Below are 55,386 nucleotides of genomic sequence, written 5' to 3'. Positions count from 1 at the left end.
CGGGTCCTCGTCGTTTTCCAGGCCCACGCCGTGTCCCATCCTCGGTCCGGTGCGCTCCCCCAGGCCCGCCGCCTCCAGTACGACACGTGCCGCCCGGTCCACGTCGCGGTACGCCGTGCCCGGTGCCAGCGCCTCCCGGCCCGCGCGCTGGGCGGCGAAGACCTGGTCGTACAGCTCGATCTGCCAGTCCGCGGGCGAGGTGCCGATGACGAAGGTGCGGCCGATCTCGCTACGGTAGCCGCGGTAGTCGGCGCCCAGGCAGACGCTGAGGAAATCGCCCTCCTCGACCCGGCGGTCGGTGGGCACGTGCCCGGCGAGCCCGGAGTTCGGCCCGGCCCCCACCGAGGTGGGGAAGGCCGGGCCGCCCGCGCCGTGGTCGACCAGACGGCGCTCCAGCTCCAGCGCCAGGTGCCGCTCGGTGCGCCCGACCAGTATCGACTCCAGCAGCTCGCCCAGGGCCTGGTCGGCGATCTCCGCGGCGATGCGCAGGCAGGAGATCTCCTCGTCGTCCTTGACCACCCGCTGCTGCTCCACGGCCGTGCCCAGGTCGCCCAGCCGCAGCCCGGGCGCCACGGAGCGCAGGGCGCGGTGGCGGCTGACGGTCAGGTGGTGCTCCTCGACGGCCAGCGAGCGGGCCCCCGCCGCACCGGCCCGCTCCGCGGCGGCCACGGCCGGGTCGCCCTCGGGGGCGGTCAGCACCTCGACCTGGACCTCCTCGCCGGGCCGGCTGCGGCCGGTGGCGTCGGCGTACGGGTCGGCCGTGCAGACCAGCAGGTCGCCGTCGGGGCCGAGGAGCAGGACGGCACCGGCCGGCGCGCCGCCCGACAGATACCGGACGTTGGCGCCGCCGGACACCAGGGCGGCCTCGCTGCCGCCCGCCGCACAGCGCTCGCGCAGCTGCGCGCGGCGTGCCGCGTAGACCTCGGACATGGTCCCGAGCGTAGGTTCGGCGGCGGTGACCGGCCGGTTCAGCGCGTCCGACCGGGCGGTCCCGGCGGTCAGCGCCCGGCGGCGCCGGACAGGGCGCGGCCCACGGCCTCGTCCAGCAGCCGGGCCGTCGTGGCGACGTCCTGCTGGGAGTTGTCGATGATCGGCAGCCCCGAGCCGTACCAGCCCGCCATGCGGCCGTGGATCCGGGCGACCTCCTCGTCGTCGAGGCGGCGGTTGCCGCTGCGCTTGGCATTGCGCTCCAGGACCACGTCCAGGCCCGGCAGCAGGACGACCGGCAGCAGGCCGGGGCCGACGTGCCGCTTCCAGCCGCCGAGGCCGACGACCGGCCAGTCGGGGAAGACGGCGTCGTCGAGGATGCAGGAGATGCCGTTGGCGAGGAAGTTGCGGGCGGCGAAGCCGCAGGTGCGGCGGGCGAGGCGGTACTGCGCCTCGGAGCTGTCGTTCCACCCGGACTGCGGGTCGGCGAAGCCCGAGCGGACCCACTCGCGCACGTCGTCCAGGCTGATGTGGGCGGTGGGCACGGCACGGTGCTCGGCCCAGTGCCGGGCGACCGTCGTCTTGCCCGCCCCGGCCGGGCCGATGAGCAGCACCGCCACGGCGGCGTGCGCCGCGTCGACGGGCGGCGGCACGGGCAGGCCGGGGGCGAGGGCGAAGTGCCCGGTCGGGCCGTCGGACGGCGGGGACGGCGGCGGCCCCGGCGGCACCGCCGGGTGCGGCACGGGCGCGGACCAGCCGGGCGCCGGGGCGGGGCCCGGCGGCATCGGGGGGTGGGGCGGCGGCAGCGGCACTCCCACTGCGTGCTGCATCCGGTGGCACTCCAGTCCTGTGAAGGGGCCGCAAACACGGCCGGACGGGAGAGTACCGGAGAGCGCCCGCCCGCCCGGCCGCAGTGGGGTCAACGGCCGGGACGGGCGCCGAGTGCCCGACGCGCCGCGCGGGTCAGGCCGGTTGCTCGGCGAGGGCCCGCAGCGCGAGCCGGTACGAGCCGATGCCGAACCCCGCGACGGTGCCGCTGGCGACCGCCGCGATGACGGAGGTGTGCCGGAACTCCTCGCGCGCGTACGGGTTGGAGATGTGCACCTCGATGAGCGGCGCGGTGCGCTGGGCGGCCGCGTCGCGCATGGCGTACGAGTAGTGCGTGAACGCACCGGGGTTGATGACGACGGGGACGGAGCCGTCCGCGGCCTCGTGCAGCCAGCGGATCAGCTCACCCTCGTCGTTGGTCTCCCGCACCTCGACGGCGAAGCCGAGTTCGGCGCCCAGTTCGGTGCACTCCTTCACGAGCCCGGCGTAGGACGTGGACCCGTAGACGTCGGGCTCCCGGGAGCCGAGACGGCCGAGGTTGGGGCCGTTGAGCACCAGGACCCGGCGCGCGCTCACGCGGCGATCTCCGCGTGAGCGGCCAGCAGCATGGCCGGATCCGGTGCCTCCAGCACGGCCGGCTTGGCCAGGCCGTCCAGGACGATGAAGCGCAGCCGGTCGCCGCGGGTCTTCTTGTCGACCTTCATGGTCTCCAGCAGCTTGGGCCACTGGTCGCCGCGGTAGGTGACGGGCAGGCCCACCGCCTGCAGCACCGCACGATGCCGGTCGGCGGTCGCGTCGTCCAGCCGGCCCGCGATGCGGCCCAGTTCGGCCGCGAAGACCATGCCGACGGCGACGGCCGCGCCGTGCCGCCAGTTGTAGCGCTCGTTCTTCTCGATCGCGTGGGCGAGGGTGTGCCCGTAGTTGAGGATCTCGCGGCGGCCGGCCTCCTTGAGGTCGCCGGAGACGACCTCCGCCTTGACCCGGATGGCGCGCTCGATCAGCTCGGCCGTGTGCGCACCCTGCGGGGTGCGGGCCGCCTCGGGGTCCGCCTCGATCAGGTCCAGGATGGCCGGGTCGGCGATGAAGCCCGCCTTGATGATCTCGGCGAGGCCGCTGACGTAGTCGTGGACCGGCAGCGACTCCAGCGCCGCCAGGTCGCACAGCACCCCGGCCGGCGGGTGGAAGGCGCCGACGAGGTTCTTGCCCTCGGCGGTGTTGATGCCGGTCTTGCCGCCCACGGCCGCGTCGACCATGCCCAGCACCGTGGTGGGCACGGCGATCCAGCGCACCCCGCGCAGCCAGGTGGCGGCGACGAAGCCGGCCAGGTCGGTGGTGGCGCCGCCGCCCACGCCGACGATCACGTCGGTGCGGGTGAAGTTCGACTGGCCCAGCGCCTTCCAGCAGTAGGCCGCGACCTCGGCGGTCTTGGCCTCCTCCGCGTTGGGCACCTGGATGGCGATGGCCTCGTAGCCCTGGGCCGCGAGATCCTCGCACAGCGCCTCGCCGGTCGCGGCGAGGGCCTCGGGGTGCAGCACCGCGACCCGCTTGGCCGGGCCGACGAGAGAGGGCAGCTCGCCCAGCAGCTGCTGCCCGACCAGGACCTCGTACGGCGCGGTGCCCGCGCTGCCGGCGACCTGGATGCGGGTGGGGGCGTCCGTCATGGGTTCCTCACTGCGTGATGTCCGGTGTGGGGCCGGCGGGGAGGCCGAGCGCGTCGAGCACGGCGTCGGCGACCTCGGCGGGGGCCCGGCCGCCGGTGGCCACGACGGCCCTGGCGACCTCGGTGTAGAGGGGTCGGCGCTGTTCCATCAGCTCGCGCCAGCGCTTGCGCGGGTTGACGGCGAGCAGCGGGCGCGGGGTGTCCAGGCCCACCCGGTGCACGGCGTCGGCGAGTTCGACGTCGAGGAAGACCACGGGCAGGCCGGTGAGCAGGGCGCGGGTGGCGGGGTCCATGACGGCGCCGCCGCCGAGGGCGAGCACCCCGGGGTGCTCGGCCACGGCGGTGCGCACGGCCTGCCGCTCCAGCTCGCGGAAGTGCGGCTCACCCTCGTCGATGAAGATCTCCGGGACGGTCTTGCCGGCCGTCCGCTCGATGTCGGCGTCGGTGTCCCGGTAGCCTGTGCCCAGCTTCTCGGCGAGCAGGGCACCGACGGTGGACTTGCCGGCGCCCGGCGGGCCCACCAGGACGACGGCGGGGGTCACTTGACGGCCAGGTTGTCGAGGTAGCCGCGGACGTTGCGACGGGTCTCGGCGACGCTGTCGCCGCCGAACTTCTCCACCACCGCGTCGGCGAGCACCAGCGCCACCATGGCCTCGGCGACGATGCCGGCCGCGGGGACCGCGCAGACGTCGGAGCGCTGGTGGTGCGCCTGGGCCGGCTCGCCGGTGGTCACGTCGACGGTGGCCAGCGCCTTCGGCACGGTCGCGATCGGCTTCATCGCGGCGCGCACGCGCAGCAGTTCGCCGGTCGACAGGCCGCCCTCGGTGCCGCCGGAGCGGCCGGTGGCGCGGCGGATGCCGTCCTCGGTGGGCACGATCTCGTCGTGCGCCCGGGAGCCGGGCACCCGCGCCAGCTCGAAGCCGTCGCCGAGCTCGACGCCCTTGATGGCCTGAATGCCCATCAGGGCGGAGGCCAGGCGGGCGTCCAGGCGGCGGTCCCAGTGCACGTGCGAGCCCAGGCCGACGGGCACGCCGTAGGCCAGGACCTCGACGACGCCGCCGAGGGTGTCGCCGTCCTTGTGGGCCTGGTCGATCTCGGCGACCATCGCCTTGCTCGCCTCGGGGTCCAGGCAGCGCACCGGGTCGGCGTCGAGGCGCTCGACGTCCGAGGGCTTCGGGTACACGCCGTACGGGGCCTTGGCGGCGGCGAGTTCGACGACGTGGGAGACGATCTCGATGCCGGCGGTCTCCTTCAGGAAGGACCGGGCGACGGCGCCGAGGGCGACACGGGCGGCCGTCTCGCGGGCGGAGGCGCGCTCGAGGACCGGCCGGGCCTCGTCGAAGCCGTACTTCTGCATGCCCGCCAGGTCCGCGTGGCCCGGACGGGGCCGGGTGAGCGGCGCGTTGCGGGCGAGGGCGGCGAGCTCCTCGGGGTCGACGGGGTCGGCCGCCATGACCTGCTCCCACTTCGGCCACTCGGTGTTGCCGACCATGACGGCGACCGGGGAGCCGAGGGAGAGGCCGTGCCGGACGCCGCCGAGGAAGGTGATCTCGTCGCGCTCGAACTTCATGCGCGCGCCGCGTCCATAGCCGAGGCGCCGCCGGGCCAGGTGGTCCGCCACCATGTCGGTGGTGATCGGCACGCCGGCGGGAAGGCCCTCCAGCGTCGCCACGAGTGCGGGGCCGTGCGACTCTCCTGCGGTCAGCCAGCGCAACCTGCTCAACGGGACTCCTCTTGCTCACGCCTCGGATCTCGACGGGCCGCGGCAACCCGGCCCGCCACCCCCGATCCTCCCATGCCGCGGGCCGTTCCCCGGCTGCCGGTCCAGGGTGTGGACCTACTGCGTCAGGTTGTGGGACGCCGTCAGCGGCCGCGGGCGGCCAGCGCGGCCTCGCCCGCGGCGCGCATCGCGGCCAGCGGGCCCGGGGCGCGGCCGGTCATCTGCTCGACCTGGAGGACCGCCTGGTGCACCAGCAGGTCCAGGCCGCCGACGACGGCGCCGCCGCGCTGGTGCCACGCGGCGGCCAACGGGGTCGGCCACGGCTCGTAGAGCACGTCGAAGAGCGTGCCGGGCCGCTCGGGCACGGAGGCCGCCAGGGCGTCGGTGGCGCCGGCGGGGGTGGTGGCCACGACCAGCGGGGCGGCGAAGGCCTCGGCGGCGTCCGCCCAGTCGGCCGTGCGCACGGGGACGCCGAGCCGCTCGCCCCACCGCCGCATCTCGGCGGCGCGCTCCGCGCTGCGGACGTAGACGGTGACCTCGCCGGTGCAGATGCGGGCGAGCGCGGCGAGGGCGGAGGAGGCGGTGGCCCCGGCGCCGAGGACGGCGGCGGAGCCGGTCTTCTCGACGCCCCGCTCGTGCAGGGCGGCCGCGATGCCGGGGATGTCGGTGTTGTCGCCGAGGCGCCGGCCGTCCTCGGTGAACACGACGGTGTTGACGGCCTCCACCGAGCGGGCGGTGGCGCTGACCTCGTCCAGCAGCGGGATGACCGCGCGCTTGAGCGGCATGGTCAGGGACAGCCCGGCCCACTCGCCGCCGAGCCCCTCCAGGAAGGCGGGCAGCGCGGCCTCGTCGACCTCGAAGCGGTCGTACGCCCAGTCCTGCAGGCCCAGTTCGGCATAGGCGGCCCGGTGCAGCACCGGGGAGAGCGAGTGGGCGATCGGCGAACCGAGCACCGCCGCGCGGCGGCGGTGCTGCGTCAGGTCACTCATCCCTGCTTCTTCTTTTTCTGGCTGTCGTTGAACTCGCGGACGAGCTTGTCGTGCTCGGCAAGGGTGTTGGCGAACTGCGTCTTGCCGTCGATGGAGACGAAGTAGTACCAGTCCCCCGGCTCCGGGTCCATGGCCGCCTGCAGGGCCACCATGCCCGGGTTGCCGATGGGGCCGGGCGGCAGCCCCTTGTGCACGTAGGTGTTGTACGGGTCCTGGTCGGAATGGATCTCCGCCGTCCCGATGTTGATCTTGCTCTGGTTCTTGAGGTAGTTGAAGGTCGAGTCGAACTGCAGCTTGCCGTTCGTCTCGGTGTTGGTGGGCTTGAGACGGTTGTAGACGACCCGCGCCATCTTGCGGAAGTCGTCGTGCGTCACGCCCTCGGCCTGCACCAGACTGGCCACCGTGACGAGCTGCATGGGCGACTTCAGGCCGAGCTCCTTGGCCTTGCCGTCCAGGTCCTGCTGCGCGTAGTTGTCCTTCGCGCGGGCCACCATCTGGCGCAGGATGTCCTCCGGCTTGGTGCCCTTGCCCGCGTTGTACTGCGACGGGAAGAGGAAGCCCTCCAGCGGGTCCTTGATCTTCGCGTCGTCGTTCGCCCAGTCCGGCAGCCCCAGGTTCTTCGCCTGGTCCTTGGCGACGTCCTTGGTCGTGCCGGGCTTGAGGTCGAGCTTCTTGTCGATCGACGCGTAGACGTCGACGGCCCGGGTGCCCTCGCCGAAGGTGAGGAAGTTGGTGTTGTCGCTCATCATCGCGATGGCCGCCTGCGCCGACATCTCCTTGCGCAGGCTGTACGTGCCCGGCTGGATGCCCTTGCCCTTGGCACTCTTGTCGGCCGCCTCGGCGAACGCGCGGGCGCTCTTGACGACGCCGTTCTTCTCCAGGATCTGGCCCATCTCGGTCAGGCTCGACCCCTTGGGGATCGTGACCTGGACCTGGCCGTCGCCCTCGCCCTCGAAGTCGGGCGCCGGGCCGAAGTGGGCCTGCCAGTAGTCGTACCCCAGGTACCCCGCGCCGCCCACACCGCCGACCAGCACCACGGCGACCAGCAGACAGGCGGTGCCGCTGCGGCGCTTCTTGGGCTTCTTCGAGCGCCGCTCCCGGCCGCGCCTGCGCTCGCCCGCCGGTTCGTCCCCGTCCTCGTCGCCGACGGGGACCGCCGGGGCCTCGGCCGGGTCGTCGAAGAGGGAGATCCGGTCGTCCGCGGGCTCCGCCTCGGCGGTGCGCTGCTCGCCGACGTACGGGACGTGGTGCTGCCCCGTCTGCTCCTGCGGCGGGTAGGGGTCGGTGTGGCCGTAGTGGTCCACGTGCTGTTCCACAGGCTGGCCGACCGGATACGTGCCGGTGTGCTGCTCGGTGTACGGGACCGCGCCGGGCTGTGCGGCGTAGGGACCCCCCGTGTCCTGCGAGGGGTCCCAGCCGTACTGCTGCTGACCGGGGTAGTGCTGCTGGCCGTAGGGCTGCTGCTGCACCTGCTGCTGCGCGGGGTACTGCTGCCCGGCGTACCCCTGGTCCCCGTACAGGGGATCCTCGGGGTGCCACGGTTGGGAGCCGGGACCCCGGCCGTACTCAGTCATCTATCCCCTAGTGCCGCACAGCGGCAGCCGATGAGCGCCCCTTGAAGCCTCGCGGAGCGCAGGTCCGATATCTCGTCCTGCCCGGCAGAGATTCGAACAGCTGCCATGTCGCGCGGAACGTTACCGTATTGCGATCAGATGACCACGTCGACGGCCTCGCCCGGGGGCCGCCCCGAGACCTTCTCGGTCTCCAGGGCGTTCTGGAGGATCACCACGGCCGCGGCCTGATCCACCACCGACCGGCCCTTCTTGGAGCTGACGCCCGAGGCCCGCAGCCCCTGCGCCGCTGTGACGGTTGTCATCCGCTCGTCGACCAGCCGGACCGGGACCGGCGCGACGCGCCGGGCCATCTCCCGGGCGAAGGCCCGCACCTTGGCGGCCGCCGGGCCCTCCCGCCCGCTGAGCGAGCGGGGCAGGCCGACGACGACCTCGATGGGCTCGTACTCCGCGACGATCGCCGCCAGCCGCTTGTGGGCCTGCGGGATGTCCCGGCCGGGAACGGTCTCCACCGGGGTGGCGAGGACCCCGTCGGGGTCGCACGAGGCGACCCCGATCCGGGCGTCCCCGACATCCACGGCGATGCGCCTGCCGCGTCGCACCGCGATCAGGCCGCTTCCGCGACGAGACGCTCGACGGCGGCCATGGCCTCGCCGACGGCCTCCGGGTTCTGGCCGCCGCCCTGGGCGACGTCCGGCTTGCCGCCGCCACCGCCGCCGAGGGTCTTGGCGGCCGTGCGCACCAGGTCACCGGCCTTCAGACCGCGCTCGCGGGCGGCGTCGTTGGTGGCGATCACCGTCAGCGGACGGCCGTTGGCCACCGTGAACAGGGCGACGACGGCCGGGCGGCCGCCGTTGATCCGGCCGCGCACGTCGAGGACCAGCTTGCGCAGGTCGTCGGCGCCCGTGCCGTCGGCCACCCGACCCGTCACCAGGGCCACGCCGCGGACGTCCTTGGCGCCCTCGGCCAGACCGGCGGCGGCCTGCAGGACCTTCTCGGCGCGGAAGCGCTCGATCTCCTTCTCGGCCTCGCGGAGCTTGGCGAGCATTCCGGAGATCTTCTCCGGCAGCTCCTCCGGGCGGCCCTTGACCAGCTCGGTCAGCTGGGCGACGACCGTGTGCTCCTTGGCCAGGAAGTTGTAGGCGTCGGCACCGACCAGGGCCTCGACGCGGCGCACACCGGAGCCGATCGAGGACTCGCCGAGCAGCTTCACCAGGCCCAGCTGGGCGGTGTTGGCGACGTGCGTACCGCCGCACAGCTCCTTGGAGAAGTCGCCGATGGTCACGACGCGCACGCGCTCGCCGTACTTCTCGCCGAACTCGGCGATGGCACCGGCCTTCTTGGCCTCGTCCAGGCTCATGACCTCGGCGTGGACCTCGAGTTCACGGGAGAGGACCTCGTTGATCTTCTGCTCGACGTCGGTGAGCACGCTGCCGGGCACGGCGGCGGGCGAGCCGAAGTCGAAGCGGAAGCGGCCGGGCGAGTTCTCCGAACCGGCCTGGGCGGCCGTCGGGCCGAGGGCGTCGCGCAGCGCCTGGTGGGTGAGGTGGGTGGCGCTGTGGGCACGGGCGATGGCCCGACGGCGCGTCACATCGATGGCGGCGTAGGCGGATGCGCCGAGCGTGACCTCGCCGACCTGGACGACGCCCTTGTGCACGCTGACGCCCGGAACCGGCTTCTGCACGTCGCGGACCTCGATGACCGCGCCGTTGTCGAGCCTGATCCGGCCCTGGTCGGCGAGCTGGCCGCCGCCCTCGGCGTAGAAGGGGGTGCGGTCGAGGACGACCTCGACCTCGTCGCCCTCGGTGGCGGCGGGCGAGGGCACGCCGTCCACCAGCAGACCGACGACCGTGGCCTCGTTCTCGGTGTGGGAGTAGCCCGTGAAGGAGGTCTCGCCGGACTCGTCGGCCAGGATGCGGTAGGCGGAGAGGTCGGCGTGGCCGCTCTTCTTCACCATGGCGTCGGCCTTGGCGCGGTCCCGCTGCTCCTTCATCAGGCGGCGGAAACCGGTCTCGTCCACCGACAGGCCCTGCTCGGCGGCCATCTCCAGGGTGAGGTCGATCGGGAAGCCCCAGGTGTCGTGGAGCAGGAAGGCCTTCTCGCCGGCCAGGACGGTGCCGCCGCCGGCCTTCGTCTCGGTGACGGCCGAGTCGAGGATGTTGGTGCCGGCCTTCAGCGTCTTGAGGAAGGCGGCCTCCTCGGCGAGCGCGACGGTCTCGATGCGCTTGCGGTCCGTCTCCAGCTCCGGGTACTGCTCGCCCATCGTCTTGATGACGGTGTCGACGAGCTCGCCGACGACGGGGCCGGTGGCGCCCAGCAGGCGCATGTTGCGGATGGCGCGGCGCATGATGCGGCGCAGGACGTAGCCGCGGCCCTCGTTGCCGGGGGTGACGCCGTCGCCGATGAGCATGGTGGACGTGCGCATGTGGTCGGCGACCACGCGCAGCGAGACGTCCGTGTCGTGGGCGGCGCCGTAGCGGACGCCGGTCAGCTCGGTGGCCTTGTCCATGACGACGCGCAGGGTGTCGGTCTCGTACATGTTCTGCACGCCCTGCAGGATCATCGCCAGGCGCTCGAGGCCGAGGCCCGTGTCGATGTTCTTGCTCGGCAGGTCCCCGAGGATCGGGAACTCCTCCTTGCCGGCGCCCTCACCGCGCTCGTACTGCATGAAGACCAGGTTCCAGATCTCCACGTACCGCTCGTCGTTGACGGCCGGGCCGCCCTCGGCGCCGAACTCGGGGCCGCGGTCGTAGTTGATCTCGGAGCAGGGGCCGCAGGGGCCGGGGACGCCCATGGACCAGAAGTTGTCCTTCTTGCCCAGGCGCTGGATCCGCTCGGCGGGGACGCCGACGACGTCCCGCCAGATCTGCTCGGCCTCGTCGTCGTCCTGGTAGACGGTGATCCAGAGCTTCTCCGGCTCCAGACCGAAGCCGCCGTCGGCGACCGGCGTCGTCAGCAGCTCCCAGGAAAGCTTGATGGCGCCTTCCTTGAAGTAGTCGCCGAAGGAGAAGTTGCCGCACATCTGGAAGAACGTGCCGTGCCGGGTCGTCTTGCCGACCTCTTCGATGTCCGGCGTGCGGACGCACTTCTGCACGCTGGTGGCGCGCGGGAAGGGCGGCTTGACCTCACCCAGGAAGTAGGGCTTGAAGGGCACCATGCCCGCGGGGACCAGCAGCAGCGTCGGGTCGTCCGCGATGAGCGACGCCGACGGCACGACGGTGTGCCCGCGCTCCTCGAAGAAGCGCAGCCAGCGGCGGCGGATTTCAGCCGACTCCATCAGTGGTCCTCTTTCCGGGTCGAGTTGGTCGAGTTGTAGGTGTGGGGCGAGTGAAGCTGGGTGCGCTGCCGGACGGGGGCGCCCTGCGGGCGCTGACCGGGCAGTGCGCGGTGGCCGGGCTCCGGCTCCGGCGCGCTCAGCCCGAGCGCGTCCTTGAGCGCCGCCTCGCGGTGCGCCATGCCGTCCGCGACGTCCAGTGCGAAGAGCTTGACCCGGCGGCCCGCGACGACCGCGCGGTCCGCGGCCTGCAGGGCCAGGCTCTCCGGCGTGAGCTTGTTCAGCGTGCGGTTGACCTTGGTCGTGGCCCACACACCGGCGGCGACACCGGTGGTGAACCAGAAGGCGCGGCGAAACATTTCTGGGGTCAACCCTTCCCACGGGTACGGCGGCTGCCGCGCCGGGCGGACGGCAGGCTCTTGCCGACGAAGACGGTGCTCTGCGGGGCGTCCTTCTCGCGGCGGCCCATCGCCCGGCGGACGCCGTAGCCGAAGGCCGCGACCTTGACCAGCGGCCCGCCGAAGGCGGAGGAGACGGTCGAGGACAGCGCCGAGGCGTTCGCCGTGACCTCCTGGACGTCCGCGGCGATCGAGTCGACGCGGGCCAGCTGGGTGTTGGCGGAGCGCACGGTCGCGGAGGCGTCGGCCAGCAGCGGCACGGCCTGCTCGGTGACCTCGGCGACCAGCCTGGTGGCCGCCTTCAGCGTCTGCGCGAGGCGGACCAGCACCAGGGCGATGAACGAGACGAGGATCGCCCAGAAGACGGCCACGAGGATCCCGGCCACCTCTCCACCGGACACGCTGCACCGCTCCCTGCTGTTGCATCTCACTAAACGTCGGGTTCCGACCTTATCGCGCCGGACCTGCGGGGCCGTACCGCATTACCGTGCGCAGCAGGGCGGGGCGGACGGGGCCGGGAACGCACAAGCCCGCCGGCTCGCCGGCCGCAGGGGCCGGGAGACGACGGGCTGAGCAGAAGGTGAGCTCTACGACCGGATCAACGGGCGTAGTACTCGACGACGAGCTGCTCGTCGCAGATCACGGGGATCTCCTTGCGGTTCGGCTCACGGTCCAGGCGGAAGGCCAGGGCGGCCAGGTTCACCTGGAGGTAGCGCGGGGTCTCACCGTCGGCGGCGAAGCCGCCGGCGCGGGCGACCTCGAAGAGGGCCTTGGAGCGGCTGCGCTCGCGGACCATCACGACGTCGTCGGGGCGGACGCGGAAGGACGGCTTGTCGACCTTGCCGCCGTTGACCTCGATGTGGCCGTGGACGACCATCTGACGGGCCTGGTAGATGGTGCGGGCGATGCCCGAACGCAGGACCAGGGCGTCGAGGCGGCGCTCGAGCTCGACCACCAGGGCCTCACCCGTCTTGCCCTCGGCCTTCTTGGCGCGGTCGTAGGCGCGGGCCATCTGGCGCTCGCTGATGTCGTACTGGGCGCGCAGACGCTGCTTCTCGAGCAGACGGACCTTGTAGTCCGAGTTCTGCTTGCGGCCACGGCCGTGCTCGCCCGGCGGGTAGGGGCGGGCCTCGAAGTACTTGACGGCCTTCGGCGTCAGGGCGATGCCGAGTGCACGGGACTTCTTGACCTTGGGACGCGACTGGTTAGGCACGTTCTCCAGACCTCCGTTGTAGGTTAGGTTAGGCTCACCTTACTCAAGGAGATCGCATGTCTCGTCCGGGGAACACCAGTCACATCACGGACAGCACGAAGAAAGCCGACGCTCTCGATGGCGTCGACATGACGGAGGTCCGATCAGATCGTGGTCAGCCGCGTCCCAGCGGACTTGAAATCGCACGGATGCCGTCAGCAGCCGAGCGCACACGAACTCTCGTACAGAGTACATGCTCCGGAGCACTGTTGATCCCCGGCCTCGACGCCATGCGATCCGACCTGCTCGTTCCCGAGGCCCGCACGGTGGGCCCCGACGGCGAGATCCTGCTGGTGTTCCCCGCCGACTCCCCGGCCGTCCGGGCCGCCACCCACGCGGTGGACGACGAGCTGACGGCCGTCCTGGAGCTGACCGACGTGGCCCCCGTCTCGGTGCCCGACCGGATCCGCGGCCGCGCCTGGCTCTCCGGCTGGCTGACCTGCCTGCCCGGGGTCGCCGAGCCGGGGCGGATGGTGCTGCGGCTGGAGCTCGGCGACATCTGCGTGGACGACCTGTGGGGTGTGGAGAACGCCGAGCCGGACGAGTTCACCCGGGCCGCCGCCGATCCGCTGGCGGAGTACGAGACGGAGCTGCTGCAGCACCTGCACGCGTCCCACGACGAGCAGATGCTCGGCCTCTATTCGCTGCTGGGCGAGCGGGCCGACGGCGCCCGCACCGCGGGCGACCGCGCCGTGCCGCTGGCCCTGGACCGCTTCGGCTTCCGCGTGCGCTTCACCCGCGCCCGGGGCGACGGCACGGCGGCGGACCGCTCCTTCGACGCCCGCTTCGAGTTCCCGGCGCCGGTCCGCGACATCGCGGGGCTCCGCAGGGCGATGCACACGCTGTTCGAGGCGGCGCTGGAGTAGGGGCTCCTCAGCCCTCCGACCCGCCGCGCAGGCGGCCCCGCACCCGCTCGACGACGTCGGCGTACCTCGCCTCGGCCCCGTACCGCGTCGGCTCGTAGTACCGCTTGCCGTGGACCGCGTCCGGCGCGTACTGCTGCGTGGCGATCCCTCCCGGCACGTCGTGCGGGTACACGTACCCCTGCGCGTGCCCCAGCTTCTCCGCACCCTTGTAGTGCCCGTCGCGCAGGTGCGGCGGCACGGGCCCGGCGAGACCCGCCCGGACGTCGGCGAGGGCGGCGTCGATGGCCAGGTACGCGGCGTTGGACTTGGGCGCCAGGGCCAGCGCCACGGCGACCTGGCTCAGGACGATGCGGGCCTCCGGGAAGCCGATGAGCGCCACGGCCTGGGCGCCGGCCACGGCCGTCTGCAGGGCCGTGGGGTCGGCCAGGCCGACGTCCTCGCTCGCCGAGATCATCAGCCGCCGGGCGATGAACCGGGGGTCCTCCCCGGCCTCGATCATCCGGGCCAGGTAGTGCAGCGTGGCGTCGACGTCCGAGCCGCGGATGGACTTGATGAGCGCGCTGGCGACGTCGTAGTGCTGGTCACCGGCACGGTCGTACTTCACCGCCGCGCGGTCGACGGAGTCCTCCAGGGTCTCCAGGGTGATCTCGGCCTCGCCCTTGGCGATGGCCGAGCCCGCGCCCGCCTCCAGGGCGGTGAGGGCACGCCGGGCGTCTCCGCCGGCGATGCGCAGCAGGTGCGCCTCCGCGTCCTCGCCGAGGGTCACCGCGCCGCCGAGCCCCCGCTCGTCGGTGAGCGCGCGGTGGACGAGGCCGCGCAGGTCGTCGTCCGTGAGGGCCTGGAGGGTCAGCAGCAGGGAGCGGGAGAGCAGCGGGGAGATGACCGAGAAGTACGGGTTCTCCGTGGTCGCCGCGATGAGGGTGACCCAGCGGTTCTCGACGGCCGGCAGCAGGGAGTCCTGCTGGGCCTTGCTGAAGCGGTGGATCTCGTCCAGGAAGAGGACCGTCTCCTTGCCGTACCCCCCGGAGGCGCGGCGGGCCCCGTCGATGACGGCCCGGACCTCCTTGACGCCGGCGGTGATCGCGGAGAGCTCCACGAAGCGCTTGTTGGTGGCCTGGCTGACGACGTAGGCGAGGGTCGTCTTGCCGATGCCGGGCGGGCCCCAGAGGATCACCGAGGACGGCCCGGCGGGGCCGCCGTTCCCCTCCCCCACCAGCCGGCGCAGGGGCGCGCCCGGCTTGAGCAGGTGGCCCTGCCCGACGACCTCGTCGAGCGTGCGGGGGCGCATACGGACGGCCAGAGGACTGCCGGCCGGGTCCTTCTCCTGGCGGTCCTCTGCAGCTGCGGTGAACAGGTCGGGCTCCACGTCCGAAACCCTAAGCCACAGCACTGACAACGCCGCCGGACCGGGAGGTCCGACGGCGTTGATCAAGACAGCTGCGGGAGGCGGGCGGTCAGGCCGTGCCGCCCGTCCAGAACCACCACCACTTGGTGAGGATCAGCATCCCGATGATGCCGACGTGCAGCACCGGCAGCACCCAGTGGAACTCCAGCAGCATCCGCTTGAGCCCGGCCGACGCGGGCAGGAAGCCGTGCCGGACGTTCTGCACGGTGACGTACCAGAACATCACGATCGTGGCGACCCAGGCCAGGCAGCACCACAGGCACAGCGACCCGATGACGTACAGCGACTGGTACTGCAGCCAGGAGACGAAGCCGACGCCGAAGAGGCAGCCGGCCTGCATACCCAGCCAGTACCAGCGGCGGTAGCGGGCACCGGCCAGCAGGCCCGTACCGACCGCGAGGATCACGCCGTAACAGACGAGCCCGAGCATCGGGTTGGGGAACCCGAAGGCCTTGGCCTGATGGCTCGACATGATGTTGCCGCAGGAGACGATGGGGTTGAGGCTGCAGCCGGGGACGAAGTTCGGGTCCTCCAGCAGCTTGAACTTGTCGAGCGTGATGACCCAGGACGCGAGCACCCCCGCGGCACTGGTGATCACCAGCATCCAGGCGAAGGCCCGGCTGCCGCCCACGGCACCCGAGGCGGGCCCGTCCCGCTCCACGCCGTCGGTGTCGGAACGATCCAGTGCCGAAGTGGTCATAGTGCCGTGGGTCCCATCAGTCGGTCGTTGCACCCATTGTGCCCCAGGGGCCTGACAATCAGCCCTGTGCAGCCAGGAGTTCACTCACGACGGTGTCGAAGGCGACGGACCGCTGTTCGCCGCTTTCCAGATCCTTGATCTGCACCACACCTTCCGCCAGGTCCCGCTCGCCCGCGACGAGCGCGTAGCGCGCGCCCGAGCGGTTGGCCGACTTCATGGCGTTCTTCAGACCCTTGCCGCCGAAGGCGAAGTCGGTGGCGACGCCCGCACGGCGCAGCTCCGTCACGAGGCCGAAGAGCTTCGTGCGGGCCTCCTCGCCGAGCGGCACCGCGAAGACCTGGGTGGGGGCGGGCAGTTCGAGCTCGATGCCCTCGGCCTTGAGCGCCAGGACCGTGCGGTCGACGCCCAGCGCCCAGCCGACGGACGGCAGCGCGGGGCCGCCGATCATCTCGGACAGGCCGTCGTAGCGCCCGCCGCCGCCGACGGCGGACTGCGAGCCGAGGCCGTCGTGGACGAACTCGAAGGTGGTCCGGGTGTAGTAGTCGAGGCCGCGGACCAGCTTGAGGTCGTCCTCGAAGGCGACGCCCGCCGCGGTCAGCAGCTCGCGCACCTGCTCGTGGTAGGCCTTGCAGGCCTCGCACAGGTGGTCGCGGAGCATGGGGGCGCCCACGAGCTGCTTCTGCACGGCCTCGCGCTTGTCGTCCAGCACCCGCAGCGGGTTGATGTCGATGCGGCGGCGGGTGTCCTCGTCCAGGTCGAGCCCGCGCAGGAAGTCCTGCAGCGCGGCGCGGTAGGCGGGGCGGCACTCCTTGTCGCCGAGCGAGTTCAGCAGCAGGCGGAAGTTCCGCAGGCCCAGCGACCTGTAGGCGTCGACGGCCAGGATGATCAGCTCGGCGTCCAGGGCCGGGTCCTCGGCGCCGATGGCCTCGGCGCCGACCTGCGAGAAGTGGCGGTACCGGCCGGCCTGCGGGCGCTCGTAGCGGTAGTACGAGCCGGAGTACCAGAGCTTGACGGGCAGGTTGCCTGCCTTGTGGAGGTTGGCCTCCAGCGCGGCGCGCAGCACGGAGGCGGTGCCCTCGGGGCGCAGGGCGAGCTGGTCGCCGCCGCGCGTGGTGAGGGTGTACATCTCCTTGGTCACGATGTCGGTGGACTCGCCGACGCCGCGGGAGAACAGCTCGACCTGCTCGAAGCCGGGGGTCTCGATGTAGCCGTAGCCGGCGCGCCGGACCGGCGCGGCGATGGCCTCGCGCACGGCCAGGTAGACCGCGGACTCGGGCGGGGTCAGGTCGTAGGTGCCCTTGGGGGCCTTGAAGGTGCTCACGGAAACTTTCGTCACATTCCTCGTCGCGGAGCCGGGGAGAAGGCTCCAGGGCCGGCGGCCACTTCCCGCAGGAAGGGGTTGGTGGCGCGCTCCTGGCCGATGGTCGTCTGGGGGCCGTGGCCGGACAGCACCACGGTCGAGTCGTCGAGCGGCAGGCACGCACGGGCCAGCGACTGGAGGATCTCGGCGTGGTCACCGCCGGGCAGGTCGGTGCGTCCGATGGAGCCGGCGAACAGCAGGTCGCCCGAGAAGAACACCGAGGGGATCTCGGAGGTCTCGGGGAGCCGGAAGGTCACCGACCCCTTGGTATGGCCCGGTGCGTGCGCGACGGTGAACTCCAGGCCCGCGAGGTCGAGACGGGCGCCATCGGACAGCTCCTTGAGGTCGTCCGGCTCCCCCACCGTCAGCTCGCCCATGAGGTGCGCCCCGATGGAGCGGCCGAGCGCCTTCTCCGGGTCGCTCATCATGTAGCGGTCGGCGGGGTGGATCCAGGCCGGGACGTCATGGGCGCCGCACACCGGGACGACCGAGGCGACGTGGTCGAGATGGCCGTGGGTGAGGACGACGGCGACGGGCTTGAGCCGATGCTTCTTCAGCGTCTCCTCGACTCCCTGGGCCGCCTGGTGGCCCGGGTCGATGATCACGCACTCCTCGCCTGCGGCCGGGGCGACCAGGTAACAGTTGGTCCCCCAGGCCCCGGCGGGGAACCCGGCAATGAGCACGTTCGTCCTTAAATGTCGGCCAGCAGAGATCCGGCGGGAGCCCCGGCGAAGGGGCCCGGCCCCCTCAGAGCCTACCGGCGCCACTCCCGCAGCCGCGAACCCGTATACGGTACGGACACACCTGCGATTCGCGGCTCAGTGGCACGACAGACGAACAGTGACACCGACAGTCACGGACGAGACGGTACGAGGAGACGACCCGGTGGTCAGTAACGAGCAGCGGCGGCGGCAGCTCGCCCGTGAGAAGTTCGAGCGGCAGCAGCAGCGCCGCGAGGCGGCCCGGCGCAAGGCCCGCCGGCGCAACGCGGTGATCGCCGCGGGCCTCGCCGCGGTGCTCGCCGCGGGCGGCGGCGCGTACGCCGCAGGCGCCTTCGACAGCAGCAAGAAGGACACGTCGGACTCCGCGGCGGACGCCTCTCCCTCCGCGAAGCCGGACCCGTGCAGCAAGCCGGCGCCGGGCTCGCCCTCCACGAAGACGTGGAAGTCCGAGCCGGAGATGAGCATCGACAAGTCGGCGTCGTACGCGATGAAGCTGAACACGACCTGCGGCGCCATCGACGTCAAACTCGACGCCGAGAACGCCCCGCACACGGTCAACTCGTTCAACTTCCTCGCCGGCGAGGGCTTCTTCGACCACTCCAAGTGCCACCGCCTGACCACCGGCGGGATCTACGTCCTGCAGTGCGGCGACCCCAAGGGCACCGGCCAGGGCGGCCCGGGCTACACGCTGCCCGACGAGAACCTCAAGGACCCGAAGCTCAAGGGCAAGGTCTACCCGGCGGGCACGATCGCGATGGCGAACCAGTACAACGCGCAGACCGGACAAGGCCGCAACACGGGCGGCAGCCAGTTCTTCCTCGTCTACCAGGACAGTCCGCTGCCTCCCGACTACACGCCCTTCGGCACGATCGGCGAGGAGGGCATGAAGACCCTCAAGAAGATCGCCGGTGCCGGTGAGCAGTCGGGCGCGGGCGACGGCGCGCCGAACGCGACCGTCGTCATCGACAAGGCGTCCGTGACCAAGTCCTGATGCGCGGAAGGCGAAATTTCGGTCGCGCGGGATACGGACAGCCGGGCCGCCGTTCGCCTATGTTGGCGTTGTGTAGGGTGCCTGCTCCGACGGCTGCCCGCACCCAGATGATCAAGCCGTCGGACCGGTCGGGGCGCGGCCCCGCCCGGAACAACTGTGGACGATGCGCGAGGGCCGCACGCCGGCCCCGGCATCATGTGGAGGAGGCGCTGTGAGCAGCGACCCATGGGGCCGCGTCGATGAGACGGGGACCGTGTACGTGCGTACCGCCGACGGCGAGAAGGTCGTCGGCTCGTGGCAGGCGGGTTCCCCGGAGGAGGCTCTCGCTTACTTCGAGCGCAAGTACGAAGGCCTGGTCGTCGAGATCGGCCTCCTCGAGCGACGGGTGAGGACCACCGACCTGTCGGCCAAGGACGCGATGACCGCCATCGACCACCTGCGCACCCAGGTCGACGAGCATCACGCCGTCGGCGACCTGGCCGCGCTGGGCGAGCGGCTGAACGCCCTCGTCTCGGTCGTCGACTCGCGCCGCGAGGAGCGCAAGGCGGCGAAGGCGAAGCAGACCGAGGAGGCCCGTACGGCCAAGGAGGCGCTGGTCGCCGAGGCCGAGGAGCTGGCGGCCAGCGAGCAGTGGCGGTCGGCCGGCGAGCGGCTGCGCGCCCTGGTCGACACCTGGAAGGGCCTGCCGCGGCTGGACCGCAAGACGGACGACGAGCTGTGGCACCGCTTCTCGCACGCCCGCTCGGCGTTCTCCAAGCGGCGCAAGGCGCACTTCGCCTCGCTGGACGCGCAGCGCGAGGACGCCCGCAAGGCCAAGGAGAAGCTGGTCGCCGAGGCCGAGTCGCTCTCGGGGTCCACGGACTGGGGCCCCACGGCCGCCCGTTACCGCGAGCTGATGCAGGACTGGAAGGCCGCGGGCCGCGCCCAGCGCGAGGCCGAGGACGAGCTGTGGACCCGTTTCCGCGGCGCGCAGGACGTCTTCTTCCAGGCCCGCAGCGAGGTCTTCGCCGAGCGCGACGCCGAGCAGTCCGGCAACCTCACGCTCAAGGAGGAGCTGGCCGCCGAGGCCGAGAAGCTGCTCCCCGTCACGGACCTGAAGGCGGCGCGGGCCGCGTTCCGTTCGATCAACGAGCGCTGGGAGGCCATCGGCCACGTGCCGCGGGACGCCCGGCCGAAGATCGAGAGCCGGATGCATGCGGTCGAACGCGCCATCCAGGACGCCGAGGAGACGGAGTGGCGGCGTACGAACCCGGAGGCGCGGGCCCGTGCGGCCGGTCTGACCGGGCAGCTCCAGGCCGCGGTCGACAAGCTCCAGGAGCAGGCCGACAAGGCGCGTGCCGCGGGCAACACCGCCAAGGCGGACAAGCTCACCAAGGAACTGGAGGGCCGCAAGGCGCTGCTGGACCAGGCCCTGAAGGGTCTTGAGGAGTTCGGCGGCTGAGCCGTCAGCACATGAGTAAGGGGCGCCGGCCATTGGCCGGCGCCCCTTACTCATGTCCGGCTACGGTCTGCGGGCCGAGGTCACGCGGTAGACGTCGTAGACGCCCTCGACGCCGCGCACCGCCTTCAGCACGTGCCCGAGGTGCTTGGGGTCGCCCATCTCGAAGGTGAAGCGCGAGGTGGCCACCCGGTCGCGGGACGTCTGCACGGCCGCGGAGAGGATGTTGACGTGCTGGTCCGACAGCACGCGCGTGACGTCCGACAGCAGCCGCGACCGGTCCAGGGCCTCCACCTGGATGGCGACCAGGAAGACCGACGACTGGGTGGGCGCCCACTCGACGTCGATGATCCGCTCGGGCTGCTGGGAGAGCGAGTCGACGTTGACGCAGTCGGCGCGGTGCACGGAGATGCCGTTGCCGCGGGTCACGAAGCCGATGATGGGGTCGCCCGGGACGGGCGTGCAGCAGCGGGCCAGCTTGACCCACACGTCGTCGACGCCCTTGACGACCACGCCCGGGTCCGCGGAGGAGCGGCGCTTGGAGCGGGTGCGGATCGGGGCGGACTCCTCGATGTCCTCCGTCGCCGCGTCCTCGCCGCCGAGCGCCTGGACGAGCTTCTGCACCACGCCCTGGGCCGCGACATGGCCCTCGCCGATGGCGGCGTAGAGGGAGGAGATGTCGGGGTAGCGCATCTCGTGCGCGAGGGTGACGAGCGAGTCGCCCGTCAGGATCCGCTGGATCGGCAGGTTCTGCTTGCGCATGGCCCGCGCGATGGCGTCCTTGCCCTGCTCGATGGCCTCGTCGCGGCGCTCCTTGGAGAACCATGCGCGGATCTTGTTGCGGGCGCGCGGGGACTTGACGAAGCCCAGCCAGTCGCGCGAGGGGCCGGCGCCGGGGGCCTTGGAGGTGAAGACCTCCACCAGGTCCCCGTTGTCCAGGGTCGACTCGAGCGGCACCAGGCGCCCGTTGACCCGCGCGCCTATCGTGCGGTGGCCGACCTCGGTGTGCACGGCGTACGCGAAGTCGACCGGGGTGGCCCCCGCGGGCAGCGCTATGACGTCGCCCTTGGGCGTGAAGACGAAGACCTCGTTGCGGGAGAGGTCGAAGCGCAGGGACTCCAGGAACTCGCCCGGGTCCTCCGTCTCCTTCTGCCAGTCGAGCAACTGCCGCAGCCAGGCCATGTCGTTGACGGTGTCCTGGTTCTTGCCGGCGTGCTTGGGCACATCGGTACGGATCTTGGAGGCTCCGGCGACGGCCTCCTGCTTGTACTTCCAGTGCGCGGCGATGCCGTACTCGGCGCGGCGGTGCATGTCGAAGGTGCGGATCTGCAGCTCGACGGGCTTGCCGCTGGGCCCTATGACCGTCGTGTGCAGCGACTGGTACATGTTGAACTTGGGCATCGCGATGTAGTCCTTGAACCGCCCCGGCACCGGGTTCCAGCGGGCGTGGACGGTGCCCAGCGCCGCGTAGCAGTCGCGGACGGTGTCGACGAGGACGCGGATGCCCACCAGGTCGTAGATCTCGGCGAAGTCGCGACCGCGCACGATCATCTTCTGGTAGACGCTGTAGTAGTGCTTCGGGCGCCCGGTGACGGTGGCCTTGATGCGGGCGGCGCGCAGGTCGGACTGCACCTCGTCGATGACGGTCGCCAGGTACTCGTCCCGCTTGGGGGCCCGCTCGGCGACCAGACGCACGATCTCGTCGTACATCTTGGGGTAGAGGATCGCGAAGGCGAGGTCCTCCAGCTCCCACTTGATGGTGTTCATGCCCAGCCGGTGCGCCAGCGGGGCGTAGATCTCCAGCGTCTCGCGGGCCTTCTTCTCCTGCTTCTCCCGCTTGAGATAGCGCATGGTGCGCATGTTGTGCAGCCGGTCGGCGAGCTTGATGACCAGGACGCGCGGGTCCTTGGCCATGGCGACGACCATCTTGCGCACGGTCTCGGCCTGGGCGGCCTCGCCGAACTTGACCTTGTCGAGCTTGGTGACGCCGTCGACGAGCAGGGCGACCTGGTCGCCGAAGTCGCGGCGCAGGGTGTCGAGGCCGTACTCGGTGTCCTCGACGGTGTCGTGCAGCAGGCCCGCCATCAACGTGGCCGGATCCATGCCCAGTTCGGCGAGGATCGTGGTGACGGCCAGCGGGTGGGTGATGTACGGGTCGCCGCTCTTGCGCTTCTGGCCGCGGTGCCAGCGCTCGGCGACCTGGTAGGCGCGCTCGATCTGGCGCAGGGTGGCGACGTCGGCCTTCGGGTCGTTGCCGCGGACGATGCGCAGCAGCGGTTCGAGCACGGGGTTGTACGGGCTCTGGCGCTGGACGCCGAGGCGGGCGAGGCGGGCGCGGACCCGGCTGGAGGAGCCGGGGCGGGGCGCGGGGCCCTGCACGGGGGCGGACCGGACCGGGGCGGGGGCCGGGCGGGCCTCTCCGGCGGTCTTCTCGCTGCGCCCGTCCGGGGCGGGCGCCGGCGCGGGCCCGTCCGCGCCCTGCGGGCGGCCCGTGGGCGTGCCCGCGGCCGCCGCGGCCTCGCGAGCCGTTTTGTCCTGCTGGGCGGCGGTGAGCGGCTGGGCCTCGTCTGGCAAGAGCACTCCTCAGGGGTGTCCGGCCCCCCGATCAGGTCCGGACGTCCGGACTGCCATGGTATCGATCCCGGCCGGGGGGACGCCGCTCGCCCGGCGACCGGGGGAACGGCGGAGGCGGGCACCGGGGTGCTCCCCGGTACCCGCCTCGACGTGTGCGTCGGCCGGTCAGACCGTGATCAGGACCTCCAGCGGCGCGCCCTCCAGGACGGCCTCCAGACGCTCCCGGCCCGGCAGGAAGCCGAGCTCCATCAGCATGGCGACACCCGCCACCTGGGCGCCCGCCCGGCGGATCAGCTTCAGCGAGGCCTCGGCCGTGCCGCCGGTGGCCAGGACGTCGTCGATGACGAGCACCCGGTCGCCGGGCTGCAGTGCGTCCGCGTGTATCTCTATCTCGGCCGTGCCGTACTCCAGCTCGTACGCCTGGGCCAGGGTCGCGCCCGGCAGCTTGCCCGCCTTGCGGACGGGGACGAAGCCGCGGCCGGACCGGACGGCCACGGGGGCCGCCAGGATGAAGCCGCGGGCCTCCAGGCCGACGACCTTGTCCGCCTGGAAGCGCTCGCACAGCTCGGCGAAGGCCTCGGTCAGCGCGCCGAACGCCGTGGCGTCGGCGAGCAGGGGAGTGATGTCCTTGAACATCACGCCCGGCTTCGGGTAGTCGGGGACGTCGGTGATGCGGCTGAGCAGCAGGTCACGCAGCTCCTGGCCGGTGCCCTCGGGGCGGATGGCGTTCACCGGCGCCTCCCCGAGGGGCGACCGCCGCGGTTGCCGCGGCTGCGGCCGCCGTCCTGGCGCTGTCCCACGACACCGGCCGGGGAGGCGTCCTCCGGATCGTCATCGGCGTCGTCGTCGGGCAGGCCGGTGTCCTCGCCGGAGTCGGCCTTGGCGGCCGCGGCCGCCCGCCGGGCGAGCACCCGCTTGGACAGGGCCCGCATCTGCGGGTCGCGCTCCTTGAGGTCGGCGACCAGCGGGGTGGCGATGAAGATCGACGAGTAGGCACCGGCCGCGAGGCCGACGAACAGGGCGAGCGAGATGTCGTTGAGCATGCCCGCGCCCAGGACGCCGCCGCCGATGAACAGCAGTCCGGCGACCGGCAGCAGGGCGACCACCGTGGTGTTGATCGAGCGCACCAGGGTGCCGTTGAGGCTGCGGTTGGCGAGCTCGCTGTAGGTGAAGCGGGTCTGCTTGGTGATGCCCTTCGCGCTCTCCTTGAGGCCGTCGAAGACGACGACGGTGTCGTAGAGCGAGTAACCGAGGATGGTCAGCAGACCGATCACGGTGCCCGGGGTGACCTCGAAGCCGACCAGGGCGTAGATGCCGACGGTGATCGTGAGGTCGTGGACCAGGGCGATCAGGGCGGCCAGCGCCATGCGCCACTCGAAGGCGATCGCCAGGTAGATCACCACGAGGACCATGAAGACGCCGAGGCCCGTCCAGGCCTTGTTGGCGATCTGGTCGCCCCAGCTGGGGCCGACGATGTCCGTGTTGATCTTGTCCGTCGAGACGTCCAGCTTCTTGGCCAGCGCCTCCTGGGTCTTGCGCGACTGGTCCGTGCTGAGCTCGCTGACCTGGACGCGCAGGGTGGTGTCACCGAGCTTCTGGACGGTGGCCACGTGCCCGGAGGCGTCCTGGGCCGTCAGCCGGGCCTGCTCCGCCGAGACGGAGGTCTTGGGCGTGGTGAAGACCGCGCCGCCCTTGAACTCGATGCCCATGTTCAGGCCGCGCACCGACAGGCCGACGATGGCCGTGATGGTGATGAGGATCGAGATGCCGTACCAGATCTTCCGCTTCCCGACGAAGTCGTAGCCGACCTCGCCGCGGTAGAGCCGGGCGCCGAGAGTGCCGAGTCGCGACATCTCACGCCTCCTTCGGGTCGACGGTGGCGGAGGGACGGCGGCGGGAGGACCGCAGTGGCGGCTTGACGCCGAGCCGCTGGGGGTCGAGCCCGGACCACGGGTGGCCGTTGGCGAAGAACTTGCGGCGAGCGAGGATCGTCATGAGCGGCTTGGTGAAGAGGAAGACCACGACGACGTCGAGCAGCGTGGTCAGGCCGAGGGTGAACGCGAAGCCCTGCACCTTGCCGACGGTGACGATGAACAGCACCGCGGCGGCCAGGAACGAGACGAAGTCCGAGACGAGGATGGTGCGGCGGGCGCGCGGCCAGCCGCGCTCCACGGCCGGACGCAGGGTGCGGCCCTCGCGGATCTCGTCGCGGATGCGTTCGAAGTAGACGATGAACGAGTCGGCGGTGATGCCGATCGCCACGATGGCACCGCACACGGCCGGCAGGTTCAGCGCGAAGCCGATGGCCGGGCCCAGCAGGACCATGATCGTGTAGGTGAGGACCGCCGAGACCAGGAGGCTGGCGAGGGCGACGAGCGCGAGACCGCGGTAGTACGCCACCAGGTAGACGATCACCAGGGCGAGGCCGATGGCACCGGCGATCAGACCGGCGTGCAGCTGCTCGCCGCCGAGCGCGGCGGTCACGGTGGTCTCGTTGACCACGTCGAAGGACAGCGGCAGGGCACCGTAGGACAGCACGTTGGCCAGGTCCTGGGCGCTCTGCTGGGTGAAGTTGCCGGAGATCTCCGCCTGGCCGCCGACGATCGAGGTGCTGACCGACGGGTCGGAGACGACCTCGCCGTCGAGGACGATCGCGAACTGGTTCTGCGGCGGGGCCTTGCTGGCCAGCTGGCCGGTGACGGCGGCGAACTTCTTGGAGCCGGCCGAGGTGAACTTCAGCTGGACGAGCCAGCCCTTGCCGCTCTGGCTGTCGAAGGCGGCGCTGGCGCTGCTGACGCCGGTGCCCTCGACGGCCACCGGGCCGAGGATCTCCTTGACCCCGCCGTCCTTGCGGCACGCGGCGATGGTGTCGGTGGGCAGGGCGTTGGACGCCGCCTTGGCCGCTTCGGAGCGGCCCTCCTTGGTGGAGCAGTCGAGCGCGTCGAGCTTCTTCTGCAGGGAGGCCATGTCCGTGGCGGACGGGCTGGGCGTGGGCGACTTCGGGTCGTCCTTCTTGCCGTCGCTCTTGCCGTCCTGCGAGGCGGAGGCGGACGGCGTCGCCGAGGGGCCGGAGGCCTTCAGGGCGTCGGTGACGGCACGGCCCTGGGTGCTGGCGCTCGCGGACGGCGAGGGCGAGCCGGAGGGCTTGCTCTTGTCACCCTTGTCCTTGGCACCGCCGGAGGCGCTGGGCGTGGGCTCGGGGGTCTTGGCACCGGAGGTCGACACCAGCACGGGCCGGAAGCCGAGCTGGGCGGTGGTGCCCACCTGCTCACGGGCCTGCTTCGCGTTCGTCCCGCGCGGGATGTTCACGATGATGTGCCGGCCGCCCTGGGTCTGGACCTCGGCCTCCGAGACACCCAGACCGTTCACACGCCGCTCGATGATGCCGACGGCGGTGTTCATGTTGGTCTGGTTGATCGCGTTGGGCCTGCCGGGCTGGTTCTTGGCCTCCAGCGTGAAGCTGGTGCCGCCCGCGAGGTCGATGCCCAGCCGCGGCGTGGTGTGCCCGGAGGCGAACATGCCTCCGGTCAGCGCCACCATGGCGATCAGGATGAAGGCCAGGACTCTGCCCGGCCTGCCCTGGCCGCCCGGGGACCTGCGGCCCTTCTTCGGTGCTGCCACCTTGTCGTTTCTCCCTGTCCAACCGCCGGGCGTCGGGTGTGCGCCGGGCGGCCACGAAGTCTTGTGGGGACCTGCCCCCGCCGGAGCCTAGACGACCGCAACGGAACCGCGGTGCACCACTCCATGGGTGCTCCGCGGTTCCGTGACACGGCTACTTCGCGTCGGCGTCGCCGTCGCGCTTGGCGTCCTTCGTCCCCTCGGCGGACTCGCCGGGCTGGTCGGCCTTGTCGGCCGGGTTCTCGGAGCCGGCCTCGGCGGCGGTCTCCTTGCCCAGGTCGGTCTTCTTGCTCAGATCCGTCTTCTGCTCGCCCTCGGCGGCCGCAGCCTCGGCCTCGGCCCCGGTCAGCGAGGAGACGTCGTCCGGAACGACCGTCTCGCCGGGCTCGATGCCGTGGACGATGCGGTTGTACTCGGCGTCCTCCAGGACGGCGCCGATGGAGTTCTTCGCGTAGATCGCGTGGACGCCCGGGGCGACCTCCAGGAGGACCGTGTCGTCGCTGACCTCCTTGACGGTCGCGTACATGCCGCCGATCGTCCGCACGCCGGTGCCCGGCTGCATATGGTCGCGCATCTGCGCCGCCTGGCGCTGCTTGTTCTTGGCCGACCGGGTCATCAGGAACATGGCCCCGATGAGCACGATGAACGGCAGGAGACTCACGATATTCACGGGACGGGGTTTCCTTCACACGACCGCGATGGGGACACGGCCTGGTCTACGGGGGTGGTATGCCGCACCGATAAGGACGGCATCGGCGGAGTCTAAGCGAACCGCACCTATGGAACAACGCTCAGCATGGCACCGGGGTTCCTGACGGGACCAGCCCCCGCGCCGTCACCCGCCGAAGAGCGGGGACTGCCCCGGGCCGCCCGGACCCTGCTGCGGAGGCACCAGGCCCAGGTGCGCCCAGGCCGCGGGGGTGGCGACCCGGCCCCTGGGCGTACGGGCCAGCAGCCCCTCCCGCACCAGGAACGGCTCGGCGACCTCCTCGACCGTCTCGCGCTCCTCCCCCACCGCCACCGCGAGGGTGGACAGCCCGACGGGACCGCCGCCGAAGAGCTTGAGCAGGGCGCCCAGCACGGCGCGGTCCAGCCGGTCCAGGCCGCGGGCGTCGACCTCGTAGACCTCCAGGGCCTGGGCGGCGACCTCCCGGGTGACGACCCCGTCCGCCTTGACCTGGGCGTAGTCGCGGACGCGGCGCAGCAGGCGGTTGGCGATGCGCGGGGTGCCGCGCGAGCGCCCGGCGATCTCGGCCGCGCCGTCCGCCCCGATCTCCACGTCGAGCAGCCGGGCCGAGCGGTGCACGACGCGCTCCAGCTCGGCGGGGGCGTAGAACTCCATGTGCCCGGTGAAGCCGAAGCGGTCGCGCAGCGGGGGCGGCAGCAGGCCGGCGCGGGTGGTGGCGCCGACGAGGGTGAAGGGCGGCAGCTCCAGCGGAATGGCCGTGGCCCCGGGGCCCTTGCCGACGACGACGTCGACGCGGAAGTCCTCCATGGCCATGTAGAGCATCTCCTCGGCGGGCCGGGACATGCGGTGGATCTCGTCGAGGAAGAGGACCTCGCCCTCGGCGAGCGAGGAGAGGATCGCGGCCAGATCCCCCGCGTGCTGGATGGCGGGGCCGGAGGTGATGCGGATGGGGGCGCCCATCTCCGCGGCGATGATCATCGACAGGGTGGTCTTGCCGAGGCCGGGCGCACCGGAGAGCAGGACGTGATCGGCGGTGGCACCACGGGCGCGGGCGGCCCGCAGGACGAGGTCCAGCTGCTCGCGGACGCGCTCCTGGCCGATGAACTCGCCCAGGTCCTTGGGCCGCAGGGCGGCTTCGACGGCCTGGTCCTCCCCGTCGGCGGCGCCGCCGACGATCCGGCCGCCCGCGGCGGGCAGGCCGGTCGTGCTCGCGGGTGCGGACTCGTCGTACGGGTTCACGGGTGGGACCTCATGGTTCGTGGCGGGTCGGGGTACGGGCACGGGCCGGCCTCCCGGGCGGCCGGCGCGGTGCGGCCGGTGCGCGGGGGCATCGGTCAGCGGGCCCGGTTGAGCGTCTGCAGGGCGGCCCGCAGCAGCTGGCCGACCTGGGGCTGCACGCCCTCGGCGAGGGCGGCCTCCGCCTGCGGGGTCACGGCCGCCACCGCTTCGTCCGCCTCGCGGGTGGCATAGCCCAGGCCCACGAGGGCGGCGTGCAGCTGATCGCGCCAGCCGGCGGTGACCGGGGTGCCGACACCCGCCTGCGAACCGCCGGAGGCGACCGGCTCGCCGAGCCTGTCCTTCAGCTCCAGCAGCAGCTTCTGGGCGCCCTTCTTGCCGATGCCGGGCACGGCCGTGAGGGCCTTCTCGTCACCGGAGGCGAAGGCGCGGCGCAGGGCGTCCGGGCTGTGCACGGCGAGCATGGCCTGGGCGAGACGGGGGCCCACGCCGCTTGCGGTCTGGACCAGTTCGAAGGTCTGCCGCTCGTCGTCGTCGGCGAAGCCGTACAGCGTCAGGGAGTCCTCGCGGACGACGAGGGAGGTGGCGAGCCGGGCCGGCTGCCCGACCCGGAGCGTGGCCAGGGTGGCGGGCGTGCACTGGACGGCCATGCCGATGCCGCCGACCTCGACCACGGCGGCGTCGGGGGCGAGGGCCGCGACCGGCCCGGAGACGAAGGCGATCATCGGGTGCCCTTCGGAAGTCGTGCGGGAACGGTGCTGCGGTGGGCGGCGGCGATCTCCTGCAGACGGTTGGCCGCAGGGGCGCGCCAGATGTGGCAGATGGCCAGCGCGAGCGCATCCGCGGCGTCGGCCGGCTTCGGCGGGGCGTCGAGCCGCAGCAGGCGCGTCACCATGGAGCCGACCTGGGCCTTGTCGGCCCGGCCGGAGCCGGTGACGGCGGCCTTGACCTCGCTGGGGGTGTGCAGCGCGACGGGCAGCCCGCGGCGGGCCGCACAGAGCATCGCCACGGCGCTGGCCTGCGCGGTGCCCATGACCGTGCGGACGTTGTGCTGGCTGAACACCCGCTCCACGGCGACGTATTCGGGCCGGTGCTCGTCGAGCCACTGCTCTATGCCGCGCTCGATGAGGACCAGGCGCTCGGCCGTGTCGGCCTCGGCCGGGGTCCTGACGACGCCCACGCCGACCATGCTCAGCCGGCGGCCCGCCGCCCCCTCCACGACCCCCACGCCGCACCGGGTCAGCCCCGGGTCCACGCCCAGCACCCGCATGGCGCCCCTCCCTTCGATCACCTGCGCGCAGGCTATCGGCTGCCACTGACAACGCCCGGTCACGCCGACGGGCCGGCGGGGAAACCACCCCGCCGGCCCGTCGGCCGAGCACATCGCACGCCTTACGCGTCGACCTTGGCCATGACCTCGTCGGAGACGTCGAAGTTGGCGAAGACGTTCTGCACGTCGTCGCTGTCCTCGAGGGCGTCGATCAGCCGGAAGATCTTGCGCGCGCCCTCCTCGTCGAGCTCGACCTGCATGGTGGGCACGAAGTTGGCCTCGGCCGAGTCGTAGTCGATGCCGGCCTCCTGGAGCGCGGTGCGCACCGCGACCAGGTCGGTGGCCTCGCTGAGGACCTCGAAGCTCTCGCCGAGGTCGTTGACCTCCTCGGCACCGGCGTCCAGCACCGCGCCCAGCACGTCGTCCTCGGTGAGCCCGCCCTTGGGGACGATCACGACGCCCTTGCGGTTGAACAGGTAGGACACCGAGCCCGGGTCGGCCATCGAGCCGCCGTTGCGGGTCATGGCGACGCGGACGTCACCGGCGGCGCGGTTGCGGTTGTCGGTGAGGCACTCGATGAGCACCGCGACACCGTTCGGGCCGTAGCCCTCGTACATGATCGTCTCGTAGTCGGCGCCGCCGGCCTCGAGGCCGCCGCCGCGCTTGACCGCGGAGTCGATGTTCTTGTTCGGGACCGACTGCTTCTTCGCCTTCTGGATGGCGTCGTAGAGAGTCGGGTTGCCCTCGATGTCGACGCCACCCATGCGAGCCGCGACCTCGACGTTCTTGATCAGCTTCGCGAAGAGCTTGCCGCGCTTGGCGTCGATCACGGCCTTCTTGTGCTTCGTCGTAGCCCATTTAGAGTGGCCGGACATCTCGCCTGTCTCCTTCGCGTAACCAAATTCAGAACGAACGACAGTGATCCTACCGGGATCCCGTCACTGCGCGGCGCGCACCATCTCCACGAAGAGGCCGTGCACCCGGTGGTCGCCGGTGAGTTCCGGATGGAAGGACGTGGCCAGGACGTTGCCCTGCCGGACGGCGACGGTGTGGCCGTCGTGGGAGGCGAGCACCTCGACGTCGGCCCCGGTGGACTCGACCCACGGGGCCCGGATGAAGACGCCTTCGACGGGACCGCCCGCTATGCCGCGGACGTCGACGGCCGCCTCGAAGGACTCGTTCTGCCGGCCGAAGGCGTTGCGGCGGACGATCATGTCGATGCCGCCCAGGGTCTCCTGGTCGTCGCGGCCGTCCAGCAGCTTGTCCGCCAGCATGATCATGCCGGCGCAGGTGCCGTAGACGGGCATGCCGGAGCGGACGCGCTCGCGCAGCGGCTCCAGCATGCCGAAGGCGACTGCGAGCTTGGACATGGTGGTGGACTCGCCGCCGGGGATGACCAGGCCGTCGACCTCGGCCAGTTCCTCGGGGCGGCGGACCGGACGCGCCACGGCGTCCGCCGCGGCGAGGGCGACCAGGTGCTCGCGGACGTCGCCCTGGAGGGCGAGAACGCCGATGGTGGGGGTGGACACGGGATGCTCCCTCTTCGCTCTGCCGCCGGTGCACGTGCCGGCGGGCGGCCGCAGGACCCCCTGCGCACCGCCCACCGGGAACAGCCGTGTCACCAGCCGCGGTTGGCGTACCGCTCGGTCTCGGGGAGGGTGTCGCAGTTGATGCCGACCATGGCCTCGCCCAGGTTGCGGGAGGCGTCCGCGATGATCTTGGGGTCGTCGTAGAAGGTGGTGGCCTTCACGATGGCGGCGGCGCGCTTGGCCGGGTCGCCGGACTTGAAGATGCCGGAGCCCACGAAGACGCCCTCGGCACCGAGCTGACGCATCAGCGCGGCGTCGGCGGGGGTGGCCACGCCGCCCGCGGAGAACAGCACGACGGGCAGCTTGCCCAGCTCGGCGACCTCCTTGACCAGCTCGTACGGGGCGCGCAGCTCCTTGGCCGCGGCGTACAGCTCGTGGTTGTCCAGGCCGCGCAGACGCGCGATGTCGCCCTTGATCTGGCGCAGGTGACGGACGGCCTCGACGACGTTGCCGGTGCCGGCCTCGCCCTTGGAGCGGATCATGGCCGCGCCCTCGGCGATGCGGCGCAGCGCCTCGCCCAGGTTGGTGGCACCGCAGACGAACGGGGTGGTGAAGGACCACTTGTCGCTGTGGTTGACCTCGTCGGCCGGGGTGAGCACCTCGGACTCGTCGATGTAGTCGACACCGAGGGACTGCAGCACCTGCGCCTCGACGAAGTGGCCGATGCGGGACTTGGCCATGACCGGGATGGAGACGGCGCCGATGATCCCCTCGATCATGTCCGGGTCGGACATCCGGGCCACGCCGCCGTCCTTGCGGATGTCGGCGGGCACCCGCTCCAGGGCCATGACCGCGACGGCGCCGGCGTCCTCGGCGATCTTGGCCTGCTCCGGCGTGACGACGTCCATGATCACACCGCCCTTGAGCTGCTCGGCCATGCCGCGCTTGACGCGCGCGGTGCCGGTCTCGGGAGTCTGCGGGGTGCTGGCGGTGGACACGATGTGACCTCACTAATCAAGGGCCGGTGATGCTGGCAGGTTCATCCAACCCAGTGCCCGCCGAGCCGAAAAAGGGCCAATCCGAGGTCAGTGGCCTGTCCGGTCCGCCAGTGCCACGGGCGGCTCGTCGTCCATCTCGAAGGCCAGGGGGAACGGCGCGTGACCGGCGAGCCGGAACCAGCGCACCACCCGGTGCCGGCGCACGGCCCGCGCGGCCCGCACCGCGTCGTTGTGGAACCGGCGGGCCATCGGCACCCTGCGCACGGCCTGCGTCAGCTCCTCCAGCGACTCCTCCCCGCCGGGCGCCTCGCGCACCGCCTCCACCTGCGGCCCCTCCGTGAAGACCGCGCGCAACGCCTGGCTCAGCTCGCTCTCGGCGACCTCGCGCTGCTCCTCCTCGGCCTGCCGGGCGGCGTGCGCGGCCTGGTAGAGGACGATCGAGGCGGCGGGATCGAGCACCCCGGCGGTGCCGAGCTCCTGCGCGACCGAGGCACGCCGCAGCAACTGGGCGTCCAGGGCCGCGCGGGCCGCGTCGATGCGGCTGTGCAGCCGGTCCAGGCGCCCGGCGGTCCAGCTCAGGTAGATGCCGACGAGGACGAGCGCGGCCGCGATCCAGATCATTGTGGTCACGCCGGGCCACAGTACCGGCCCGCCCGGCGGGGCCCTCTCCACCCGGAGGTGGAGCGGACGGGGTGGAGGCGCCCGGCCCGGAGACCCACCCGGGCTCCGATCCGTCTCCACCCGCCCGGTTTCTATCGTCGGGACATCGATGCAGACATCGATGCAGACGGCGGGACCGACGGAGGACTCCCATGCAATCCCGTTCCAGGCACGCGCTGTTCACCTCGCTCGGGGTCAACATCGTCCTGCCGCTCGTACTGTTCTACGCACTGCGCGGCGCGGGCATGGTGCAGTGGCAGGCGCTCCTGCTCAGCAGCGCCCCGCCGGCGCTCCACGCCCTCGGCGAGGCGGTGATACGGCGCCGGGTCGATCCGTTCGACACGTTCATCCTGGTCCTGCTGCTGGTCTCGGCCGGAACGTCGGTGATCAGCGGGAGCCCGCGCGTGCTGCTGCTGAAGGACGCGGCACTGCCCGCCGCCCTGGGCCTGTGGATCCTGAGCACGCTGGCCATGGCACGCCCCTTCGCCTTCCAGTTCGGCGGCCGGCTGCGCGGGCCCGAGGCCGCCGCGGTCGCCGAGCGCGCATGGCGCGAATCGGCCGAATTCCGCGGCGCACTACGCGGGTTGACGGCGCTGTGGGGCGGCGTGGAGCTGCTGGACGCGGTGCTGAGCACGGTCAACGCCCTGGTGCTGCCGGTGGATGCGGTGCCGCTCATCGGCCGGATCGTATCGCTCTCCCTGATCGGCCTGAACGTAGTGATCAGCATCCACTGCAGCCGCCGCTTCCGGGCCCGGCACGGCATACCCCTGTTCGGGGCGCGGCCCGCGAAGTCCCGCGAGACACCGCGCCCCGAAGGAGCGCGGGGCAGTCACATATGCGGCTCCGCCGCGCAGGCGCGACCAGCCACGGACGGCCCGCAGCCGGCGAACCACGTTGCCGACGGAGCGCCTCGCTAATCCCGCGCAAACCCCAACCGCGCCCGCAACCCGGTCCGTTCATCCGTGGCAACGGAGGCCGCGCCGGCGGTCACCGTCTCGTAGACGGCCAGGATGTCGGCCCCGACGGTCGCCCAGTCGAAGCGCCGCACATGCCGGCGCCCGCGCTCGCCGAGCTCCGCCCGGCGGGCGGGGTCGCCCAACAGCCGCACGGCCGCCGCGGCCAGTGCATCCGCGTCCTCGTTCGTGAACAGCTCGCCCGCGGCGCCCTGGTCCAGCACCTGGGCGAAGGCGTCGAGGTCGCTGGCTAGGACGGGCGCGCCCGCCGACATGGCCTCGACCAGGATGATGCCGAAGGACTCGCCTCCGGTGTTCGGCGCCACGTACACGTCGACGCTGCGCAGCAGCCGCGCCTTGTCCTCGTCGCCGACCATGCCGAGGAACTCGACGTTGCCGCGCATCTCCGGCGGCAGGCCGGCGACGGCCTCCTCCTCGTCGCCGCGCCCGGCGACCAGCAGCCGGGTGCCGGGGCGCTCAGCGAGGATGCCGGGCAGGGCGCGCATGAGGACGGGCAGGCCCTTGCGGGGCTCGTCGATGCGGCCGATGAAGCCGATGGTCCCGCCCTGCCACTCCGGCCGCGGCTCGGCGGAGGCGAAGAAGCCGACGTCGACGCCGTTGGGGATGACCACCGCGTCGCCCCCCAGGTGCTCCACTAGCGTCCGGCGGGCGTACTCGCTCACCGCGATCCGGGCGCTGATCTTCTCCAGCGCGGGCTGGAGGATGGGATAGGCCGCGATCATCGCGCGCGAGCGCGGGTTGGAGGTGTGGAAGGTCGCCACGATCGGGCCCTGGGCGGCCCAGCAGGAGAGCAGGCCCAGCGACGGGGTGGCCGGCTCGTGGATGTGGATGACGTCGAAGTCGCCCTCGTGCAGCCAGCGGCGCACGCGCGCGGCCGAGAGGAAGCCGAAGTTCAGCCGGGCCACCGAGCCGTTGTACGGCACGGGCACGGCCCGTCCGGCCGAGACGACGAAGGGCGGCAGCGGGGTCTCGTCGTCGGCGGGAGCCAGCACCGAGACCTCGTGGCCCAGCCGGATCAGGTGCTCGGCGAGGTCTCTGATGTGGAACTGGACGCCGCCGGGGACGTCCCAGGAGTAGGGGCAGACGATCCCGATCCTCAAGGCTTCTCCGTTCCGGGGCGTCCGGAGCCCTCCGGGGCCGCGGGGCTCGTGTCGGGGCGGGGCTCGGCGGGCCGCGCGAGGTCGGCGAGCCACAGCCGCTGGAGCATGTGCCAGTCCTGCGGGTGGGCGGCGATGCCGGAGGCGAAGGCGTCGGCCATCCTCTGGGTCAGCACCGCGGCCTTCTCGGCCCGGGTGCCGGTCTCCGGCACCTCCAGGGGCGCGTGGACGTGGCCCTTCTGCACCGGTGTGCGGTCGTACCAGAGCGTCGCCGGCAGCAGCAGGGCGCCGGTCTGCACGGCCAGCATGGCGGGCCCGGCGGGCATCTTGGCGGCCTCGCCGAAGAAGGAGACCTCTATCCCGGAGGAGGACAGATCGCGGTCGGCGACCAGGCAGACCACCCCGCCGGAGCGCAGCCGCCGGGCGAGCGTGCCGAAGGCACTGCCGCCGGCGTGCGGCAGGACCTCCATGCCCAGCCCCTCGCGGTAGGCCACGAACCGGTCGTAGAGGGTCGCGGGTTCGAGCCGCTCGGCGACGGTGGTGAAGGGCACCCCGAGCCGGGTGGTGAGCCAGGCCCCGGCGAGGTCGTAGTTGCCCATGTGGGGCAGCGCCAGCACCACGCCCCGCCCGGAGGCCAGGGCCTCCTCCAGGTGGTGCAGGCCCTCGGGGTCGAAGCCGGTGCGGATGCGGTCCTTGCTCCACGAGGGCAGCCGGAAGGACTCCATCCAGTAGCGCATGTAGGAGCGCATGCCCTCGCGGGACAGCCGGGCGAGCTCCTCCGGCCCCGCGCCGGGGACCACCCGGGCGAGATTGGACTCCAGGCGCAGCACGCCCTTGCCGCGCCGCCGCCAGGTCACGTCGGCGATCTGCCGGCCCAGCACGGTGGCGACGGGCTCGGGGAGCGTCCTGACCGTGCTCCACCCGAGCCCGTACAGCGCGTCGGTCAGCTGGTCCTTCACCCGGCGCCGCCCTGGCCGGCCGGCACGGAGGCGTCGGCCTCGGCGGCCTCGCGGCGGACGGTCACCACGCGCTGGATGAGCGTGATCAGGCTGCCGACGGCCACCAGCCACAGGGCGACGGGGAGCAGGACCTCGACGTACGGGACGCCGAACTTGTGCAGCCCGGAGAGGCCGCAGGCGACCAGCGAGACGACGAGCCGCTCGGCGCGCTCGACCAGGCCGTTGACGTTCACCGGCAGGCCGATGCTCTCGCCGCGGGCCTTGGTGTACGAGACCACCTGGCCGCTGGCCAGGCAGAAGATGGCCACCGCGCACAGCGAGAGGCTGTCGCCGCGCCCGGCGTACCAGAGGGCGAGGCCGCCGAAGATCGCCGAGTCGGCGACCCGGTCGAGGGTGGAGTCGAGGAAGGCGCCCCAGCGGCTGGAGCGGCCGAGCTGGCGGGCCATGTTGCCGTCGACGAGGTCCGAGAAGACGAACAGCGTGATGACGATCGTGCCCCAGAAGAACTCGCCCCTGGGGTAGAAGGCCAGCGCGCCCGCCACCACACCACCGGTGCCGACGAGGGTCACCGCGTCGGGGCTCACGCCCAGTCGGATGAGCAGCGCGGCGAACGGCGTGAGAACACGCGTGAAGAACGCACGCGCGTACTTGTTCAGCATGGCCTTCCCGGAGGGTCGATGCGGGCCGGGTGGTCGGAAGGCCACCGGCTGGCCCATCGTAGCCAGGCCGCCGGGACCCGCCACGCACACCACCCCCGCTCCGCCCGCCGGGGCGGAGGGCGGCTCCCGGCCACTCAAACGGTTGCGCCCCCGTGTGCGACGTATGGACGCAGCGTGACCACGGTGGAAAGCTCGAAGGACCGCAGGTGTCGACCGGAGAGGCGAGACACATGGGCGAAAAGACGAATGCGCATCCAGGGGCCGCCGGCAGGGCGGTGACGGCCGACCGGCCGCAGAACATCCGCAACGTGGTCCTGGTCGGCCACAGTGGTTCCGGGAAGACGACCCTGGTGGAGGCACTGGCCCTGACCACCGGCGCGGTCAACCGGGCCGGCCGGGTCGAGGACGGCGCCTCGCTCTCGGACCACGACGAGATCGAGCACCGCCAGCAGCGCTCGGTCCAGCTGTCCCTGGTCCCCGTCGAATGGGCCGGGATCAAGATCAACGTATTGGACACACCCGGCTATGCCGACTTCGTCGGCGAGCTGAGGGCCGGTCTGCGGGCGGCGGACGCGGCCCTCTTCGTCGTCTCGGCCGCGGAGGGCGCCGAGGGCATCGCCGGGGCCACCCGCATGGTGTGGGAGGAGTGCGCGGCCGTGGGCATGCCGCGCGCGATCGTGCTGACCCATCTGGAGACCGCACGGGCGGACTTCGACCGGCTCACGGAGACCTGCCGCGCAGCCTTCGGAGGGGACTCCCCCGACGGCGTGCTCCCGCTCTACCTCCCCGTGCGCGGACCGGAGGGCCCCGACGGGCACCGTCCCGTCACCGGACTCGTCGGACTGCTCTCGCAGCGGGTCTTCGACTACTCCGGCGGCGAGCGCACCGAGGCCGAGCCCTCCGCCGAGCAGCTGCCGCTGATCGAGGAGGCGCGCAACCGGCTCATCGAGGGGATCATCGCCGAGAGCGAGGACGAGACCCTCATGGACCGCTACCTCGGCGGCGAGGAGATCGACGTCAAGACGCTCGTCGAGGATCTCGAACGGGCCGTGGCCCGGGGCAGTTTCCACCCCGTGCTCGCCGCCGCCCCGGCGGCCGAGGGCGCGCGCCAGGGCCTGGGCACGGTGGAGCTCCTGGAGCTGATCACCGGCGGCTTCCCGACCCCGCCGGAGCGCGAGGCGCCGGCCGTCACCTCCCCGGACGGCAGCGCCCGCCCCGCGCTGTCCTGCGACCCGGAGGGTCCGCTCGCCGCCGAGGTCGTCAAGACCGCCTCCGACCCCTACGTCGGGCGCCTCTCCCTGGTCCGGGTCTTCTCCGGCACCCTGCGCCCCGACGAGACCGTGCACGTGTCCGGGCACGGCCTGGAGGACCGCGGGCACGAGAGCCACGACGTCGACGAGCGCGTCGGCGCCCTCTCCTCCCCGTTCGGCAAGCAGCAGCGCCAGCTGGCCCAGGCCATCGCCGGCGATCTGGCCTGCGTCGCCAAGCTCACGCGCGCCGAGACCGGCGACACCCTCTCCGCCAAGTGCGATCCGCTGCTGATGGAGCCCTGGCTGATGCCCGACCCGCTGCTGCCCGTGGCCATCCAGGCGCACAGCAAGGCGGACGAGGACAAGCTCTCCCAGGGCCTGGCCCGGCTGGTCGCCGAGGACCCGACCATGCGGCTGGAGCAGAACCAGGACACCCACCAGGTGGTCCTGTGGTGCCTGGGCGAGGCCCACCGGGACGTCGCCCTGGAGCGGCTGCGCACGCGCTACGGCGTGCAGGTCGACATCGTCCCGCACAAGGTGTCCCTGCGCGAGACCTTCGGCGGCAAGGCGGCCGGCCGCGGCCGGCACGTCAAACAGTCCGGCGGCCACGGCCAGTTCGCGATCTGCGAGATCGAGGTCGAGCCGCTGCCCGGCGGCTCCGGCATCGAGTTCGTCGACAAGGTCGTGGGCGGCGCGGTCCCCCGGCAGTTCATCCCCTCGGTGGAGAAGGGCGTACGGGCCCAGGCCGCCCGCGGGGTGGCCGCCGGCTATCCGCTCGTCGACGTCCGGGTCACCCTCCTCGACGGCAAGGCGCACTCGGTGGACTCCTCCGACGCGGCCTTCCAGACCGCGGGCGCCCTGGCCCTGCGCGAGGCGGCCGCCGAGGTCCGCATCCACCTCCTGGAGCCGGTCGCCGAACTCCAGGTCCTGGTCGTCGACGACTACGTCGGCGCGGTCATGAGCGACCTGTCCGGACGGCGCGGACGGGTCGTCGGCACCGAGCAGTCCGGCGCGGGCCGCACCCTGGTGCGCGCCGAGGTGCCCGAGATCGAGATCGGCCGCTACGCCGTGGACCTGCGTTCCCTCTCGCACGGCACCGGGCGGTTCAGCCGCGGTTACGCCCGGCACGAGCCGATGCCGCCACAGCTGGCGGACCGTATCCGCGAACAGGAGGATAACGGGGCATAGTTGGCAAGCCGCCCGTCCCAACTCGGCCAGGACGGGCGGCTTTCCGATCTCCGGCGACAGCCGGCACTCCGCACCATTACGCTGAGCATGCGGCCCATGACGCAGGACCCGGGCCGAGGGTCGGGAGCAGGCCGGAGCACCGGACGCGCGCGGCATTGGGGGCAGAGTGGCAGGGGATGCGTTCGACTTCAGTCCGGGGGCACAGATCCCGGTCGCCGGCGGCGCCGGGCAGACCGCCGCCACCCAGGCGCTGGCCTCGGCCGCCTACCGCGACGGACCGGTGGACGAACTCCTCAAGGCCAATTCGGACTGGGCCACCTCCGAGGTCAAGCCGCCCCGCATCTCCCTCTTCGAGCCCAACCTGGGCGAGGCCTTCGCCCGCGCCGTGCAGAACCGGATGCTCGCCGGCGGCCGCAAGCCGCTCATCCAGTCCTTCGGGCTCGAACCCCAGGTCATCGTCGAGCACTGCCTGGCCGCTTCCCGCATCCGCAAGGAGCGCGACGCCAGGCTGAGCCTGATCATGGTCCTGTTCGGGCTGCTCTTCCTGCCCGGCGTCCTGCTCTGGCTCGGCGCCTTCCAGCTCCGCCGCACCCTCGCCGGCTCCCAGGACAAGCGCGCCGGCGCGCTGGGCGCGGCCCTCTTCGGCGTCCTCGGCCTGGCCATCGTCGTCCTCTTCGTCAAACTCCCCTTCACCGGCTTCTGGTACATCTACCTGCGCGCCATGCTCGTCGCCCCCGTCATCGGCGGCCTCTGGGCGCAGCAGGTCTGCGAGCGCACCGCCAAGGACCTCCGCGAGCGCTGGACGGGCCTGCTCGACGGCGGCGGCATCGGCGCCAAGATCCCCGAGGCCGTGCCCTCCACCCCCGGCGAGAGCGCCGCCGAACAGCTCCGCCAGAACCTCGAACGCCTCGCCGCCGAACAGCACAGCAACGTCGTCTTCTACGCCGGTCCCAAGGGCATACTCGGGATGGGCACCCGCTGGGGCAGCTGGCAGCTCGCCGAGGAGCTCGTCCCCCTCGACCCCGGCAAGGACATCAACCCCTTCCGCAGCTGGGACATCGTCCGCGCCATCCACGACCAGCTCAAGCTGCTGGAGCGCACCCCCATCAACACCGGCGGCCTCACCGCCCCCGGTGTCGAGCACTGGGTGGTCTGCCCCATCGGCGAGGGTGCGGGCTCCGTCTCCCGCCCCGCCGGCACCGACTCGGCCACGTACCAGGTAAGGGGTTCCCAGCTCCAGGAGATCTGCGACAAGCAGCACTTCGGCAGCGGCGACCGGCACTACCTGGGCGTCCAGTTCGTGCTGTGGGACGGCCAGTTGGTCATCACGCTCCTCATCAACGTCACCGTGCTGCACAAGACGCTGCGCATCGAGGTCACCGGCCACGCCCTCGGCCCCACGCACGCGGTCTTCAACGGCCGCCCCAAAACCCGCACCCGGAGCTTCCGCAAGGCCCTCAAGTTCTGGGAGACCTGGGAGCGCACCCTGCGCGTCGTCGAACCCCGCGAGGTCGTCCGCCTCTCCGTCCGCGCGCCGCTCACCTGGTACCCGCCGCTGCTGGAGTACTGGGGCGGCAAGCTCGTCCTCCCCGAGCCGTTCGGGTTGCGCCACGCGTGGGCCGACAAGCCGTGGCGGCACCGCTTCATGGCGGACGACGCGTTGCGCGCCGCCACGCCGGTGCTGCGCGTGGTGCATCAGGCCGCGCTGCGTGTCCTGGCCGAAAACGGCGTGAACACCGAGAAGTTCGGCAACCGGGCCAACACGCTGAGCGGTGCGATCCAGGATCCGACACCGCGCCAGGCCGATGTCTATAACGCGTGATGTCCTCCGGACGGGCGCAGTGTGGCAACTGCGGGCCGTCTGTGGTTGATCGCGCAGTTCCCCGCGCCCCTTACGGGGCGCGGCACTACGCCAGAGCTCACCTGAAGATTCCCGTGTGTCCCAGCGAATACCGCCCCGGCTGGGGATACACCGCCAGCCCGTGCGGCCCCGCGCCCACCGGGATGCGGGCGATCTGGTGGCCGTCGTGGGTGTCGATCACGTACACCTCGCTGTTGTAACGCCCCGACAACCACAGCTCCTTGCCGTCCGCCGACACCCCGCCCATGTCCGGGCTGCCGCCGTCCGGCAGCTCCCACTTCTTCACCAGTTTGCGGCTGGCCAGATCCAGTACCGAGATCGATCCCTCGCCCCGGTTGGAGATGTACATCGACTTCGAGTCCCGGCTCACGTACAGGCCGTGCGCCCCCTTGCCGGTCGGCATCAGCCAGGGCTCGGTGAACCTGTCGCCGTCCAGCACCCATACCCCGTCGGCCATCATGTCCGCGATGTACCAGGTCTTGCCGTCCGAGGCGATCTTCACGTCCTGCGGCATCGCCCCGTCGAACGGCAGCTTCTGCTGGCCGATCACCTTCATCCGGGCCGTGTCCACCTTCAGCAGCTCACCGGAGAACTCGCAGGAGACGATGAAGTACCGCCCGTCCGGCGAGAAGTCGGCGTGATTGACCCCCAGGCAGCTCACCGGCTCGGTCTTCATCCGCTTCATCGTGTGGGCGTCCCGGAACACCAGCTCGCGGTCCATCGACGCCATCACCACGGCGTACTTGCCGTCCGGGGTGAAGTAGAGGTTGTAGGGGTCGTGGACGTCGACCGGCTTGCCCGCCTTGCCCGTTGCCGGGTCGATCGGGGTGAGCGTGTGGCCGCGGTCGTTGTTGACCCACAGCGTCTTCAGGTCCCACGACGGCACCACGTGCTGCGGCTGGTTGCCGACCGGGATCGTCTCGATGACCTTGTACGTCTTGGGATCGATGACGCTGACCGTGTCCGACTCGGTGTTGGGCACGTACACCCGGGACGGGAAGTTCCGCACCACCGGCGACAGGGCGTTCGGCCGGTCCGCCGCGTAGACGTCGTTCGGGTCCAGCAGCGGCGGCATCCCCGGCAGCCCCTGCGGCACCCCTCGCGCCGCCCCCTGGCCGTGTCCGCCCGGATGTGTCTGCCGGGTGCCCGGCCCCTCCTTGCCACTGCCGCCCCCGCCGCAGCCGCTGACGGCCGCCAGGACGAGGCAGAACGCCGCCGCCAGCACGGCGGGGCGGCGCAGCGGGCGCGAACGGACAGGACGGAAGGGGTGGCGAGGACCGGGACGAACGGGCGAGAACGGGATCATCGGGTCAGCAGCTCCGTAGTCGTCACCGCACGCAGACCGCGGCGGTGGAGGCCGTCGAGGATCGCGGGCAGCGCGGCGACCGTGCCGGCATGCCCGAAGTGCAGACTCACCACCGACCCGGGCCGCACCGCATTCAGCACGGTACGCCGGACCGCCTCGGGGCCGGGGTCGGTGAAGTCGAGGGAGTCCACGTCGTACGACAGGACGTGCGGGTAACCGGCCTTTCGCGCCAGCCGCACCACCTGGTCGGTGGCCCGCTGCGCCCGGGACGGCCGGAACCAGCGGCCGATGCCGCCCGTGAGCCGGCGCAGCCGGTCGGCGCACTCGGTGATCTCGGCGTAGGCGGCCTTCGCGCTCATCGAGCAGATGCTGAGATGGCGCATGGTGTGGTTGCCCAGCTCATGCCCGCCGTCGAGCACCCGGCGGGCCATCCGGGGCTGGGCGTCCAGCCAGTCGCCGACCGCCAGCACGGTCACCCGGGCCCCGGCGCGCTCCACTTCGGAGAGCAGGGCGAGGGTCGACTTCGCGTCACCTTGGCCGTGGAACGTCAGCGCGACACCGTGCCCCTGCCGCGGGCCGTGCTCGATCTGGGCGGGCAGCCCGGCCGGCAGCCGGGGCAGCACGGGCGGTGCGCCGGGCGGTACGGAGACCCTGGGCTTCGCCACAGGCGGGCGCGAGGGCTGTGCGCGGGGCGGTGTCCCGTCCTTGCCGCAGCCGGAGGCGCTCGCCCCGGCCGCTCCGGCGAGGGCGCCGCCTGCGGCTGCGCGCAGCACGGTGCGACGGTGAAGGAAGGTCACCGTCCCATTAGATCTTCTTTAGTAGGAATCTAGGCGATTTGCCCGATTCACCCTGTTCCGTGTCCTCTTGGAGAGGCCGGTACAGCCGAATTGCCGGTTTACCGGTTTATACGGTCGGCCAGACGTCGGCGAGCATCTTCCGGGTGTCCGCGAGCAGTTGCGGCAGCACCTTGGTGTGCCCGACGACGGGCATGAAGTTGGTGTCCCCGCCCCAGCGCGGGACGATGTGCTGGTGCAGGTGGGCGGCGATGCCGGCACCGGCGGTGATCCCCTGGTTCATGCCGATGTTGAAGCCGTGGGCCCCGGAGGCGGCGCGCAGCGCGCGCATGGCGCGCTTGGTGAACTCGGCCAGCTCGGCCGTCTCGGCCTCGTCCAGGTCGGTGTAGTCGGCCACGTGCCGGAACGGGACGATCATGCAGTGACCGCCGTTGTACGGGTAGAGGTTGAGCACGGCGTAGACGTACTCGCCCCGCGCGATGATCAGCCCGTCCTCGTCGCTCTTCGCCGGAATCGAGCAGAACGGGCAGCCGTCGTCGGCGCCCGTACCGGTGGGCTTGTTCTCCCCCTGGATGTACGCCATCCGATGGGGGGTCCACAGGCGCTGGAAGGCGTCGGGAGCGCCCACTCCGAACTGCTGCTCCGGCTCACTCGTCATGCCGAGAAGCATATTCCCCGGCGGGAACGCACCGGGGGGCGGCCCTTGCGGGCCGCCCCCCGGGCTTATCGTCACCGCGGAACGTCACACCTGGGCGCGGCGCTCCACCACGTCGAGGATCTTCGCGAGCGCCTCGTCGCGCGGGATGCCGTTCTCCTGCGACCCGTCGCGGTAACGGAACGACACCGTGCCCGCGTTCATGTCGTCGTCACCGACGATGATCATGAAGGGGACCTTGAGCTTCTGGTGGTTCCGGATCTTCTTCTGCATCCGGTCCGAGGAGGCGTCGACCTCCACCCGCAGGCCCTTCTTCTTCGCCTCCGCGGCGAACTCCTGCAGGTACGGCACGTGCGCCTCGCCGATCGGGATGCCGACCGCCTGCACCGGGGCCAGCCACGCCGGGAAGGCGCCCGCGTAGTGCTCCAGCAGCACGCCGAAGAACCGCTCGATGCTGCCGAACAGCGCCCGGTGGATCATGACGGGCTGCTGGCGCGAGCCGTCCGCCGCCGTGTACTCCAGGCCGAAGCGCGCGGGCTGGTTGAAGTCGACCTGGAGGGTCGACATCTGCCAGGACCGGCCGATCGCGTCACGCGCCTGCACCGAGATCTTCGGGCCGTAGAACGCGGCGCCGCCCGGGTCCGGGACCAGCGGCAGGCCCTGCTTCTCGGCCGCCCGGCGCAGCGCCTCGGTGGCCTCCTCCCACGCCTCGTCCGAGCCGATGAACTTGTCCGACTCGGGGTCGCGGGTCGAGAGCTCCAGCTCGAAGTCGGTCAGGCCGTAGTCGCGCAGCAGGTCGAGCACGAAGGTGAGGAGCGTGTCGAGCTCCTCCGGCATCTGCTCCTTGGTGCAGTAGATGTGCGAGTCGTCCTGGGTGAAGCCGCGGGAGCGGGTCAGGCCGTGGACGACGCCGGACTTCTCGTAGCGGTAGACCGTGCCGAACTCGAAGAGGCGCAGCGGCAGCTCACGGTAGGACCGCCCGCGCGACTTGAAGATCAAGTTGTGCATCGGGCAGTTCATGGCCTTCAGGCGGTAGTTCTGCCCGTCGAACTCGATGGGCGGGAACATGGCCTCGCCGTAGTGCGGGAGGTGCCCCGAGGTCTCGAAGAGGTGTTCCTTCGTGAGGTGCGGGGTGTTCACGAACTCGTAGTCCGCGTCCTCGTGCCGGCGGCGCGAGTAGTTCTCCATCTCCTTGCGGATCACCCCGCCCTTGGGGTGGAAGACCGCCAGGCCGGGGCCCAGCTCGTCCGGGAAGGAGAACAGGTCCAGCTCGGCGCCGAGCTTGCGGTGGTCGCGCTTCTCGGCCTCGGCCAGGAAGTCCAGGTGCGCCTTCAGCTCGTCCTTCGACGGCCACGCGGTGCCGTAGATGCGCTGCAGCATCGGGTTCTTCTCGCTGCCGCGCCAGTACGCGGCGGCGTTGCGCATCAGCTTGAACGCCGGGATGACCCGGGTGGTGGGCAGGTGCGGACCCCGGCAGAGGTCCTTCCAGCACAGGTCCCCGGTCTTCGGGTCCAGGTTGTCGTAGATGGTGAGCTCGCCCGAGCCGACCTCGACGTCCGCGCCGTCGTCGTGCGACGCGGAGCCCTTGAGGCCGATCAGCTCCAGCTTGTACGGCTCGTCCGCGAGCTCCTCGCGGGCGGCCTCGTCGGTGACCACGCGGCGGGAGAACTTCTGCCCCCGCTTGACGATCTCCTGCATCTTCTTCTCGATGGCCTTGAGGTCATCGGGGTGGAACGGCTTCTCGACGCCGAAGTCGTAGTAGAAACCGTCCTTGACCGGCGGGCCGATGCCCAGCTTGGCCTCCGGGAACAGCTCCTGGACGGCCTGGGCCATGACGTGCGCGGCCGAGTGGCGCAGGATGTTGAGACCGTCCTCGGAGGAGATCTCGACGGGCTCGACCTCCTCGCCGTCGGCGACGACGTACGCGAGGTCCTTGAGCTCGCCCGCGACCCGCGCGGCGACGACGGTGCGCTCGCCCGCGAAGAGCTCGGCAGCCGTCGTGCCCGTGGTCACCACGCGCTCTTCCCGCTCGGAATCGCGTTGGATGGTCACACGGACGTCTGACACCGGTCTCTCCTGACTCACGGGATGCTGCAGCGGTGCGCTGCGGCCTGAATCGTACCGAGCCGGGTGCCGTGCCCGCTAAACGGTCAGCCGTCGCCGTCCCTCTCCCCCAGGGCGTCGAGATTCTCCTGCAGCGATTTGAGCAGCCGGTCGCGCTCGGCCTCGTCCACCTCCGCGGGCAGCACGCCGCCCGCGTCGGCCAGCCGCCGGAAGCCGCTGCGGCTCTCCAGCCGCCCGGTCACCCTGACCGGCAGGCCGAGCAGGTGCGCATAACCGGCGATGCGGTAGTCCTCGTCGCCGAGCAGGGCCCGCACCTGGGTGACGTCCGCCCCGGCGAGCACCCGCAGCCGCACCGTCCCCGCTCCGCCCGGCGCCTCGCGGCGCATCCGCACCACGGCCGCGGTGAGCAGGACGGACACCGAGGGCTCGTCCCGGACGTACCGGGCACCCGCCTCGCGCAGCGCCGGGAGGTCGCCCGGGCTGAACTCGACGGGCTCGGGCCGCGCGGCGAAGCCCCCGGGCGGCCCGGCGGCGGGCGCCCACTCCACGCCGACGCGGATGCCCTCCGAGCCGCCGACGAGCGCGACCACGGCCTCGGTCAGCTCCCTGCTCACCCCGGCCGCGACGGCTGCGTCGAGGGCGTCCCAACGCCCCGTGGCCCGCTGGTAGTCACAGCCGTCGCGGGCCGCCTGCAGGGCACGCAGCAGGGCGGTGACGACGGTGCGGGAGCCGTCCGCCGGAGCGAACACGGTCACCTCGCGCCCGCCCGGCGCGGGGCCCACCAGCAGCGGCTCCAGGGCGGCTTCGGCCTCGCGGCGGCGCCGGGCGCCGTGGTGCCCGGCCGGGCCGCGGGCGGCGAGGGCGCCGGCGAGGAGCATGGCGCGGACTCCCGCCCGCAGCCGCTCCTGCGCGGTCCAGGCGGCGGCCGGGACCCGGGGGTCCGGGATGCCGCGCCACCAGCGGATCTCGTCGCTGGGCAGGTGCAGGGCGATGAGGACGGCGCGCGCGGAGGGGGCGGCGCTGCGTTCGAGCGCGGTGAGGGCCTCGGCGAGCAGGTCGGCGCTGTCGGGGAAGGCGCTGCTCTCCGGTACGAGGAGGCTGGTGCCGGCGCCCTGGGGCGGGGTCCAGCGGCTGTAGCGCCCGTGGCTGCCACCGCGGCGCCGCCAGCCGTGCCGGGCGAGCAGGGCGGCGAGGACACGGGGGTCGGGCGGCGGGGCGGGACGGGCCTCGGCGGGCCGGTGCTCGGGCCGTTGGTGCATCAGGGTCTCCCTCCCGCCCCGACCCGGTTCATGATCTCGCAGAGGGCGCGGTCGTCGAAGACGTGCGAAGCCGGGATCCGCACGGTGGTCCGGCGTCTGCCGGTCACGGGGTGCCCGGCGAGGTTGGTCCAGTAGCAGCAGTGCCGCAGTTCGAGGCGGTCGTGGCCGGCGCGGAGCCAGTCGTCCGGGGTCCGGGGCACGATCATCACGACGAGGATCTTGTGCACGGAGACCGGAGTGCGGGCGAGCTTGACCAGGTGGGCGTTGTCGATGGTGAACGGGAACGAGGTGCGGGCGCCGGGCACGACTCGCCGAGCGGTGAGCTGGTAGGTGCACTTGAGCTGCACCTTGATGGTGACTTCGTCGTCGGCGGTGTGCCCGGGGGCACTGTGGCTGACGTGCCAGTCGATGCCGTTGTCGGGAAAGGGCTGGGCGAGCGAGCAGCCGGCCGCGGCCGCCACCGCGTGCAGGTAGCCGATCTGCAGGGTCTCCATGCAGGCCGTGACGGCGAGCGTGCCGCGCACCGGCCCGGGCGGGGGGACCGGTGGGGTCAGCAGGCCGCTCGGCGGTGCGGCGGGGTCGGGCTGCGCGAGCGCCATGTCCGAAAGCCTTCCGGGCTCGCCTGTCCTGTGGTCCGTACATCTGTGTTGTCTCCGCACGAACTCCCCGCCAAACAGGGGCGGTTCGGTCCGGACGGCGGCCGGGTATCACCTGGCGGGGAGGGGAAACACGCCATTTGCCGGACAAGCGCGAGGAGTTGTGACATGCCATGCTGGTTCGAAGGACCACTCGCCGCATTCGACACCGAGACCACCGGCGTCGACGTCGAACACGACCGGATCGTGTCGGCCGCGGTCGTGGCGCAGTCACAGGCGGGGGCCTCGCCGGTGGTGACGCGCTGGCTGGTCGACCCCGGGGTCCCGGTACCCGAGGGGGCGACGGCCGTCCACGGTCTGACGGAGGCCCATCTGCAGCGGCACGGCCGGTGGCCGTCCCCCGTCATGGAGGAGATAGCCCGGGCGCTGGCCACCCACGCCGCCCGCGGCGTGCCGCTGGTGGTGATGAACGCGCCCTTCGATCTGACGCTGCTGGACCGGGAGTTGCGCCGGCACCGGGCGTCGTCGCTGGCCGGGTATCTGGCCGGGTCGCCGCTGTGCGTGCTGGATCCGTGGGTGCTCGACAAGCACCTGGACCGCTACCGCAAGGGCCGCCGGACGCTGACGGACCTGTGCGGACACTACGGGGTGGAGCTGTCCGGGGCGCACGACGCGTCGGCGGACGCGGTGGCCGCACTGGAGGTGGTCCGGGCGGTGGGGCGGCGCTTCGCCTCGCGCCTGGACCGGCTGAGCCCGGCCGAGTTGCACGCACGGCAGGAGGTGTGGCACGCGGCGCAGGCGCGCGGCCTGCAGGCGTGGTTCGCGCGCAACGGTTCGGAGGAACAGTGCGACCCGGCATGGCCGCTCCGGCCGGAGATGCGCGCCGCGGCCTGAATGCCGACGGCAAAGCACAAGGCCGGTCCGTCAGTTGACGGACCGGCCTTGCCGGGGTGGGCGATACTGGGATCGAACCAGTGACCCCTTCGGTGTGAACGAAGTGCTCTCCCGCTGAGCTAATCGCCCGGGTCCTTCTCGCGGTTTCCCGCGGGAACGCACTGAACAATACAGGTGATCGCGCCGTTCCTTCAAATTCCCGGTGCCCCGCGCTCCAGGCGGGCGCACAGTCCGCGCCGCCCGGCGCGCATCATCCACGCGTGATTGGCGAGGAAGAAGGGACGCCCGGGCAGCGCCAGGCGCCTCATCACGGGCTTGCGGACCTCCACTTCCTGTTCGAAGCGGGCCAGGCTGTCGGCCGGGCCGCGGTCCAGGACGGTCCAGCGGGCCCAGCCCTCGAGGTCGCCGGTCATGGCGATCTCCAGGACGCGGGCGACGGGGTCCCGGCGGGTCTCGCGGGCGGTGACGGTGAGCTCGTACGGCAGGAGCGAGCGGAAGCGCGCGGTGCCGCCGGTGTCGTCGACGGGGTCGACCCGCCGGACCTGCGGCCACCAGTCGGGATACTCCTCCGCGGCCTCCAGGACGGCGTAGACGGCGTCGGGGGGTGCGGGCAGCGGCCAGGCGTCGCGGAAGCGGTAGCGATGGAGGGAGCGCCGGGGCATGCCGCCAGGGCACACCAAACGACCGAGGGCCCGCAAGGTGGCATTCCTTGCGGGCCCTCGGTACCAGGGTGGGCGATACTGGGATCGAACCAGTGACCTCTTCGGTGTGAACGAAGCGCTCTCCCGCTGAGCTAATCGCCCGGGCGCACCGCAAACATTACCGCATGTCAGAGGGTGCGCCGAACCGTCTGGGCAGGGGTGGGGGCGCAGCTGCGCCCCCACCCGTCACACTCCGTGTGCACACTCCCCGCGCCCGCCGCACCGCGGCGTCCACCGGGGTATTCCGAAAATGACCGGTTCGGCGGTATACACGGCGCCACGACTGGGCCGTACGAGGTATCCGAAGAGCCTCAAAACGGTCAGAGGGGTTTACAACGGCACCGTAGGTGGCATGTCGATTTCGCCGACGTGCGAATCCCCGAGCGCACACTGAGCGAAAGGCCTTGGCGCTTATGAACACCACGGTCAGCTGCGAGCTGCACCTGCGCCTCGTTGTGTCGAGCGAATCCTCACTGCCTGTACCCGCAGGCCTGCGGTACGACACGGCCGATCCGTATGCCGTGCACGCCACCTTCCACACCGGAGCCGAAGAGACGGTCGAATGGGTCTTCGCCCGGGACCTGCTCGCCGAGGGCCTGCACCGGCCCACCGGCACGGGCGACGTCCGCGTGTGGCCGTCCCGCAGCCACGGCCAGGGCGTCGTCTGCATCGCATTGAGTTCGCCCGAGGGCGAAGCGCTGCTGGAGGCCCCGGCCCGGGCGCTGGAGTCCTTCCTGAAGCGGACCGACGCCGCCGTCCCACCAGGAACCGAACACCGTCACTTCGACCTGGACACGGAGCTCTCCCACATCCTGGCCGAGAGCTGATCTCCGGAGCGCACCAGCCCACTCGGGGAGGCAGTGCGCAGCACCTTGCACATACGGCACGACACGGCGCCGCCGCCGCGGATCCTCCGCAGCGGCGGCGCCGTCGCGTTGCGGTCTTGCGGGCGCCGGTAAGGTCGGTGCCCGCAGTCGAACAGGTGCCGCCCCGGAACCATCCGCCCCGCCCGTCCCGTCCGCCCGGCAAGGGAGCGTCCGAATCCGTGCTGATCAACCATGACACCCGGTGTGCGCTGGATGCCGTCGTCGATCTCCTCAACAGCGGCCCCGGCGATGCGCAGGAGTTGCAGGGCTTCGTCGAGCGCCACGGGATCAGCGGGATCGGGGTCCTGCAGGACGAGGACCTGCAGGCGGTGCTGGCCGTCCGGGAGCGCTTCGCGCAGGTCTTCGACTCCGAGGGCACGCGGGGCGCGGCGGAACTGCTCAACGCACTGATCGCCGGAGCGGGCACCACACCGCGGCTGACCGACCACGACGGCTACGACTGGCACATGCACTACTTCACGCCCGGCGCCTCCGTGGCCGGGCACCTGGCGGCGGACGGCGGGATGGCGCTCGCCTTCCTGCTGGTGGCGGGCGAACGCGAGCGGCTGCGGCGCTGCGCGGCGCCGGACTGCGGGCGGGCCTTCGTCGATCTCTCCCGCAACCGCTCGCGCCGCTACTGCGACGGCCGCACCTGCGGGAACCGGCTCCATGTGGCCGCGTACCGGGCGCGCCGCCGGGAGGCGGCGGACTGAGCGTCACCACCGGTAGAGGTCGTGCACCGCGGTCACCAGGATCAGGGTGGCTATGAAGGTCAGGAAGAACATCAGGGGCGGTTGCGACAGTGCGAAGAGGCAGCCGCGCGGTTCCTCGGTGATCTCGGCCGGTTCATCGTTCATCTCCGCCGATCATGACGCAGCCGGGACCCGGCTCACCGGCGAACGCGCAAACTCGGCAGGGGAGTTCGTCAGATCCCGTGCTTCTTGAGAATCGCCTCGATGTCGGAGAAATCCTCCCCGTCGGACGCGGTGGCCTTCGGCTTCGCCCTGCCCGCGGGGCGCTCGGTGCGGGTGGGGCCGATCGAGGGCGCGGAGGCGGCGGGGGCGACGGCGTCGGGCCCTGCGGCGGCGGCCGCCCGGCGCTCCTTGCGGCTGCCCCCGCGGCGGCGCTCGACGGCCCTGCTCGCGGCGAACAGCACGGCCGAGAGCGCGAGCACGGCGAAGCCGGCCCACACGGAGGGCTTGAAGATGAGGCCGGTGAGCCAGTCGACGACACCGGTCAGCACCAGCCCGACGGGGATCAGGGCGTAGGCGGCGATGCGGGTCGCGGCGAGAAAGCGCTTGCGGTAGGCCGTCAGCACGGCGATGCCGAGGCCGGCCGCGGACACCGCAGCACATACGGTCGAGGTCAGCATCCGGTCCTCCTGTCGTGACGGTCTTCTGCCTCCATCCTGCACCGGTCCGGACGGCGCGGGCCACGGCCGGGCGGGGGCTCAGGGAGATCTCCGGGTCGTCTCGGGGGCGTTCTCCTCCCCGGGACCGAGATCCCCGCGCCCCGTACGGGCTGGGAGACTGGTCCCATGAGCGACACCGACACCACCGCCCCCGTCGTCCTCGACGTCTGGTGCGAGCTCCAGTGCACCGACTGCCGTACCGCCCTCGACGACCTGCGCGCACTGCGCGCCCGCTTCGGCGACCGGCTGGAGATCCGGCTGCGGCACTTCCCGCTGGAGAAGCACAAGCACTCCTACGCCGCCGCGCAGGCCGCCGAGGAGGCGGCCGAGCAGGGACAGGCGTGGCCGTACGCCGAGGCGGTGCTGGCCCGCGCCGAGGAGCTGGAGAAGCGGGGGGAGCCGCTGCTGACCGAGGTGGCGGCCGGACTCGGGCTGGACGCCGAGGAGATCGACACCGCGCTGGTCGACGGGCGGCACATGCTGATCGTCGACGCGGACCAGGCGGAGGGCAAGGCGATCGGGGTGACCGGCACGCCGACCTACGTCATCGGTGGTGAGCGGCTCGACGGGGGGAAGAGTCAGGACGGCTTGCGGGAGCGGGTCGAGGCCATTGCCGAGCGGCTGCTTGCCGGCTGAACACTGCGGGTCGGATGGGTTGCTTGCGCCCACGCGGCGGAGCCGCATAGTGCACACAGCCCCGCGCCCCTTACGGGGCGCGGATACACGGTCAGAGCAGTTCCTTCGACAAGTGGTACTCCTCCGGTTCGTAGCCCAGTGTCTCGTACAGCCGGCGGGCCGGAGGGTTGTCGGCGAAGACGTTGAGCCGGAGGCGGTCCGCGCCGGCCGTCCTCGCCTCGGTCTCGGCCAGGAGCATCAGGGAGCGGCCGTGGCCCCGGCCGCGGTGCTCCGGGTCGACCTCCACCCGGTAGACGAAACCGCGCACGGCGGCCCACAGGGTGCCCACGCGGGTGCCGTGGTGGGTGAGGACGCGCAGCAGCATGCCTTCGGTGGCGGGACCGTCGGGGAGCAGGGCGCGGTGATCGGCCTCGGCGCGGGCGTGCGCGCGGTCGGCGGGGACGCCGTATGCGGTCCAGCGCTCCGCGTACTCCGCCCGCGCGGCCGGCTCCCAGGCCGCGAACTCCGCCTCCGTCATGGGCCGTCCGGCGGTGCCGTCCGGCAGCGACAGCGGCGGCGGCTCGGCGGACAGGAGCTTGCTCATGGTGCGGCTGCGTTCGGTGTAGCCGAGCGCGGTGGCGAGCGGCAGGCCCGCCGCGGCCTGGTCGGCGACGACGCAGAGCTCCACCCGCCGGCAGCCCCAGCCGCGCAGCACCTCCTCGGCCGCGAGCGCTGCGACCGTGCCCCGGCCGCGGCGCCGGTCGGGCACCTGGACGGCGAGCCGGACGATGCGTCCGACGCCGGGTCCGAAGCGCCGGTCGGTGGCGAGGTCGATGCCGCCCACGGGGCGGCTGTTGACGCGGATCTCGTACCGGCGGGACCGGCCGCCGTCGTCGGTGCGCTGTTCGGGGGCCGCGGGGCGCAGGGTGGTGGTCACTTTGGTGTTGTACCGGCCCCGCGGCCGTACGTCACCGGCTTTGCGGAACCCGCTTCACGGATCCAGGGCGGCCGCCGCGTGTGCGTCGAAGACCCGCATCGCCTCCGCCGTCACCGGGCCGGGCGCGCCGGGGAGCCGGCGGCCGTCGACGGTGCGGACGGCCTGGACGTCGCGGGTGCTGGAGGTCAGGAAGACCTCCTCGGCCTGCTCCAGGACGTCGAAGGGCAGATCGGTCTCCTTGGCGCCGGCCCACTCCAGGACGAGGGCCCGGGTGATGCCGGCGAGGCAGCCGGAGGCCAGGGGCGGGGTGTGCAGTTCGCCTTCGAGGACGACGAAGACGTTGGAGCCGGTGCCCTCGCAGAGCCGGCCGGCGGTGTTGGCGAACAGGGCCTCGGAGGCGCCCTGTTCACGGGCCCGGGCGAGGGCGACGACGTTCTCGGCGTACGAGGTGGACTTGATCCCGGTGAGGGCGCCGCGCTCGTTGCGGGTCCAGGGGACGGTGACGACGGCCGTGGTGTCCGGACGGCGGGAGACTTCGGTCAGGGCGACGAGGAGGGTCGGGCCGCCGTCGCCGCGGTCGGAGCCGAGCGGGGCGAGTCCTCCGGTGAAAGTGACGCGGAGTCTGCCCAGGGGCGCCGGGTTGGCGTCGAGGACGGCCGTGCAGGCGGCCCGTACCTCGTCGAGGTCCGGCTCGGGCAGGCCGATGCCGCGTGCCGACGCGGCGAGCCGGGCCAGGTGCCGGGTGAGCGCGAAGGGCCGGCCGTCGACGGTCTTGAGCGTCTCGAAGACGCCGTCGCCGACGGTGAGGCCGTGGTCGAAGACCGAGACCCTGGCGTCCGCGGGGTCGCACAGGGATCCGTCGAACCAGATCTTCACCGGATTCTCCCTCCGGGTCGCCCCCCGAGCGGCTGGTGCGTGCCCGACGCTATCGCCAGCAGCCGGGCCGCCTTGAGTTCCGTCTCGGCCCACTCCCCCTCCGGGTCGGATCCCCAGGTGATCCCGGCGCCGGTGCCGAAGCGCAGGACGGGGCCGCCGACGGCGGCCCGGTCGATCCAGAAGGTGCGGATGCCCACGGCGAGTTCACCGGTGCCGCGGTCGGCGTCGACCCAGCCGACGCCTCCGCAGTAGGGGCCGCGGGGGGCGGTCTCCAGGGACTCGATGATCCGCAGGGCGCTGGCCTTGGGAGCACCGGTGACCGAGCCGGGCGGGAAGGTCGCGGCGAACAGCTCCGCCCAGGCCCGTCCCCGGTGCTCCTCGGCTATCTCGCCGCGGACGGTGGAGACGAGGTGGACGAGGCCGGGGTGCGGCTCGAGCGCGCAGAGCGCGGGGACGGTGACGGAGCCGGTGGCGCAGACGCGGCCGAGGTCGTTGCGGACCAGGTCCACGATCATGACGTTCTCGGCGAAGTCCTTCTCCAGCAGCTCGTCCGCGACGCGGGCGGTGCCCTTGATCGGTCCGGACTCGACCGTCGTGCCGGTGCGGCGCAGGTACAGCTCCGGGGAGGCGGTGGCGACCTCCACCCCGTGGGCGGGCAGCCGCACCGTGCCCGCGTAGGGGGCGGGGTTGCCGCGGGCGAGCAGCGCGGTGAGGGCGTCGACGTCGGCGGCGGCCGGGTCGGGCAGGGGCGCGCTCAGCACCCGGCAGAGGTTGGCCTGGTAGACCTCGCCGGCTGCGATGTGCTCGCGGATGCGGCGGACGCCGTCGACGTAGGCGGCCCGGTCCAGCGAGCTGGTCCAGGTGTCGGGGGCGGGCCCGCACCAGCGGCCGGGGGCCGGGGCGGGGGCCGGGGCGGGCCGGACGTCGGCGAAGCGGGCGCAGCGCAGGCCGCCCTCGAAGTCGGCGACGACCGCCCACCACCCTGTGGAGTCCAGTGCGGCAGGGTCGCTGGTCACGTCGCGCAGGTCGGTCGCGAGCAGCCCGCCGAAGCGGGCCATGGGGGTGAGGTCGTGCACGTCAACGAGTCTATGGCGCGGTCCTCCGGGCGACCCGGGGACGGGATCGGGACGGGATCAGCGCAGCACGCTGCGGAAACGGAATTTGAGCTGGAGCCGGAATCCGCTAGAGTTCAACACGTCGCCGGGACGCGGAAGCGCCCCGGAGAAACGACAACTGCGGACGTGGCTCAGCTGGTAGAGCATCACCTTGCCAAGGTGAGGGTCGCGAGTTCGAATCTCGTCGTCCGCTCGATGTGGGGGATCTTCCCGACCCCCCGCTCCTGGTGGAGTGGCCGAGAGGCGAGGCAACGGCCTGCAAAGCCGTCTACACGGGTTCAAATCCCGTCTCCACCTCCAAGGACGATTAGCTCAGCGGGAGAGCGCTTCCCTGACACGGAAGAGGTCACTGGTTCAATCCCAGTATCGCGCACACTGATCGGCCGGAGGCCGGAGCACCACGGTGTTCCGGCCTCCGGCCTTTTGCGGCGCCGGCCTGCACACACGCTTGGCCGGGTACCTCCCCAGGTACCCGGCCATTCGTGCCGTCCGCCGCACCCCCGTCCCCACGGGGTCAGTGCCGGTCTGTCCCCGGCCCGGGCCGCTCTCCCGGGCCCGGGGCGCCCTTCAGCGCCCCAGCATTCCGGCCACGGACGACGCTTGAGTGACGACGGCGTGCCAGCCGCCGAAGGCCA

At 72.1% G+C, this 55,386-nt stretch carries 55 protein-coding genes and 4 tRNA genes (2 of these 59 cut by a window edge); 12 read left to right on the top strand and 47 right to left on the bottom strand.

Features of this window, described 5'->3' with window-relative positions; all coding sequences use genetic code 11:
- From ACLHRZ_RS07440 to rpsD, 13 genes are all read right to left on the bottom strand, one after another.
- A protein-coding gene (locus tag ACLHRZ_RS07440; protein WP_490417466.1) for an aminopeptidase P family protein crosses the window boundary here: on the bottom strand, window positions 1-930 show its 5' portion. 180 nt of this gene lie to the left of the window's left edge; only the first 930 of its 1,110 coding nucleotides appear in the window; the start codon lies at window positions 928-930; the stop codon falls past the left edge of the window.
- A gap of 68 nt (window positions 931-998) precedes the next feature.
- Window positions 999-1,757 (bottom strand): AAA family ATPase, encoded by a 759-nt coding sequence (locus tag ACLHRZ_RS07435; RefSeq protein ID WP_490417465.1) that lies wholly within the window; start codon window positions 1,755-1,757, stop codon window positions 999-1,001.
- Between the two features lie 133 nt (window positions 1,758-1,890).
- Window positions 1,891-2,331 (bottom strand): type II 3-dehydroquinate dehydratase, encoded by a 441-nt coding sequence (gene aroQ / locus ACLHRZ_RS07430; protein WP_490417464.1) that lies wholly within the window; start codon window positions 2,329-2,331, stop codon window positions 1,891-1,893.
- Entirely contained in the window at window positions 2,328-3,416 is a 1,089-nt protein-coding gene (gene aroB, locus ACLHRZ_RS07425) for a 3-dehydroquinate synthase (protein ID WP_490417463.1), read from the bottom strand. Before aroB ends, aroQ begins: the two co-directional genes overlap by 4 nt.
- Before the next feature lie 7 nt (window positions 3,417-3,423).
- Window positions 3,424-3,957, bottom strand: a complete 534-nt coding sequence (locus ACLHRZ_RS07420) for a shikimate kinase (protein ID WP_490417462.1) — start codon at window positions 3,955-3,957, stop codon at window positions 3,424-3,426.
- On the bottom strand, window positions 3,954-5,138 hold the full coding sequence (gene aroC, locus ACLHRZ_RS07415; protein WP_490417461.1) for a chorismate synthase: 1,185 nt from the start codon (window positions 5,136-5,138) through the stop codon (window positions 3,954-3,956). The genes ACLHRZ_RS07420 and aroC overlap by 4 nt, the downstream gene beginning before the upstream one ends.
- A gap of 140 nt (window positions 5,139-5,278) precedes the next feature.
- Window positions 5,279-6,124: a shikimate dehydrogenase gene (locus ACLHRZ_RS07410; protein WP_490417460.1), complete on the bottom strand. Its 846-nt coding sequence runs from the start codon at window positions 6,122-6,124 to the stop codon at window positions 5,279-5,281.
- Window positions 6,121-7,698 carry an endolytic transglycosylase MltG gene (gene mltG, locus ACLHRZ_RS07405; protein WP_490417459.1) on the bottom strand — a complete coding sequence of 526 codons (1,578 nt, stop codon included), beginning with the start codon at window positions 7,696-7,698 and terminating at the stop codon, window positions 6,121-6,123. Before mltG ends, ACLHRZ_RS07410 begins: the two co-directional genes overlap by 4 nt.
- Before the next feature lie 134 nt (window positions 7,699-7,832).
- Window positions 7,833-8,297, bottom strand: a complete 465-nt coding sequence (gene ruvX, locus ACLHRZ_RS07400) for a Holliday junction resolvase RuvX (RefSeq protein WP_490417458.1) — start codon at window positions 8,295-8,297, stop codon at window positions 7,833-7,835.
- A gap of 5 nt (window positions 8,298-8,302) precedes the next feature.
- Entirely contained in the window at window positions 8,303-10,972 is a 2,670-nt protein-coding gene (alaS, locus tag ACLHRZ_RS07395) for an alanine--tRNA ligase (RefSeq protein ID WP_490417457.1), read from the bottom strand.
- Window positions 10,972-11,328 (bottom strand): DUF6167 family protein, encoded by a 357-nt coding sequence (locus tag ACLHRZ_RS07390; RefSeq protein ID WP_490417456.1) that lies wholly within the window; start codon window positions 11,326-11,328, stop codon window positions 10,972-10,974. Before ACLHRZ_RS07390 ends, alaS begins: the two co-directional genes overlap by 1 nt.
- 8 nt (window positions 11,329-11,336) lie before the next feature.
- Window positions 11,337-11,768 (bottom strand): DUF948 domain-containing protein, encoded by a 432-nt coding sequence (locus ACLHRZ_RS07385; protein WP_490417455.1) that lies wholly within the window; start codon window positions 11,766-11,768, stop codon window positions 11,337-11,339.
- 197 nt (window positions 11,769-11,965) lie between these two features.
- Window positions 11,966-12,580: a 30S ribosomal protein S4 gene (rpsD, locus tag ACLHRZ_RS07380; protein WP_490417454.1), complete on the bottom strand. Its 615-nt coding sequence runs from the start codon at window positions 12,578-12,580 to the stop codon at window positions 11,966-11,968.
- A gap of 188 nt (window positions 12,581-12,768) precedes the next feature.
- Between rpsD and ACLHRZ_RS07375 the strand changes: the two genes are divergently transcribed.
- Window positions 12,769-13,485, top strand: coding sequence for a DUF2470 domain-containing protein (locus tag ACLHRZ_RS07375; protein ID WP_490417453.1), 717 nt, complete (start codon window positions 12,769-12,771; stop codon window positions 13,483-13,485).
- A 7-nt stretch (window positions 13,486-13,492) separates the two neighbouring features.
- Here the strand turns inward: ACLHRZ_RS07375 and ACLHRZ_RS07370 are convergent, their stop codons facing one another.
- From ACLHRZ_RS07370 to ACLHRZ_RS07355, 4 genes are all read right to left on the bottom strand, one after another.
- Entirely contained in the window at window positions 13,493-14,851 is a 1,359-nt protein-coding gene (locus ACLHRZ_RS07370) for a replication-associated recombination protein A (RefSeq protein ID WP_490417452.1), read from the bottom strand.
- 88 nt (window positions 14,852-14,939) lie between these two features.
- The gene (locus ACLHRZ_RS07365) at window positions 14,940-15,590 is read right to left on the bottom strand and encodes a vitamin K epoxide reductase family protein (RefSeq protein WP_490417451.1); all 651 of its coding nucleotides are present in this window, start codon (window positions 15,588-15,590) and stop codon (window positions 14,940-14,942) included.
- Between the two features lie 58 nt (window positions 15,591-15,648).
- Complete coding sequence (gene hisS / locus ACLHRZ_RS07360; protein WP_490417450.1) at window positions 15,649-16,911, bottom strand: histidine--tRNA ligase; 1,263 nt, start codon at window positions 16,909-16,911, stop codon at window positions 15,649-15,651.
- An 11-nt stretch (window positions 16,912-16,922) separates the two neighbouring features.
- A complete protein-coding gene (locus ACLHRZ_RS07355; RefSeq protein ID WP_490417449.1) occupies window positions 16,923-17,633 on the bottom strand; it encodes an MBL fold metallo-hydrolase in 711 nt (236 codons plus the stop codon).
- Window positions 17,634-17,835: 202 nt separating this feature from the next.
- Between ACLHRZ_RS07355 and ACLHRZ_RS07350 the strand changes: the two genes are divergently transcribed.
- Together ACLHRZ_RS07350 and ACLHRZ_RS07345 are read left to right on the top strand one after the other, a co-directional pair.
- Window positions 17,836-18,663 carry a peptidylprolyl isomerase gene (locus tag ACLHRZ_RS07350; protein WP_490417491.1) on the top strand — a complete coding sequence of 276 codons (828 nt, stop codon included), beginning with the start codon at window positions 17,836-17,838 and terminating at the stop codon, window positions 18,661-18,663.
- A 211-nt stretch (window positions 18,664-18,874) separates the two neighbouring features.
- Window positions 18,875-20,104, top strand: coding sequence for a DUF349 domain-containing protein (locus ACLHRZ_RS07345; RefSeq protein WP_490417448.1), 1,230 nt, complete (start codon window positions 18,875-18,877; stop codon window positions 20,102-20,104).
- 60 nt (window positions 20,105-20,164) lie between these two features.
- On the opposite strand, the gene ACLHRZ_RS07340 is transcribed toward ACLHRZ_RS07345, so the two are convergent.
- The 12 genes from ACLHRZ_RS07340 to ACLHRZ_RS07285 form a co-directional block, all read right to left on the bottom strand.
- Complete coding sequence (locus ACLHRZ_RS07340; protein ID WP_490417447.1) at window positions 20,165-22,675, bottom strand: RelA/SpoT family protein; 2,511 nt, start codon at window positions 22,673-22,675, stop codon at window positions 20,165-20,167.
- Window positions 22,676-22,840: 165 nt separating this feature from the next.
- Entirely contained in the window at window positions 22,841-23,407 is a 567-nt protein-coding gene (locus ACLHRZ_RS07335) for an adenine phosphoribosyltransferase (protein WP_490417446.1), read from the bottom strand.
- Window positions 23,404-24,528, bottom strand: a complete 1,125-nt coding sequence (gene secF / locus ACLHRZ_RS07330; RefSeq protein WP_490417445.1) for a protein translocase subunit SecF — start codon at window positions 24,526-24,528, stop codon at window positions 23,404-23,406. The genes ACLHRZ_RS07335 and secF overlap by 4 nt, the downstream gene beginning before the upstream one ends.
- A gap of 1 nt (window position 24,529) precedes the next feature.
- Window positions 24,530-26,296, bottom strand: a complete 1,767-nt coding sequence (gene secD / locus ACLHRZ_RS07325) for a protein translocase subunit SecD (RefSeq protein ID WP_490417444.1) — start codon at window positions 26,294-26,296, stop codon at window positions 24,530-24,532.
- A 151-nt stretch (window positions 26,297-26,447) separates the two neighbouring features.
- Complete coding sequence (gene yajC, locus ACLHRZ_RS07320; RefSeq protein ID WP_490417443.1) at window positions 26,448-26,963, bottom strand: preprotein translocase subunit YajC; 516 nt, start codon at window positions 26,961-26,963, stop codon at window positions 26,448-26,450.
- A gap of 165 nt (window positions 26,964-27,128) precedes the next feature.
- The gene (gene ruvB / locus ACLHRZ_RS07315) at window positions 27,129-28,220 is read right to left on the bottom strand and encodes a Holliday junction branch migration DNA helicase RuvB (RefSeq protein ID WP_490417442.1); all 1,092 of its coding nucleotides are present in this window, start codon (window positions 28,218-28,220) and stop codon (window positions 27,129-27,131) included.
- A 95-nt stretch (window positions 28,221-28,315) separates the two neighbouring features.
- Window positions 28,316-28,942: a Holliday junction branch migration protein RuvA gene (ruvA, locus tag ACLHRZ_RS07310; RefSeq protein ID WP_490417441.1), complete on the bottom strand. Its 627-nt coding sequence runs from the start codon at window positions 28,940-28,942 to the stop codon at window positions 28,316-28,318.
- On the bottom strand, window positions 28,939-29,487 hold the full coding sequence (ruvC, locus tag ACLHRZ_RS07305; RefSeq protein ID WP_490417490.1) for a crossover junction endodeoxyribonuclease RuvC: 549 nt from the start codon (window positions 29,485-29,487) through the stop codon (window positions 28,939-28,941). The genes ruvA and ruvC overlap by 4 nt, the downstream gene beginning before the upstream one ends.
- 122 nt (window positions 29,488-29,609) lie before the next feature.
- Entirely contained in the window at window positions 29,610-30,362 is a 753-nt protein-coding gene (locus ACLHRZ_RS07300) for a YebC/PmpR family DNA-binding transcriptional regulator (RefSeq protein WP_490417440.1), read from the bottom strand.
- Window positions 30,363-30,425: 63 nt separating this feature from the next.
- Window positions 30,426-31,016 carry a pyridoxal 5'-phosphate synthase glutaminase subunit PdxT gene (pdxT, locus tag ACLHRZ_RS07295; RefSeq protein WP_490417439.1) on the bottom strand — a complete coding sequence of 197 codons (591 nt, stop codon included), beginning with the start codon at window positions 31,014-31,016 and terminating at the stop codon, window positions 30,426-30,428.
- Between the two features lie 89 nt (window positions 31,017-31,105).
- A complete protein-coding gene (pdxS, locus tag ACLHRZ_RS07290; RefSeq protein ID WP_336414393.1) occupies window positions 31,106-32,017 on the bottom strand; it encodes a pyridoxal 5'-phosphate synthase lyase subunit PdxS in 912 nt (303 codons plus the stop codon).
- A gap of 84 nt (window positions 32,018-32,101) precedes the next feature.
- Entirely contained in the window at window positions 32,102-32,635 is a 534-nt protein-coding gene (locus ACLHRZ_RS07285; protein WP_490417489.1) for a LemA family protein, read from the bottom strand.
- A 191-nt stretch (window positions 32,636-32,826) separates the two neighbouring features.
- Between ACLHRZ_RS07285 and ACLHRZ_RS07280 the strand changes: the two genes are divergently transcribed.
- Window positions 32,827-33,591: a VC0807 family protein gene (locus ACLHRZ_RS07280; protein ID WP_490417438.1), complete on the top strand. Its 765-nt coding sequence runs from the start codon at window positions 32,827-32,829 to the stop codon at window positions 33,589-33,591.
- Here the strand turns inward: ACLHRZ_RS07280 and ACLHRZ_RS07275 are convergent.
- Genes ACLHRZ_RS07275 through pgsA form a run of 3 tightly spaced genes read right to left on the bottom strand, consistent with a single transcriptional unit; the run spans window position 33,588 to window position 36,363 of the window.
- Window positions 33,588-34,748, bottom strand: a complete 1,161-nt coding sequence (locus ACLHRZ_RS07275; RefSeq protein ID WP_490417437.1) for a glycosyltransferase family 4 protein — start codon at window positions 34,746-34,748, stop codon at window positions 33,588-33,590. The genes ACLHRZ_RS07280 and ACLHRZ_RS07275 overlap by 4 nt on opposite strands.
- Window positions 34,745-35,704, bottom strand: coding sequence for a phosphatidylinositol mannoside acyltransferase (locus ACLHRZ_RS07270; protein ID WP_490417436.1), 960 nt, complete (start codon window positions 35,702-35,704; stop codon window positions 34,745-34,747). The genes ACLHRZ_RS07275 and ACLHRZ_RS07270 overlap by 4 nt, the downstream gene beginning before the upstream one ends.
- Window positions 35,701-36,363, bottom strand: coding sequence for a phosphatidylinositol phosphate synthase (gene pgsA / locus ACLHRZ_RS07265; protein ID WP_490417435.1), 663 nt, complete (start codon window positions 36,361-36,363; stop codon window positions 35,701-35,703). Before pgsA ends, ACLHRZ_RS07270 begins: the two co-directional genes overlap by 4 nt.
- Before the next feature lie 230 nt (window positions 36,364-36,593).
- Between pgsA and ACLHRZ_RS07260 the strand changes: the two genes are divergently transcribed.
- Window positions 36,594-38,801, top strand: a complete 2,208-nt coding sequence (locus tag ACLHRZ_RS07260; RefSeq protein WP_490417434.1) for an elongation factor G-like protein EF-G2 — start codon at window positions 36,594-36,596, stop codon at window positions 38,799-38,801.
- 166 nt (window positions 38,802-38,967) lie between these two features.
- Window positions 38,968-40,623: an AbeC-like domain-containing protein gene (locus tag ACLHRZ_RS07255; RefSeq protein ID WP_490417433.1), complete on the top strand. Its 1,656-nt coding sequence runs from the start codon at window positions 38,968-38,970 to the stop codon at window positions 40,621-40,623.
- 97 nt (window positions 40,624-40,720) lie between these two features.
- Here the strand turns inward: ACLHRZ_RS07255 and ACLHRZ_RS07250 are convergent, their stop codons facing one another.
- From ACLHRZ_RS07250 to ACLHRZ_RS07225, 6 genes are all read right to left on the bottom strand, one after another.
- On the bottom strand, window positions 40,721-41,968 hold the full coding sequence (locus tag ACLHRZ_RS07250) for a YncE family protein (RefSeq protein WP_490417432.1): 1,248 nt from the start codon (window positions 41,966-41,968) through the stop codon (window positions 40,721-40,723).
- The gene (locus ACLHRZ_RS07245; protein ID WP_490417431.1) at window positions 41,965-42,765 is read right to left on the bottom strand and encodes a polysaccharide deacetylase family protein; all 801 of its coding nucleotides are present in this window, start codon (window positions 42,763-42,765) and stop codon (window positions 41,965-41,967) included. The genes ACLHRZ_RS07250 and ACLHRZ_RS07245 overlap by 4 nt, the downstream gene beginning before the upstream one ends.
- Window positions 42,766-42,871: 106 nt before the next feature.
- Window positions 42,872-43,432, bottom strand: coding sequence for an HIT family protein (locus tag ACLHRZ_RS07240; protein WP_490417430.1), 561 nt, complete (start codon window positions 43,430-43,432; stop codon window positions 42,872-42,874).
- Between the two features lie 72 nt (window positions 43,433-43,504).
- Window positions 43,505-45,484 (bottom strand): threonine--tRNA ligase, encoded by a 1,980-nt coding sequence (gene thrS, locus ACLHRZ_RS07235; RefSeq protein ID WP_490417429.1) that lies wholly within the window; start codon window positions 45,482-45,484, stop codon window positions 43,505-43,507.
- 83 nt (window positions 45,485-45,567) lie between these two features.
- Entirely contained in the window at window positions 45,568-46,740 is a 1,173-nt protein-coding gene (locus ACLHRZ_RS07230) for a hypothetical protein (RefSeq protein ID WP_490417428.1), read from the bottom strand.
- A complete protein-coding gene (locus ACLHRZ_RS07225; RefSeq protein ID WP_490417427.1) occupies window positions 46,740-47,339 on the bottom strand; it encodes a DUF4365 domain-containing protein in 600 nt (199 codons plus the stop codon). Before ACLHRZ_RS07225 ends, ACLHRZ_RS07230 begins: the two co-directional genes overlap by 1 nt.
- Window positions 47,340-47,504: 165 nt before the next feature.
- Here ACLHRZ_RS07225 and ACLHRZ_RS07220 point away from each other — a divergent pair, with 165 nt between their 5' ends.
- Window positions 47,505-48,230, top strand: coding sequence for a 3'-5' exonuclease (locus tag ACLHRZ_RS07220; RefSeq protein WP_490417426.1), 726 nt, complete (start codon window positions 47,505-47,507; stop codon window positions 48,228-48,230).
- A 57-nt stretch (window positions 48,231-48,287) separates the two neighbouring features.
- Here the strand turns inward: ACLHRZ_RS07220 and ACLHRZ_RS07215 are convergent.
- The 3 genes from ACLHRZ_RS07215 to ACLHRZ_RS07205 form a co-directional block, all read right to left on the bottom strand.
- Window positions 48,288-48,359: transfer RNA gene (locus tag ACLHRZ_RS07215), tRNA-Val, on the bottom strand.
- Between the two features lie 62 nt (window positions 48,360-48,421).
- Complete coding sequence (locus ACLHRZ_RS07210; RefSeq protein ID WP_490417425.1) at window positions 48,422-48,892, bottom strand: SRPBCC family protein; 471 nt, start codon at window positions 48,890-48,892, stop codon at window positions 48,422-48,424.
- A gap of 69 nt (window positions 48,893-48,961) precedes the next feature.
- Window positions 48,962-49,033: transfer RNA gene (locus tag ACLHRZ_RS07205), tRNA-Val, on the bottom strand.
- Window positions 49,034-49,344: 311 nt separating this feature from the next.
- Between ACLHRZ_RS07205 and ACLHRZ_RS07200 the strand changes: the two genes are divergently transcribed.
- On the top strand, window positions 49,345-49,758 hold the full coding sequence (locus tag ACLHRZ_RS07200) for an SsgA family sporulation/cell division regulator (RefSeq protein WP_003959770.1): 414 nt from the start codon (window positions 49,345-49,347) through the stop codon (window positions 49,756-49,758).
- A 218-nt stretch (window positions 49,759-49,976) separates the two neighbouring features.
- Window positions 49,977-50,510: a CGNR zinc finger domain-containing protein gene (locus ACLHRZ_RS07195; protein WP_490417424.1), complete on the top strand. Its 534-nt coding sequence runs from the start codon at window positions 49,977-49,979 to the stop codon at window positions 50,508-50,510.
- Between the two features lie 3 nt (window positions 50,511-50,513).
- Here ACLHRZ_RS07195 and ACLHRZ_RS07190 read toward each other — a convergent pair whose 3' ends face one another.
- Entirely contained in the window at window positions 50,514-50,654 is a 141-nt protein-coding gene (locus ACLHRZ_RS07190; protein WP_336414329.1) for a hypothetical protein, read from the bottom strand.
- A 68-nt stretch (window positions 50,655-50,722) separates the two neighbouring features.
- Window positions 50,723-51,169, bottom strand: coding sequence for a hypothetical protein (locus ACLHRZ_RS07185; protein WP_490417423.1), 447 nt, complete (start codon window positions 51,167-51,169; stop codon window positions 50,723-50,725).
- A gap of 165 nt (window positions 51,170-51,334) precedes the next feature.
- Between ACLHRZ_RS07185 and ACLHRZ_RS07180 the strand changes: the two genes are divergently transcribed.
- A complete protein-coding gene (locus ACLHRZ_RS07180) occupies window positions 51,335-51,844 on the top strand; it encodes a DsbA family protein (RefSeq protein WP_490417422.1) in 510 nt (169 codons plus the stop codon).
- A 91-nt stretch (window positions 51,845-51,935) separates the two neighbouring features.
- Here ACLHRZ_RS07180 and ACLHRZ_RS07175 read toward each other — a convergent pair whose 3' ends face one another.
- From ACLHRZ_RS07175 to ACLHRZ_RS07165, 3 genes are read right to left on the bottom strand one after another with little or no spacing between them, the layout of a single operon-like run.
- The gene (locus ACLHRZ_RS07175) at window positions 51,936-52,760 is read right to left on the bottom strand and encodes a GNAT family N-acetyltransferase (protein ID WP_490417421.1); all 825 of its coding nucleotides are present in this window, start codon (window positions 52,758-52,760) and stop codon (window positions 51,936-51,938) included.
- A gap of 54 nt (window positions 52,761-52,814) precedes the next feature.
- Window positions 52,815-53,636: an aminotransferase class IV gene (locus ACLHRZ_RS07170; RefSeq protein ID WP_490417420.1), complete on the bottom strand. Its 822-nt coding sequence runs from the start codon at window positions 53,634-53,636 to the stop codon at window positions 52,815-52,817.
- Window positions 53,633-54,712: a chorismate-binding protein gene (locus ACLHRZ_RS07165; protein ID WP_490417419.1), complete on the bottom strand. Its 1,080-nt coding sequence runs from the start codon at window positions 54,710-54,712 to the stop codon at window positions 53,633-53,635. The genes ACLHRZ_RS07170 and ACLHRZ_RS07165 overlap by 4 nt, the downstream gene beginning before the upstream one ends.
- A 159-nt stretch (window positions 54,713-54,871) precedes the next feature.
- On the opposite strand from ACLHRZ_RS07165, the gene ACLHRZ_RS07160 reads away from it, so the two are divergent.
- A tRNA-Gly gene (locus ACLHRZ_RS07160) sits at window positions 54,872-54,944 on the top strand.
- A gap of 33 nt (window positions 54,945-54,977) precedes the next feature.
- Window positions 54,978-55,051: transfer RNA gene (locus tag ACLHRZ_RS07155), tRNA-Cys, on the top strand.
- A 267-nt stretch (window positions 55,052-55,318) separates the two neighbouring features.
- Here the strand turns inward: ACLHRZ_RS07155 and ACLHRZ_RS07150 are convergent.
- Window positions 55,319-55,386, bottom strand: partial view of a hypothetical protein gene (locus tag ACLHRZ_RS07150; protein ID WP_490417418.1) — the end only. 142 nt of this gene lie beyond the right edge of the window; only the last 68 of its 210 coding nucleotides appear in the window; its start codon lies beyond the right edge, outside the window — the gene reads right to left on this strand; its stop codon occupies window positions 55,319-55,321.

Source organism: Streptomyces sp. AM25, from assembly GCF_058146165.1.
Note: the sequence above shows the minus strand (reverse complement) of the source record. Positions and strands in the feature narration are given on the sequence as shown.

What these genes read in the sequence shown, in the direction of transcription:
- ACLHRZ_RS07435 (WP_490417465.1), bottom strand. Translation starts at nt 1,757, where the DNA reads ATGCAGCACGCAGTGGGAGTGCCGCTGCCGCCGCCCCACCCCCCGATG.
- aroB (WP_490417463.1), bottom strand. Translation starts at nt 3,416, where the DNA reads ATGACGGACGCCCCCACCCGCATCCAGGTCGCCGGCAGCGCGGGCACC.
- ACLHRZ_RS07410 (WP_490417460.1), bottom strand. Translation starts at nt 6,124, where the DNA reads ATGAGTGACCTGACGCAGCACCGCCGCCGCGCGGCGGTGCTCGGTTCG.
- mltG (WP_490417459.1), bottom strand. Translation starts at nt 7,698, where the DNA reads ATGACTGAGTACGGCCGGGGTCCCGGCTCCCAACCGTGGCACCCCGAG.
- alaS (WP_490417457.1), bottom strand. Translation starts at nt 10,972, where the DNA reads ATGGAGTCGGCTGAAATCCGCCGCCGCTGGCTGCGCTTCTTCGAGGAG.
- ACLHRZ_RS07390 (WP_490417456.1), bottom strand. Translation starts at nt 11,328, where the DNA reads ATGTTTCGCCGCGCCTTCTGGTTCACCACCGGTGTCGCCGCCGGTGTG.
- ACLHRZ_RS07375 (WP_490417453.1), top strand. Translation starts at nt 12,769, where the DNA reads ATGCCGTCAGCAGCCGAGCGCACACGAACTCTCGTACAGAGTACATGC.
- ACLHRZ_RS07365 (WP_490417451.1), bottom strand. Translation starts at nt 15,590, where the DNA reads ATGACCACTTCGGCACTGGATCGTTCCGACACCGACGGCGTGGAGCGG.
- secF (WP_490417445.1), bottom strand. Translation starts at nt 24,528, where the DNA reads ATGTCGCGACTCGGCACTCTCGGCGCCCGGCTCTACCGCGGCGAGGTC.
- ruvA (WP_490417441.1), bottom strand. Translation starts at nt 28,942, where the DNA reads ATGATCGCCTTCGTCTCCGGGCCGGTCGCGGCCCTCGCCCCCGACGCC.
- ruvC (WP_490417490.1), bottom strand. Translation starts at nt 29,487, where the DNA reads ATGCGGGTGCTGGGCGTGGACCCGGGGCTGACCCGGTGCGGCGTGGGG.
- ACLHRZ_RS07300 (WP_490417440.1), bottom strand. Translation starts at nt 30,362, where the DNA reads ATGTCCGGCCACTCTAAATGGGCTACGACGAAGCACAAGAAGGCCGTG.
- ACLHRZ_RS07285 (WP_490417489.1), bottom strand. Translation starts at nt 32,635, where the DNA reads ATGATCTGGATCGCGGCCGCGCTCGTCCTCGTCGGCATCTACCTGAGC.
- ACLHRZ_RS07280 (WP_490417438.1), top strand. Translation starts at nt 32,827, where the DNA reads ATGCAATCCCGTTCCAGGCACGCGCTGTTCACCTCGCTCGGGGTCAAC.
- pgsA (WP_490417435.1), bottom strand. Translation starts at nt 36,363, where the DNA reads ATGCTGAACAAGTACGCGCGTGCGTTCTTCACGCGTGTTCTCACGCCG.
- ACLHRZ_RS07260 (WP_490417434.1), top strand. Translation starts at nt 36,594, where the DNA reads ATGGGCGAAAAGACGAATGCGCATCCAGGGGCCGCCGGCAGGGCGGTG.
- ACLHRZ_RS07250 (WP_490417432.1), bottom strand. Translation starts at nt 41,968, where the DNA reads ATGATCCCGTTCTCGCCCGTTCGTCCCGGTCCTCGCCACCCCTTCCGT.
- ACLHRZ_RS07240 (WP_490417430.1), bottom strand. Translation starts at nt 43,432, where the DNA reads ATGCTTCTCGGCATGACGAGTGAGCCGGAGCAGCAGTTCGGAGTGGGC.
- ACLHRZ_RS07230 (WP_490417428.1), bottom strand. Translation starts at nt 46,740, where the DNA reads ATGCACCAACGGCCCGAGCACCGGCCCGCCGAGGCCCGTCCCGCCCCG.
- ACLHRZ_RS07225 (WP_490417427.1), bottom strand. Translation starts at nt 47,339, where the DNA reads ATGGCGCTCGCGCAGCCCGACCCCGCCGCACCGCCGAGCGGCCTGCTG.
- ACLHRZ_RS07220 (WP_490417426.1), top strand. Translation starts at nt 47,505, where the DNA reads ATGCCATGCTGGTTCGAAGGACCACTCGCCGCATTCGACACCGAGACC.
- ACLHRZ_RS07210 (WP_490417425.1), bottom strand. Translation starts at nt 48,892, where the DNA reads ATGCCCCGGCGCTCCCTCCATCGCTACCGCTTCCGCGACGCCTGGCCG.
- ACLHRZ_RS07200 (WP_003959770.1), top strand. Translation starts at nt 49,345, where the DNA reads ATGAACACCACGGTCAGCTGCGAGCTGCACCTGCGCCTCGTTGTGTCG.
- ACLHRZ_RS07190 (WP_336414329.1), bottom strand. Translation starts at nt 50,654, where the DNA reads ATGAACGATGAACCGGCCGAGATCACCGAGGAACCGCGCGGCTGCCTC.
- ACLHRZ_RS07185 (WP_490417423.1), bottom strand. Translation starts at nt 51,169, where the DNA reads ATGCTGACCTCGACCGTATGTGCTGCGGTGTCCGCGGCCGGCCTCGGC.
- ACLHRZ_RS07180 (WP_490417422.1), top strand. Translation starts at nt 51,335, where the DNA reads ATGAGCGACACCGACACCACCGCCCCCGTCGTCCTCGACGTCTGGTGC.